The organism is Gracilibacillus ureilyticus (genome assembly GCF_900111195.1).
GTDB lineage: Bacteria > Bacillota > Bacilli > Bacillales > Amphibacillaceae > Gracilibacillus > Gracilibacillus ureilyticus.
In genome coordinates, this window is sequence record NZ_FOGL01000002.1 from 57672 (window position 1) to 115342 (window position 57671).

Here is a 57671-nt window from a genome sequence, read left to right on the forward strand (position 1 = left end):
CGTTTAGTCCCTGTATAATATTATTTTTTAATGAATTATATTCCTGGCCATAGTAAGATGTAAGACTAGTATCCCCACTTACATGACGGTCAATTAAATGAACAAATTCCAGAATGTTATACTGAACTTCTGATGCAGAAATAATATATTCATAGTCCTCGTAAGCATCGATATAGTAAAATGCCCATTTGTTGTTATACAGCTCTTCAAACTCTGCCTGGAAGGAATCCCATTCGCTTTTAGCGGGATTTTTTCCGAAAGCTGTTATTCTTTCAAACATCGCTTCATATTCTCTGTAAAATTCCACTGCCTGAATCTGATGCTCTTTGTAGGCAACGCCATACTCATCCTCTTCATAACCTTTAGTAGGGAAGGTACGTATGGTAAACTGCATATCTTCTTTTGTTATGATTACTTCTTTAAATTCACTACGCCATTCCACTTCTGCTCCCAACGTCTCGGAAATGAACCGTACTGGAACCATCGTGGAACCCTGAAATATCATCACTTTTTCGGGGAGCTTCTTTTTTACCCCGTCTATTAGAGCAATATCGGAATCTATTTTTAAGACAATTGTATGGTTTTCATTAATGGCGGTAACTGTTCTTGTTTCTCCATCCCATTTAACGGTACTGTCAAATGCTTCAAAAATAGATCTCATTGGCAGGAATGCTGTCGATTTGAATAATAATCCATCTCTTATATACGTATCATCTGTTTGATCTACAGCAAAACTGCTTCCTGGAAAAAGAATAAATAAACAAGATATCAGCATGATGGCAGTCAGGAAAGTTCTCTTCATGCAAGGATCCTCCTCTTTAAATCAGGTTGAAAAAGGGACAGTAGCCGGATTGCTCCAGCTACTAATCTAAGGTTATTTATTATAGATTTTAGCTATTCTGTACTCCGCATCCCATTCCACAGTTCCGCCAAGTGCTTCACTGATAAATCTTAAGGGAACCATCGTACGGCCGTTTATTTTAATGGCAGGTGTCTTCAGCTTTTGCTTTTGGCCATTGACAAATGCCGTGTCAGAATCCACGGTCAGTTCTATCAGGTCACCGTCTTTTGTAGCGCGGATTTTTTCTGTTTTGGCCTCATACTTTACATCTGCGCCTATCGCTTCAAAAATTCCGCGTAATGGCACGAGAGCAGAACCGTTTAATGTAACAGCAGGCTGATCAAAATAGAAGAGTACATCATTTATCGTTACACGGACCGTTTTCTTCCCATCAAACAAATTCAAGCCGGGAATTTTATAAGGAGTTGCTTTATTGCCGGCGATCTGTGTTCTTCCCCAAGTATAGACAGACCCATCTGCCTTTAAAGCAACACTGTTATATTCCGAACTGGAAATGGCGATGATATCCGACAAGCCCTGGATCTTTCTAGGGGTAGCAACGTTTCCTTGACCACTGCCAAGTACATTATTATTATTTTCACCCCAGCCCCAGACCGTACCATCTTCTTTGAGGGCAATGGTATAATGTTTGTCTGCAGAGACGTCCACTACATTTGTTAAACCTTCCACAAGCTGTGGTTCTGTTTCAGTCTCTCCCGTATATCCGATTCCAAGCTGGCCAAGTCCGTTTTTCCCCAGCGTATATACCTGACCACTTTCATTAACATAGGCAAAATGTTCCCATCCAATAGAGAAAGCTTTGGCATCGTTTACTTCAGGAAGTTTATAAATTCCGTTGTTTGTTATATCTCCCCCTATGAGGCGTTTATATCCCCATAAATACAGCTCTCCATTTGTACTCATACCAGCTGCTGTATAATAGCTGACATCGACTGCTGCTATATTTTGCAAATCTAGCTGAATTGGTGAACTTGTTTGCAGAAATCACTCGGATTGAGCCAATCTGCCATAGGAATCACTCCGACCCCAGCCCCACACTGTACCATCATTTTTAACTGCAAAAGTAACATCATTATACCCATCGATTGATGCCACATTGTTTAGTGCGATCGAATGAAATTTCTGGGACTGTTCACTTTCATAAACAGGGACATTGGGTCCTAGGCCGCCTGTTTGATTACTGCCCCAGCCGAATACTTCCCCGTCATGTGTTAAGGCAATTTTATAACCTGCTGCATTTGCTACATCCTTTATTTCATCTAATCCGATATTGGCCGGGCCTTCTGACTTCGTCCAATAGAATAACTCGCCGGATTCAGTAATCGCATGACCGACTACATTATCATTTAAGGCAGAAACGTACTGGTTAGGGTTAAGTAACGTTTTTGCATCCGCGCTTTCTGCATTAACAACAAACAAACTTGTTGCAAGCATTGTTGCTGTTGCTCCTGCAGCTAATTTTTTTCTCCACTTCATAAAACCACTCCTGTATATTTTTTTATTAGATTTGATCAGGATCCCGCGTAGGAATCAACATGGTTTTATTGTATAATTCTATAAAAATGATTCCTATTATACCCTGGTATACTTTTTGAAAGTGGGCCATTCTGAAGGTGTATTCACTTTTTCGTGAAAAATACCGATAATGATACCATAAGGTTTCTGAATAGAACATAGAATTAAACTGATGAAAAAAGGCGGGAATGAAGTATGGCAAACGTAACGATGACAACATGCACTACCTGTAAGGGGAAGGGTGCTTTTACGGAAATACATGAAGATATCCACAGAAATCCGGCAGAGGAAACGTTTATTTGTTCGAGCTGTAATGGCGCGGGGTATGAATTTTTAACAGACGAAGAAATCGAATATCGTAAAGTGGCAAAGGAATTGCGTAACGAACAACGGAAAAATGAAAAAGGTATTCAAGTCGATTTGTCAGATTTATTTGAGTAGGAATAGGAATGAGAAAAGCTACCTGTCAACGAAGATAGGTAGCTTTTTTATGTTCTATCTTTCTTTTCCTTCACGATAGCCTGGTTTCTTAATGACTTTTCGAACAAACCAGACAGTTGCTGCTACAAATACCAGAGTGGTAATAACGAAAGCCGCCATTAGCAAAGTCCCCTCAAGGTTCGTGTTAATAAAAATATAAAGAAGGGTAATATATAGGAGCCAGAGCAGCCCCAGTTTTAAAGCATTGTTAACCTTTTTCGATTTGAACATTTAATCACCTTTACTGGAAGTTTTATAACCTTTCAAAGATTGTATTCTTATAGAAAGATTGCTGATAATAACATTCCCTTTTGATAGCTAACAAAACATTTCCAAATTCAAATTCCCGGTAGAAGAGTATAGTTTGATCTTTCTTATATAAACTAAGTTCACAACTGATTCTGAATGGATACAGGTTAATTAGGATCGTACTGGTTAATGTATACGAAGTCTCCTTTCCACTGTCTTCAAATCCGGGTCAGTCAGTAATAGCAGTGGCTGGTCTACACCGAAGACCCGGTTGATTTTATTTCCCTCTATTTCATAAAGCCCTGAGCAAGATTCTTAGGTTATCATCAAAAAAAGCGGAGGTTAGATTATGCACTCGAGCTACTTCCTTCAATCGGAAGACGGTCTTCAACTTTTTTATCAAACATGGGAACCTTCCAACCCCAGAGCTGTTATCATTGTAGTTCACGGTGCGGGTGAGCATTCCGGCAGGTATCAGACACTTAGTGAACAGTGCGTGAAGCAGGATATCGCAGTGGTAGCTCCGGATTTAAGAGGTTTTGGTCAATCGGACGGGATGCGGGGTCATGTTAATACTTTTCAGGAATATTTAGATGATCTACATAAACTGATGGATTGGGTATCCGTAAAATTCGCAGCACTTCCAGTTTTTCTATTTGGCCACAGCCTCGGTGGTTTAGTCGTTATCCGATACAGTCAGCTCCACGCTAATGAAACAAATGGCGTGATTTTATCAGCACCAGCCCTGGCATTAAGGTTTAAGATTCCTCTAATTGCCAGAAAAATGTTGCATCTATCCTCAAGAGTTGTACCGGCTTTATCTATTAATCCAATGAAATGGCAGTCACTTATCAGGAGGATGGGGCAGCTGGCACCATACCTTCCTCCCGAAAAAGCGCTTCGTCATGATCCATATATGACCGCGGAAATTACACCTAAATGGCTGGCTGAATTATTGCAAAATGGGATTAATGCCTTGGCGGAAGCTGCAACATTCCGTTATCCGGTGCTTTGTGTATACGATGAAAAGGATCCGATTGTGCAGCCGGCCATTATTCAGAGCTTTCTGGATAAGTTGGAGGTTGATAAAAAGCGACTGGCATTTAATGACGGCTTTCATCACATCTTGCATCCAAGTTATCACAAGACAACCATAGCAGATATTTTGCAATGGATGGATCAGCGGTTGTAGATAACCTTATGTAGAAAAATAGAAATTCTTTTTTGAGGTCAATTAAATAAGTAATTAATTATCAAATCCTTATAAATCCATAGTTTAAAAATTTTTGTTATTGCGTAATGAGAAGATATCAACTTAATCTATCATGTTAAAATAGGGTAGAGGTGATTAGCTATGTTTGTATTTCCCATGTTACTGAATAAAGAGGATAAACCATTTGATAACGAACAATTTATAACGGAATTAAAGTTGGATGGCATCCGTTTGATTCTTGCTAAATTTGATAATAAAGTAAAACTATATACACGCCACCGCAACGATGTCACCATGAAATTTCCGGAACTTCATAATATAGATATTCCAAATGGAACGATAATAGATGGAGAAATCATTGTACCTGGTCCGAATGGAAAGCCCGACTTTGAAGCGATGATGTCTCGATTCCATTCTAAAAACTCACTGCATTCTATTCAATATGCAGTATTTGATGTGATGTATTATAAAGGAGAGAAAGTTACTAGTCTGCCGCTTTATGAAAGAAAAGAATTACTATCTTCATTTTTACCTGTTTCTGAACATGTGATATCGGTTCAATGGATATATGGAAATGGTATAACATATTTCAATTTGGTTAAACAAAACGAGTTGGAGGGAATTGTTTTAAAAAAATCTGACTCTCCTTATCAGATTAATAAACGTTCTTCCCATTGGTTAAAAGTGATCAATTATCAATTTGAAGATGTTTCTATCATCGGGCTAAGAAAAAAAGAATTCGGATTATTATTAGGAAAATTAGATGGAAATAAAGTCGAGCCTGTTGGAATTATGGAATTCATGACTCCTGCAGCTAAAAAATTGCTATATAAAAATTATCCAAAGTGGGTAACGAAGGAAAATAAACAGTTTATTTATATTGATCCAGATAAAGTTAAATGCCAAGTGAAATTTAGAAATTATACAAAAAACGGTAAATTACACATCCCGTCATTTGTTAAATATGTATCTTGAGGAAGCGGACACTATATGTGATCCGCCTTTTCTGCTTTTTGTGTTAATACTTGTGTAACCAATGGCATCACTTACTCGGTATTGTAAATATCTTCCGCACTTCTTGTCATCAGTAAGAAAAGAAATTTAAAGAAGGGTTTTCAATTTAATTGTCGAAATATAATAATAGGACTGTTAATTGTTACTAATAATAGCTAGCATTCCCATTTTCGTCAAATCAAGTGACAATAAATATACGGAAGGTGATGAATTAATATGAAAAAAATATTTTTTAGAGTTATTCCAGCAGTTATCTTAGGATTTATGGTCTTGGTCTCTCTACCGAATGTATCACACGCTGAACATACTTCTGAAGTAGGAGCAAAGACACCTCCCCCTCCAGAAGATATTGATATAAAGGGAATATTTGATCCGGACCACGATTATCTATTGGATGGCACGAATCTATTAACAATTCATGACAAAGATAGTCTCCGTTTAGAAGGAACAACATACGCAGAGCAGCAAGTAGACACCATAGGAATAACTTTTTTTCTTCAAAAATGGGACGGTAAGTCATGGAAATATGTGGGGTCAGGTAATGAAGATAGTGACTCTAATAAAAAATTGTTTGATAATTCAATATTGCGGAGCGCAGAAAAAGGCTATTATTATAGGGTGAAAACTAGTCATTGGCTCTATCATAATGGAGTATATGAGCAAGGTGAAACATTTAGCGGTAATTTATTGATGAAATAGAAATAGCCAGGATAATACCTGGCTATTTTACATATTATTTGCGAAATGTATCAAATCTTCCTCTTCTAAATCTCCTAAAATATTTACATGTACATTACCTTTTAAGAATTCTAATTTTGAACTTCCATCACTTGAAGAAGTGAAATACCCCTTGCCATGTTCTAGAGATACTTCCGCTACATTCGCGTTATTAGCCCCTGAACCAACTGTACTATCATTTCCAAGAACGGTCATTGTTACCCATAAAGACTTTTCCCCCTTGGAAAACTCAAATCGCACCTTACTAGAGTTATCTTGCCCTTGCATTATATATAAATCGGCATTTTTAAATTCATAATCCTTTGGGATGTAACTAAAAGGTGTGAATATAAAGTCCAAATTATTTCCTATTTCTTCCAGATTGTCTGTAGATATGACTTTTTCTGTTATATCAGAATTATTATTTGTGTTTTCACCAGGCGGTGGAGGAGTTTTAACAGCAATCCCTGAATTTTCCTGGTTCTTAAAAATTATGGAAGTAATCTCTCCTGGCAATTCCCTTAATGATTGATAAAAAGGATAAAACGCTTTTGTATCACCTATATTAGTAAAAACTAATGCCCCTATAAACATAGAAATTAATACGACAGATACATTACGTAAAAGAGAGTTTCTGCGTCTTCTTTTTTCTATTGATTTTATTTGTTTTTTTACTTCCATCCAAGAATTATGATAATCTAAACCATCATCTTTAGAATCATTATGTATGAGATTTCCATACGATTCTTCAAATAAACTGTCAAATTCATCTTTTTTCATCGTTAAACCCCCATTTTGACATTTTCCCTTTAAGTGCTTTTCTTGCACGGTAAAGCCTTTGCTTAATAGCATTTTCCGTAGATTTGAATTCTTTCGCTATTTCTTTATTCGTTTTTCCGTCGATCCACTTTGTTTTTATCACATTTTGATATTCGGAATGGAGTTCAGACACAGATTGAGAAATGCCTTCTTCTAATTGTCTGAATACAACTTGATCTTCAATGGATTCGTCCATACCAATTGCTTTATTATTAATAACACTTTCAATATCGTCTTGGTTACTAATTTTTTTTGTTTCTTTAATATATTTAGCGTTAAATTTTTTGACACTACTCGTATCCAGCCTATTAATTGCTGTTCATTATCAATTGCTGGTGAATTGTAAATTGTCTTAATAAAAACTTCTTGTACGATATCTTCAGTTGTCGCATGATCATGGAGGATTTTTATAACAGTGCCATACACTAGTTTATAGAAATCGCGATAAACTTCTTCTTGTTGGGATTTATTCAAAGACGAAAATTCTTTGTGAATCAATAGATGAAGCTTTGTTTTCATATATTCTCCGCCCCTTTGAGGATTTATAAAGTATATCTAAAAAATATGTTAATTTATTCTTATACTAGCAAAATACTACAAATAATACTAGGTCACTCAGTTTAATGGTAGAGAAAAATAAAAAAATATAAAAATTTATTGTTACCAAATAGAAAATTAATTGTTATATAAGTAGAACGTAAAAAGCAAGGTTTTTATATGAAGATAATTGCTGGCATTTATAGAAGAGAAGTATCAAATATTTTTTTAAATTCAAATTACATAAGAGAATAGGAAAATTAAGGGGAGAAGATTGATGAACTAACAATAATATGGCCTAGAAATAAAATGCGGGAAAATTAAAATTAGTAAAGGTAGAGAAACTGAAAGTATTACTTCAAAATTATATAGAAGATATGAATGTGAAAATATAAAGAGGAGTAGTAGTTATGGTTAATTATTATATAAAAAAAGATATTTTATTTGTTGACCGTAATATATTTCAAAAAGGGTTATCATCAACAGCTATTGGACTGTTTTTGTCTCTAGCAGCTCAACCAGAGGAAGATTATTATCATATCCATCAAATAACTTCTCAAACTTATGATTTAAAAGAAATAAAAGCAGCAATAGATGAGTTGTCAAACAAAGGGTTAATCGAAAGAAAACGTAAAAGATACAAAGCGGTAAAGTAATTTAAATATTTGAAAAGTGTAATATCTATTCATAAAAGAGAAATGCATTCCAATATTTTCAAAAACAAAACGGGTAATTAGTACGTCATCGAGGAAGATCTAATAGAAATTCTTACTTTTTAAAACTCAGTACTTTCTAGTATATCCTTAAAAATACAATAGAATGTAAATAAAGCTAGATTGCTAGAAAAGGAACTTGTAGAAAAAATAAATTAAAAAATACCGTTACAACATGAAGCGTGGATTGTTATATAAGTAGAATGAACAAAAAGTTTTTATCACAACAAGCATCTCGGTATATGACAATAAAGGGATACTAATTTATCTCATCAAAAGGGGGGGATTATAATAGTTATTTCCAAAAAGATTGTTTGTTAAGTTTGTATCTGTAAGTCACACCTATCTCTAATTATCATACATTGTTTTGTTAGTTAAGGTAGTTATAGCAAGTTCTAATTCGGAAGGAGATTATAAAATGGTCAAGAAATCTATTATACTTTCTGTTATTTCGCTAATTGCAATGTTTCTTTTTGTTCCTAGTGTAGCTGCAGGAGACAAAGATGATGCAATTATGAAGAAATTTACTCAGTTAGGATTTAGTGAAGAAGAAATTGAAAACATGCCTCAAGAAGCTATAGACAGACTTGGTGGTTCAGAAGGTGAGCTAGTTAGTAGAAGTGAAAGATACTTTAAGGTCACAATAAACAAACTTACTAACGAAGTACAAGAAATGGTTGAATTTGATAAGGAAACTGCGTTACAAGAAAGCGCAAAGTTAAATGCTAAAGAGAAAGAACTTCAGGAAAAGATTAATAGATTAGAAATGCAAAAACAGGAGATTATAACTAAAAGTAAAGCGATAAATAATTCAGCTCATCAGGACGCTGAAAAGTCCTTAGATGAAATCGACAAACAATTAATTCAGTTACAATACGCAGAGCAAGAATATGAATCTAGTGGGTGGATTGGATTAACTGGATATGTATCACATATTAGTGGAGATGAATATGCATTTAAGAATTCATATGAGTGGTTAAACGGACCAGCTGTATTACTAAAGGATGTTATAGGTATATCACATAGTGAAGATTGGTCTATCATCCCAAATTCTTTAGTAGCGAAGGCAGAAATGGATATTTATTGGAATGGCTATAAAGATGACTATGGAGGTTGCGATTGTACATCAAGAAAGTCAATAGAAAATGATTATTATTATTCAACACCACATCAAGGGCCTAATGGTATGGCAGTCAATTTTAATTTACAACCTACTTGGGTTAATTCTAGGTATGAAGATGGAAGAAATTATGAAGGATATATCGCATATAGAGTTGATAAAGCAAATACGTCTGTTGTAGAGTCGAATATATACGGGTCATATAGTCATCAAATTGTTGTAGCTTCACCAAGTATAAGTATATACCCTGGAGGGATTGGTGTTACGCCTGCTTTATCGTATTCTGATGCTGACACTGTAAATGTCCAATTTGATGTCCAATGATTATATACCTCGAGGATTATATTTTCCATATACCTCGAGGGTATATTTTTTTGTTATAATGACTTTACGAGAATATCAGAAAGGAAGTTGGATTAATGATCGTTATATTAGCTTGGTTATTTCCTGTATTTTCAATATGCTTTATTCCTTCATTATTAATCTCTATTAAAAAGATCAATAAGGGCGAAAACTTTGCTTTATCGGGTACTTTTTGCACTATATGTTTCTTTGGCATCGTCATGACTTTGTATTTTATATAAGCAACCATCAAGAAAAATACATATATAGAATAAAATAAAATCGCATCAAATAAATTTATTATTCAGGAAAAAATTAGTTATTGATATATATATTTGTTATTATATATATTAAAAGTAACGATTCTTATTTAGAGAATTCTTTCTTTATTAAGCAACTTAATTTGCTGGTCCCTTAGGTTTATATTTTTAATATATAATAGCTAAAAGGGAGGATTAAGAAACTTTTTTATTAAATATTAATATATTTTTTCATCGCTGTTTTTTTCCACTGCAATACAGCATGCTCATCTTTCTCCATTTCCTTCGGTAAATAGATTTTTGTGGTCTCAATATTTTCATGTCCCAATGATCGCATAATCGTATAAACGTCAATTCCTTCTCGATAAGAAAGTATAGCAAAAGCATGACGGAACGTATGTGGTGTGATGGTTTTCTTTTCTAGCATTGGTAACTCCGTCCGCTTTATCACTTTATGCAAATACTGTGACAAATAAGACGGGCTATATGCATTCCCTCTAGAAGTAACAATTAGTGGCATATCTGCTGACGATTCATGAATTGGAGGCATGTTTCGACTGATACGAAGTCGGTTCATGCTTTGAATTACCTTATCACGCAGCGGCACAATCCGTTTCTTATTTCCCTTTCCGATAATATGTAAGTAATACCGCTGACGATCACGGTCATACTCGATGTCTCCAACTTTTGCTCGACAGAGTTCCTCATTACGCATTCCAGTAGTAACTAAAACATGAATGATACCAAAGATTGCTGGTGATCCACTTTTTCAGAGAAGAAATCTATCAATTCCATTACTTCATGCACTCCTAAGTCGCGACCGGGACGATCATCTGTACTTACTGTCGTTGTTTTCATAAATCGTGTAACATCATTATCCATATAATTTACTTCATATAGAAACCGAAGAAAATGCTTGATGATTCCATTTTTCCTTGCAATAGTAGCAGGGGGATATGACGAGTTTCCTCCTATTATTTATGGGTACTTTTCCACTAGCCATTATAAATTTTCAATAAAAAAGATTATATTAACCTTTTTAATGGTAACATTTCTTTCCTCTTGTAGTAATACTGAAGAAGCAGCTGAACAACTAAACGAGTTAACAAATAATGAGCGAACACCCAATCAATTGATTGAGACTGGAAAAACAGAAGAGCTCAAAGAAGCAGTAACAAAGTTTATCGTTGTTCAATCGGAGACCTTCCAGGTAAAGATAACTGGTGAGACACTAGGTACAATATATGGAAGTCTCTTTTTTATTCGGCATATCATAATGGCTGATTACTTGATTAAAAGTTGTAATGTATTAAAGAAGCTCCTATATGCCAGGAAATTACTCCTCTCTAAATCCTTATAAAACACACGTTATATCCCTTATGAACCACAAATCAGATCAAATATGATGCACTATTTAAATAAAACTCTGGAAATGTGTTGCACTTATTGATACAATGTAACATATATTTAATCGTAAATCTGTTAACTTGAAAGGAGCCCCCATTTTGAATACAAAATACTTAGATCTGTTATCCGAGAAATATGATAGTGAAGAAAAAGTCGTGACTGAAATCATCAATCTAGAAGCTATTCTCCATCTTCCAAAGGGTACGGAACACTTTGTTAGTGATCTGCATGGAGAATATCACGCATTTCAGCATGTGCTTCGGAATGGATCTGGTAAAGTAAAAGAGAAGATTAAAGATATATTTAAAGACACCATGACAGAACAGCAAATCAATGACTTTGCCACATTAGTTTATTATCCGGAAGACAAAATCAAACTAATGAAAAATAAATTTACCAATAAAGAAGAGCTTCACAAGTGGTATCTGCAAGTTATCTGTGACATGATCACACTAATTCCATATGCGTCGTCCAAGTATACCCGATCCAAACTGAGGAAAGCATTGCCTGAGCAATTTGTTTTTGTCATAGAAGAACTACTTTATAAATCAGATAAATACTCAAATAAAAAAACATACTACGAGCAAATCACTCAGCAGATTATTGCGCTTGGCCAATCTGATAAGCTGATAACAGGGCTTGCCTACACGATTCAGAGACTGATTGTTGATCATTTACATGTTGTTGGCGATATTTACGACCGAGGCCCCGATCCGGACAAAATCATGGACACTCTCATAAACTATCATTCTCTTGATATTCAGTGGGGGAATCATGATGTACTCTGGTTAGGAGCATTTGCAGGTTCAAAAGTATGTCTTGCCAATATCATCCGGATTTGTGCCCGTTACGATAACCTCGATATAATCGAAGATGTGTACGGGATCAATCTTCGTCCGCTGCTTACACTTGCGGAGAAATATTATGATGATAACACCTCGTTCCGTCCGAAGCAGCATAAAGACAAACCATTATCAGAACATGAAGCACTGCAAATCACGAAGATCCACCAGGCAATTGCGATCATTCAATTTAAATTGGAAAGCCCGATTATTAAACGGCGTGAATTTTTTAATATGGAAGATCGCTTAGTTTTGGAGCAGATTGATTATGAAAATCAGGAAATTATGATCTATGGCAAGACATACCCGTTAGAAAATATGTGTTTTGCTACAATTGATCCAGACGAGCCGGCAAAATTGCTTGCAGAAGAAGAAGAGGTCATCAATAAGCTGTTAGTCTCAGTGCAGCATTCGGAGAAGTTAGCTCGTCATATGAAATTTTTAATGAAAAAAGGCAGTCTTTATCTGCCGTACAATGGCAACCTTCTTATCCATGGCTGTATTCCGCTTAATGAAGATGGTGAGATGGAACAGATGGAGATTGAAGGCAAGGTGTACAAAGGTCGTGCATTGCTGGACCAGTTTGAAGCATACTTGCGTTATGCTTTTTCCCACCGTGATCAGACAGATGACCTGGCAACAGACATGGTGTGGTATTTATGGACAGGAGAGTATTCCTCTTTGTTCGGAAAACGTGCGATGACAACATTCGAACGGTATTTTATAAAAGATAAAGCATCACACAAAGAAGTGAAGAATCACTACTATTACTTAAGAGAAAATGAAGAGGTATGCCGCAGAATTCTTGAGGAATTTGATTTAGATCCTGATCAGGGTCATATTATCAATGGCCACACGCCAGTAAAAGAAATTGAAGGGGAGAATCCGATTAAAGCAAATGGCAAGATGATTGTTATTGATGGTGGTTTTTCCAAAGCATATCAATCAACAACAGGAATTGCGGGATATACCTTATTATATAATTCGTTTGGAATGCAGCTTGTTGCCCACCAGCACTTTAATTCAAAAGAAGAAGTAATCCATAATGGGGCAGACGTCCTTTCTGTGAGGCGGGTCGTAGATAAGGAGCTTGAGCGGAAAAAGGTTGGCGAAACGAATGTTGGGAAGGGACTGCAGGAAGAAATTACAATGCTGAAAAAACTGATGGAATACCGGTATATGCAGTAAGCTTTTTAGCAAGTTATCATGAAAAAAACCGAACTATAGCGAATGATTCCATTCAACTATAGTTCGGTACTCTTTTAGCTAAAGCTTATTTTTTGTTAAACAGTAAATCTAATGCTTTACTCCATGCTTGTTCCCATTCGTCAATCTGATCGAAAGTAATTGCAACTTCCTCTTCGTCATCAGATAAAACGGATGCTGGAAAACTTGCATTGGCATTCTTTTGTTTAATGGTGATGGTTGCATTTTGCTCTTTTAAATGAATGATCTGATCGTTTGTTAACACAATTTCAAGAGCTTGTTTGTAGCGGCTGATGTTAATTTCCAATACACCATTTTCTTGTACCTTTTCGATAATCTCATCATCGATCAATACTTTGTTATCGTTAATAGGCGGGTTTGCTATGACAACCTTTTTAGTTTTACCAGGCTTATCAGGTTTACCAGGTTTATTCGGTTTCCCTGGAGTTGGTTTTTCGGGCTGTTCTTCTTCATTTGATCCAACAAGTGTCAATTCACCAAATACAGAAGTGTCCTGGAAGCCGGCACCTGTCAGGTCATTCCATGTTGCGATGCTTTGGCGAGCCCCGTCTTTTCCGTCATTAATCTGCACATCAAAACCAATCTTCGCATTATTTTCTGGTGTAATGGTGCGGAAAGGAATCTTCACTTCCACAGTATATCCACCATCCGAAACTTTTGTTGCCGATTCAAAATTCTCTGCAATGCTTTCAGGATTAAAGGATGTTTCATTATCAAAATTCACCCGGTACTGACCATCGTCTTCCTCGTAATAAGCTGTCTTTCCATTATTCTCATCAACAAAAACTTCGACAGAATCCTGTTCCCAGCTGTTTGCACTGGATTTGTCCAGCGTATCATCACTTACCTGTACAAGCACATATAAATTTTCTTCATCCCAAAGTGCTTTGGCAACACCACTTGCGCCTTGCCATGCCATCTGATAGCGGTTAACAGGTAATTCAGCGGCATTATCCCAAACTTCATCAATCTGACCATCAATAACAGGAGTTCCATGGGATGCATTACCCTGATTCGCTTCTTCTTTCTCTACAGGTTCATATTCTGCAATGAATTTCTCTGGATCCATAATTGCATAATATGCCGGCTTTGCCTGCAGGTCTTCATCAAACAGCAGCGGGCTTTGGGCTGCGCGCCAGCTCGTGCTGTCATTTAATCCCCAGAATGTAACACGAGAGATGTGCTCTGCATGTTCCTTATATAATGAAAATAACTGTGCGTATAAATAGGCTTGTGCCTGTGCCTGTTGTTCCGTTAATTCATTATCACTTCCGGCAGTAACATCTAACTCTGTCACACCTACTTCTACACCAAGTGAGATGAATTTTTCCATAGAACGTCTTACGTTTTCAGGATTTGTATTCAAATTATAGTGTGCTTGCATACCAATCCCGTCAATCAGCAATTCACCATCATTTTCAGCTGCATAGTTTTCATTTATTTCTTTCACCATTTGATAAATAGCTTCTGCTTTGTTCTGGTTATCATCATTATAGTCATTGTAATACAGTTGGATATCCCAGCCGTTTTCGTCAATTACCTCTTTAGCCGCACGGTAGGCTTGTTCCAGATAATCAGGGCCGATTGCTTCCAACCAGCCGGATTGACGTAAAGACGCCTTCCAATCCGATGGGTTTGGCGGGTTATCATTCATTGCTTCATTGACTACATCCCATGAAATCACACTGTCACCGAAATGTTCAACCGTTGTTTTGACATGGTTTCTAAGATTCTCTAGTGCCTGTTCACGTGATAATGGATTGCCATTTTCATCTGTATGCAGTGCTTCCCGTGATTGCTGATGCCATACAAGCACATGTCCGTGAATAAGAAGTCCCTCATCTTTTGCTTTCTGAACAAGTGAATCTTCTGCGGTAAAGTCAAACTCGCCTTGTTCGTTATAAGCATATGCAGGCTTCATCGCGTTTTCCGCTGTGATAAGGTTATGGTGCATTTTTAATAATTCCAGTCGGTTTCCTTCAAATTCTGAGTCAGAAACAGCATTGCCGATAAGGAAATCATCCTGATAAATTTCTTTAATCGGCGTTAAGTCTTTTTCAATTTCCACAGCTCCTGAGTCCGTCGGCTCAAATGTAATATCATCAATATAGAAAGAAGCCGTGCTATTATTCGCACTTTCAACATAGATCGTTAAAAATTCATCACCAAGGCTGCTGTAACGGTATGTTCCTTCAAGCTGGACCCAGCCGTCTGATGTACTGACCGTTTTTTCCTGAAGATTATTATAGCTCGCATTATCGCCATTGCCGACTTGTGTAGATAACTGCAGCTGGGAACTTTCAGGGGAAATTAATTTTACCCAGGCAGAGATGTTGTATTCTTGTCCCTTTTCGATAAAACTTGCAACATTTAGTGTTGGGCCATGCCAATTTTCCGCTCTGTCCTCAACTTTCAAAGCATATGCACCCCCATCCGTATGATTTGCCTCATCTGTTACAGTGAGTGTCTCTGTCCCAGATCTTCCTTCAAACCCGCCAGTTGTCTGATCTTCGAAAGTAATTGGGTTAAATTCAGCTGCAGTCGGCCTTGTTTCTTCATCAACGGTAGCTGTTTCGGCTGATGTTGTAATCCATCCTGCAGGAAAAACAAGCATAATAATTAGTAAAACAGAAATCAATTTTCTAGAATTACGATACATTCAATCATTCCTCCATCCTTTAAAATATAAAACGCTTTCATAAACTTCACTTTAAAAGTGTAACGATTTGCAGCCAAAATTTTAACAGGGAAACTATAGGTTTTTCTTTGAAAAATAAACAAATCGTCCCACAAGACCTAAAACTTATTAACCGACTATTCAGAATTTTCAAAATATGTCGAAATATAATAGTAAGTGCACTATTTTTAGGGGGGAGAAAGGATGGCGAAATTTCGGAGAATACAAACAGTTAGAAGCAAGCTAGTGACAATTTCTCTATTGTTACTGGTAGTCCCGCTGGTAATTACAGGATATCTAGTTTTCAATCAAAGTGAGAATGCGTTAAATGAACTAGGGGAGACCAATTTAAAGAACAGTGTAATCATGACACTGGAAATGATTGATAGCTTAAATGAAGAAGTAGAGCGGGGGAATGTTTCATTAGAAGTTGCCCAGGCGGAGGTTAAAGAAGCTATATTGGGTGAATTACAAACAGATGGAACAAGACCGATCAATAAAGAGATCGACTTGGGAGAGAATGGGTATGTTTATATAACAGATACAGACGGAATATTACTTGCCCATCCGAGACTAGAGGGAGACAGCCTTTGGGAATCACAGGATTCCGAGGGTGATTATTTTGCACAGGAGTTTACTGAAAAGGCACTGAATGGCGGTGGATTTACTTATTATGACTGGCCATTGCCAGATGATGAAAACAAGGTGGAAGAAAAAGTTGTCTACTCGGCATATGATGAAAATTGGGACTGGGTAGTTACATCAGGTTCATACTTAATGGACTATAATGCGCCAGTTAATACTATTCTTTATCAGATTATATTTGTAACCGTTTTCTTTATTGTTATCGGAATTATTATTACATGGGTATTCTCCAACCGGATTACTAATCCGCTTACGCTTGTTACTAATCGAATGCGTGAATTGGCAAGTGGTGATTTAACGAACCCGCCAATTGAAGTGAAGACAAAAGATGAATTAAAGATACTGGCAACGGAGATGAATCATATGCAGGAAAATCTTTATAATATGATTTCAAATATTTCTGAAGCCTCTGCCTCCTTGAATCAGCAAAGTGATGCACTGACAAAATCTTCAGAGGAAGTCAGGACAGGGGCGGAGCAAGTAACAACAACTATGCAGGAACTGGCATCAGGTGCAGAAGTGCAGGCAGACCATGTGAGCACACTTTCGCAAATGATGGAAAACTTTAAAGACATTGTATCAGAGACTAATCAAGCGGGGATTAGTGTTGGAGATACATCGATAAAAGTACTGGAAAATGCGGAATCCGGCAGGAATTTAATGCAGTCTTCCGCAAATCAGATGACAAAAATCGATGAAATTGTAAAAGATGCAGTAGAAAAGGTGAGAAGTCTCGATACTCAATCACAGGAAATTGGCAGGCTGGTAGCTGTCATTCATGATATTGCGGAACAAACCAATTTGCTTGCATTGAATGCTGCGATAGAGGCGGCAAGAGCAGGGGAGCAGGGAAAAGGTTTTTCTGTTGTAGCTGATGAAGTTCGAAAACTTGCTGAACAAGTTTCAGCTTCTGTTTCAGATATTACAGGAATAGTATCCAGAATTCAGGCAGAATCAACAGCAGTGTCGAACTCACTCGAAGCAGGTTATGGAGAGGTAGAGAAGGGGACAAGCCAGATTCTGACGACACAGCATACTTTTACAGAGATTGACCGGACAGTAAATGAGATGGTGGGCAGAATGAAATCTATCTCCAATAATTTAACAACCGTTTCAGCAAAAACAGAAGAAATGAATGAGTCTATTCAGGAGATTGCCTCTACTTCGGAACAATCTGCTGCTGGTATTGAAGAAACGTCGGCATCTGCAGAACAATCCAGCACATCCATGGAAGAAGTGTCCAACCAGGCGAAACAATTAGCAGAATTATCGACTGGATTAAAAAACATTGTAGGAGATTTTCAATTAAATAAATAAGCAGTGAAACCAGCTTGTTGTTTCGAGATCTTAATGACTGCTGAGCATTTTCGTATTTGATTATCATAAATTGTGGTAATAATAACAATAGGATAACTTTTTATCTATGGGAAAAATGCTAAAGGAGTGTACATCATGCAAACAAAAGCAGTAGTCATTAACCAATACGGCAGTAAAGATATGTTGGAAGAAGCGACAGTTACATTACCGGAACTGGGAGCAAACCAGGTATTGGTTCGTGAAAAAGCAACATCGGTTAATCCGATAGACTGGAAACTCCGCGAAGGGTATTTAAAGCAAATGTTTGACTGGGAATTCCCGATTATTCTCGGCTGGGATGTTGCCGGAGTCATTGTAGAGACAGGATCAGCCGTAACCGGATGGAAAGTGGGAGATGAAGTTTTTGCCCGCCCTGACACTACCCGTTTTGGCACATATGCGGAATATACAATTGTGGATGATAATTTGTTAGCAGAGAAACCTTCAAACATATCGTTTGAGGAAGCAGCAGCAGTACCGCTCGCTGGATTAACAGCATATCAGGGTCTGTTTGATCATGGTAAATTAGAAAAAGGCCAAAAAGTGCTCATACATGCAGGTGCTGGCGGAGTTGGTACTTATGCCATTCAGTTAGCGAAAGAAGCTGGTGCCTATGTTTGTACAACAGCCAGTCCAAAAAATCATGAGCTTCTTATTTCATTAGGCGCAGATGAAGTCATTGACTATCACACGACAGATATAAAAGAAACGTTAAAAGATATAGATCTTGTCCTTGATACGATTGGCGGCGAGACACAAAATGACAGCTTTGAGGTGCTGAAAGAAAATAGCGGCCGGCTTATTTCCATTGTTGGTGAACCGAATCAGGAAAAAGCCAAGGAGAAAAATGTAATCGCAAAAGGCATCTGGCTTCAGCCGGACGGCGAACAGTTAAGCAAACTGGCTGACTTATTAGAAAAAGGAAAAATGAAAAGTATTGTAGGAACTACTTTTTCATTGTCACGACAAGGTGTATATGATGCCCATTCGGTGAGTGAAACACATCATGCTGCAGGGAAAATCGTCATAACCATCGACTAAATTATAAAACAGTCAATATTCAGTAAGAGTACTGATTATTGGCTGTTTTTCTGTTGTTTTAATTAGTATGTTCATCACGCGCGAGCGCTAGAGCGGATGTTTTGAAGAATAAAGTGTATATGTTCATCACGAGAGAGCGCCGAGGCAGGAGTACTGAAGAATAAAGTGTATATGTTCATCACGAGAGAGCGCTGAGGCAGATGTACTGAAGAATAAAGTATATATAATCATCACGAGAGAGCGCCGAGGCAGGAGTACTGAAGAATAAAGTGTATATGTTCATCACGAGAGAGCGCCGAGGCAGGCGTTCTGAAGAATAAATAATATCAATTATAACGATTACTGAATAACTGTCCTATTATAAGGTATTACCCCAATACATGTCGAGAATAGACCCCATTACTTAAAACAGATTGGAGGCGCTCATTGCCTATATAGAAAATGAACCGCTTCAGGCAATACAACTGCTGGACAAATCGGAAAAGGAATAGTGCAATATGTTTTTTTGAAGTGGAGCGCCAACTGACAATTATTCTAAATAACTATATGATTGAAAAACCGATCTGAGAAATCATGGAGAAGGGGAAAATTGATTTGCTTAAACTCTTTTTAATAAGATGTAAAGCAGAACAATCATCACCACATCCAATCTCGCTTCAAATAAAAAATGAAAAATCCCGGTATGGAGTAGAGGTACTTTGGTAAGAAGCAGTGCAGCAACCATGATAACCAGTAGTGGGAGTGCTGCCTTTTTTACATAGTAATTTGCAATAATCAATATACCGCAGACTAACTCTGTTGCCCCGACAATTAGCGCTACCAGTTCAGGATAGGGAATTCCATAATTAGCAAAAGCACTGGTTAAATCAATAATAAATAATTTCATCACTCCGGAGATGAGAAAAACGTAGCCTGTTGCATAACGAATTAAAGACGGTAATGTTAGCATAACAAGCCTCCTTGTCAATTTTAAATTTTCATAAAGTTAAAGATTAAAAGTTACACTTTATCTATATGCAAGCAATTGGACAACCTTTCCACCTTTTGAAATCTTTAAAAGAAATCGTTTTAAGGTTCCTTATAAAATTTACATATATTTTACGAAATCCCCTCAGTAGTCTAATAGATCATTGATAGAATGAAGTCAGATTATGTTAGAAAGGGAGATTCTATGAAAACAAGTATTTTGTTACGAAGGCTGGCGCTGTCTGCATTAACATTGTCAATTGCAGCAACTAGTTTAGCGGTTTCAGCACGATTAGTTGCAGTTGAAGCTGCAGAAAAGGAAAATCCTCCGCAAACTCTCCGTGAACCAGTAACAGGATTCCGCGTATTACCTTATTTACAATCACCAATGAGTACATCAATGACAATCAGCTGGGTTTCAGAGCTGGACGAACCCGGAAAAGTAACGGTTTCAGGTCCAGGGATCTCAGGAAATGATTCGTACAGCTCCAAACCGTATTATATGAGTTTAATGGAATATACGGAAAAGGAATTAGAGCAGGAATTGACGTATGCTCCGGGAAACTGGAGGATCGAAACTTTACCGAAAGGGTCATGGTTGCAATCAAACGCTAATTACAAACACACTGTAACGATCGAAGGGTTAGAACCGAATGAAACATATCAATACACGGTAATCCAGGGAGAAGAAAGCCACACATCTTCTTTTCGGACATATCCGGAAAGTGATGACTGGGAGGAGGTAACCCTAATTGCTTTTTCTGATACGGAAACAGAACCATATGGTGCTCTGGAACATCGTGAATGGGAGTTACATACAATCAATCCATATGCAGCCGGATCGGAGGAACGTCCGGGACCAGGCTCTCTCTTTGATCAAAAGTTTGGCAATCAATCCCGTAATGGAATGTTTTTAGTTCGTTATCCACTAGATCAGCAAACGGCTCTAAATGAGAATTTGTCACATATCGAAGCAGCGAATCCGGATGCGCTTCTTATTGCTGGGGATTTAGCTCAAGGATCGGGATATCAGCCTGCATGGGATGAATTTTGGCGTCATTTCTCAGGGGAGTTTACTTCACTTGCTTCAAAAACTCCATTGCTTCCTGCTCTTGGTAACTGGGAAACATATGCATCCATCAATGGCGGGTACGGAAGTGATGAGGACCGTTCGCCGGCAGTAATTTCACGAAATAAGTATCATGAATATTTCGACACACCAGGTGATCCTCAAAATCCACAATATAAAGATTCATATTACAGGACAGATATTGGTCCGATCACGTTATTAACATTGGATTCAACAAATGGGATTCCTGATGAATCTACGAAAACGGACACGTACACTGGAGAGGTGTACAGTGAAGATGACTCGGTTTTAAATGAACAAGTCTGGGCAGAACAGGGTGTGGAAGGGGATCCATACATTTCGACAGATACACAGGGAGAGTTTACCGCAGAGGATTATAATCAGGCATTTACAAGAGTTTTCGAAGACACAACGATAGATGATTCCGATTTGCCGAATTTCAATCCAGGGACAGAACAATACAAATGGGTGGAAGAGCAGCTAAAGGATGCACGTGAAAAAGGCCAAATCATTATGGTTCAATTCCACCACGCACCTTACTCCAGCGGTGTTCACGGTGCACCGCCAAATCATGAATATGCAGATAATCAGTCAGGTATTGCAATGAGAGTATATTCTCCAATGTTTGAGCAGTATGGCGTGTCAGTAGTAATTAGCGGCCATGATGAAATGTTTGAACGCAGCTGGGTTGACCTCAATGAAGACGGGATCGGTTTTCATGTTTATGATGTCGGTGTAGCGGCAGACGGATTACGCGGGGAGAAAATGATTAAGGATGAAAGTGGAAAATATGTCCCGCAAAATTATAACACCTATACCGAATGGAGTGCGACAAGAAATGAGCCTGAGCTCTGGGGGACTAATGAAGATGGTGTGAAGCATTTGCATGATGGCGGATTGCATTACGGTCATTTACAGATGGATTTTGAAAAAACTGAATCAGGTACTGAATTGACATTATCACCTGTTTATATTTTCCCGATTCTGGACGATAACTATGAACTTATTCGCACGGAAAGACGAGTCTATAATGATGTGCAGAAAGTTTATTTTGATGAAAATGGAGTAATGGTGGATGCTTTAGCAAAGTAACTGGTCCTATAAGCAAATGAACCACTTCCATTCTGTTTTTTTAACTTGGAAAAAATATTTAATAAAGGAGTATGGCCATTGAAAAAGAATATATCCTTCTTAGTAATATTGTTTTTATCCATCTTGACTGCTCTGCCTTCTTTCGCACAATCGGAAGATGCTTACAAAGATATTTCAGACTCATCCTACAGAGAAGCGATAAATCATTTAGCATCTACAGGTGTATTAAACGGTATGCCAAATAAGAATTTTTATCCAGATCATGAGCTTACACGTGCAGAAGCTGCAGTAATGCTGAATCGTGGTTTTCAACTAGCAGAAATAAATCCAACTGTACCCTTAAATCCAGATACTGAAAAAAAACTAACCTATCAGGACCCTCTTGCTGTCATTGACGAATCATTTACAATACCTACCGCTAAGAATCTTCAAGGTCACTGGGCACTTGAAGAAATCGAAGGGTTGTTTAAAATTAGAGCGATCGAAGCGGAGCAGGAATACGATCCTGATCATAGTGTGACATACAAAGAATGGACCGATATGATGGGGAAAGTGATTTTTGGAGCCCAACAGTCACTGGATTTTCAAAAAAACATGAGCGAGTATGGGTTTGTTTCAAAAGACAAAGCTCATCTTAATGAGGTGATTACCCGCGGAGAAGCGGCAAAAAGTATGTATGATATATTATCAAATTCTGACTTTCAGATTGTTACAGTCTTTGCAACCTCCGATATTCACGGACATTTGCAGCCATATGTGCCGTCTGGTACAGAACAGGAAATTGGCGGCATTGCTAAAATGAGTCAGATAGTGAAAAAGTTTCGTGCTTCACATCCAGACACCCTTCTGCTTGATGCTGGTGATGCACCGTATAATACCAATATAGCGAACCTTTCAGAGGGAGCAGCTACAATAGAAGTAATGAATGAAATGGGTTATGACGCGATGGTGTTAGGGAATCATGATTTTGATTTCCCGTTTTCTGTAATGGAGCGTAATGAAGGACTGGCGGAATTCCCCTTTTTATCAGCGAATACCAGATACAATGGGGAGCACCCAAATTTCCTTGAATCCTATATAATGAAAGAAATAGAAGGTACAAGCATAGCTATTCTTGGAGTTACAGATGATCAAAGTCATCATTTTACTCATCCGAAGAACGTAGAAGGCATTACATTTGAAGACCACTTTACAGCAGCGGAAAATACAGTTCAGGAAATCAGAGAAGAAGCTGATATTGTGATTGGATTATCTCATCTTCACGGAGATAATAAAGTTTTGCCAACGAAAGTGGAGGGATTTGACTTGGTTATTGGCGGAGGGGAGGATATCGTTGACTTCCCGAAACAAATCGGTAATTCCTGGCTGATTTCTCCTGGAAAGCATGCTGAAACATTGAATCAAATCAACATTCATATGCTTGACGGGCAGATGCTAGGCTTCAACTTCGCACATATTTTTATGACCGATAATCTTGAAAATGACCCTGCAGTAAACTCCATCATTGAAAAATACGAAAGTAAAATTGATGAAAAGATGAAAACAGTAGTGGGCGAGACAACAGTCGACTTAAATGGAGAGCGCGAAACAGTAAGATTAAAAGAGTCCAATTTAGCCAATGCAATCGCAGACAGTTTGCGGGCATTAACCGGTGCGGACATTGCTTTGCAGAATGGCGGTGGGGTACGTGCCAGCATTCCTAAAGGTGAAATTACATTAGAACAAATCTATGGAGCTCTTCCATTTGATAATACAGTAGTTATGGTGGAAGCAAGCGGCCAGACAATTTGGAAGGCATTAGAACATGGGGTTGCTTCCTATCCGTCAGCCGCTGGAAGTTTCCTTCAGGTATCCGGACTTAGTTATACCATTGATCCTTCACAAAGTGAGGGGTCCAGAGTAGTGGAAGTTCTTATAGATGGAGAACAAATTGACTTGGAGAAGACTTATACGGTCGCAGCAAATGACTTCTTAACAGGTGGTGGAGATTTATTTACAATGCTAAAGGAAGACACCGTGGAAGTATTACGGACAAAGCATTTCTTAAGGGACGCTTTTGCTGAATATGTGGAAGAGCAGGGTACTATTCTGCCAGAAGTGGAAGGGAGAATTGTTATTTTAAACGGGAAGCCGGAATAGAATAGAAATTCCCTATGAGCAACTGCTGAAAATGCCATTGCCTTTTGGGTAATGGCTTTTTAGGTATTTTGAGATTCACTTTTAATGAAATCCTATAAATATAAACTGCACGCATAGTGTGAAGAATTCCCCTCAAATTCTTTATAGAAGTACAAATTCGATAGCAAATCTGCGGTGATTATTTTTTCCGGATCCATTCATTAGCCCCTTAGTGATAACTTCATACAAATTTTACAAAAAAACAGTCAGTTTTATAAATTGCTCCAATATAATAATTTCAGTATTTAAAAAAGGAGGAAACATGTATGTCACCATTGTCTGCAAAGAACCGGAGAATCCGGATAAGTGCATTATCTTTTATGTTTTCTGGAATATTATTTGTGTTATACCCAGCCGTACGTCCCTTTTCTGATGAAACATCGCTAGAAGGTGCAACAGCTTTCGCATCTACAGAGTGGCTGGTTGCCCATATACTAGCAATGATCGCATTTACCCTGCTGCCAATTGGATTGCTTGGTATTCACTACTCCTTGGAAGGGACTCCTGTATTCACACTTACATATTGGACTTTGATAACATGCATATTAGGAGTAGGGTTGATCCTCCCTTTTTACGGTGGGGAAACATTTGGTCTGCAAGCTATCGGGGAGGAGGCAGTCTCTCAGCAATCAGCTGCCCTGATTAGTCAGGCAGAAACCGTTCGTTCAGGTACAGGGCTTGTTATGTTTGCGTTAGGGTTGCTATTGCTTGCCATCTTTGCAATCCTGCTGGCTGTGGCTTTCTGGAAATCAGGCAACTATACGAAAATGAGTGGAATACCATTCGCGATAGGGATGTGCTTGTATCTTCCACAATTTTTCTTTAATCAGCCGGTTAGAATTTTCCACGGTTTATTGGTGGCAATTGGTTGTATATGGATAGCAGTTGATTTATGGAGAAGAAACCACAAAAGTATTGATCAGAAAGCGCCCCTAAAAACCCCAAGCTTTTAAGTGTTGGTGAACAGAACAAGGGAGAAGCAGCAATCGCTATTCCCTTCACGGAAATACAGTCAGTCAAAGTGATTTAAGAAGCCATTGCCGATTTGTTTGATAATGGCACTATTTTTTCATAAGAGGTTTCTGCTCGTATATTCAACCTTAGACTGCTTTTGAAGTAGAAATGCGATCATTATCCTGCATATAGCCAATATTGGACTAGTGCCAATATTGACTATATGATTTCTCTCCTTTTACTCTACATTAGAATGAATAGTAGAGAGCTTTATATTAAATTATTTGATTAGAATTCTTCCATCGTCAGCTCATAATTCACTCCAGCTGCTGCACGGACACCATGGCCAGCCGAGATAATTAACTGCGCGGGGCCTGTCGATGTTTCACCCGCAGCATATATACCCTCTACATTTGTTCTGCCTAAATTGTCGACAGTAATCCCAAGGTCCCCTTCCAGCTTACACCCTAGTGAACTGGCAAGGTTATTTGGCTGTTTCAGTTCTGTGGTAACAAACCCGCCAGTTCTGCTTAGCTCAGTTCCATCTTCAAAAAATACTTTTGCTAATTTTCCGTCAGAACCGGATAAATGAGAAATCCTGTCTTCCTTAATTTTAAGTCCCTTACTCTTAAATAATCGCGCCTCATCTTCTGGTATTAGCTGCTTGCCATTTGTGCAAATAATTAAATCCTTACTCCATTGATATATCATTTTTGCCATATGGACAACATGTTCACTTTCACCAAAAAGTACCAATGGCTTGTCTCTTAACTCCCAGCCATCACAATAAGGACAGCTAAAGACACTTTTGCCATAATAATCTTTCAATCCCTCTATATTTGGTAAGTTCTCCCTTAAACCAAAAGCAAGGATAACTTTCTTGCTGTAATACACCTTTTCTTGTCTTGTTGAAATTTTGAAAAGTCCTTCTTTTTCTTTCTCAATTTTGTCTACAGTGGATTGCACGATTTCTGCGGAAGGATATTTGTGGATATCTTGCTGTGCCAGTTTCCTAAATTCTGTCGGTGTTACACCATCTCTTGTTATAAATCCATGTGATTCTTGTGTTACGGAGTTTCGTGCCTGGTTGTTGTCAAAAAGGATAACATTTCTACGTGCTCTGCCTAAAACAAGTGAAGCGTTCAAACCTGCTGGACCTCCGCCAATAATGGCACAATCTAAAATCATACATTTAGCTCCTTTATAGTTATTAAAGATATTTAAAGTCTATAATTAGGTCAAAAAAATTACTTAGCATCAAGGCGGATAGAGTCTCCTATATCTTTGTCAAATTGATTGGTAATCTGCTCTATTGTTACTGAGCTTAGGTGCTCTTCCATTTTCCTCTCTGCTTCGTTCATTGCTTTTTCTATAAGGCAGTTTTGCCGATCATGTGGGGAGTTATCTAAGCTGCAATGGAATAAGGAAGATGTTCCTTCAATTGCCTGAATAATATCTAAAAATGTTATCTCATCAGCCTTTTTAATTAATTTATATCCACCGTTGACCCCTGTTACTGACTCAATAAAACCAGCTTTCACTAAATTAGTTAATACTTTCGAAAGGTAACTCGGTGAAACATGCTGAAACTCCGCCAGCGGCTTTACCCCAATTGTTTTCCCTGATGGCAAAAGGGCTAAGTAAGCAATGGTGTGGAGGGCATAATTCGTTGCTTTGGAGTACTTCACTATCTCATCCCCTAATTATAGACTTTATGTATCTATAATATGTATTTAAACAGATTAAGTCAACAATAACGTTTTGGACAACGGTTTTATGAGCAAGTAACTTTAGCTTAACACCATAATTTGTTATTTTTAGTGCAAGTTCAATTAAAGGAGTGGTTATGTGGACAAAAATAAGCAAATTCTTTTAGCCAAAAGACCGAAAGGGACCCCTGATAAAGATACATTCAAATTTGCAGTAAAAGATATCATTAAGCCGAGAAGCGGAGAAGTTCTTATTCGCACATTGTATGTTTCTGTCGACCCGTATATGCGCGGGAGAATGATTGATGCACCGTCATATGTAGCCCCATTTGAATTAAACAAAGTAATTGATGGCGGGGCGATTGGTGAGGTGGTTACAAGCGAATCCTCCCACTTTTCAGAAGGCGATATTGTCATTGGCGGTTTCGGCTGGCAAACATATTATACAGCAAAAGAAGATGAAGTGAGGAAGATTGATAAAGACATCGCTCCAATATCAACACATTTAGGTATTCTTGGTATGACAGGTCTGACGGCATACTTTGGATTACTTGAGATTGGTAAACCAAAAGAAGGGGAAACAGTAGTGGTCTCCGGGGCTGCAGGTGCAGTAGGCTCTGTTGTCGGTCAAATCGCCAAAATCAAAGGAGCAAAAGTTGTTGGAATTGCCGGGACAGATGAGAAAATTAAGTATTTAAAAGAAGAGCTTCACTTTGATGAAGCAATTAATTATAAAAAAACAGAGGATATAAAGCATGATTTAGCAAAGGCATGTCCTGACGGAGTAGATGTGTATTTCGATAATGTAGGCGGCGACATATCGGATGCTGTATTTACATTGTTGAACAAATTCGCGCGAGTGTCGGTATGTGGTGCGATATCAAGTTATAATTTGGAGAAACAAGATGTCGGCCCGCGCGTGCAAACAGTATTAATTAAGAAAAGTGCGTTAATGCAAGGATTTACTGTCGGGGACTATTCAGAGCGGTTTAATGAAGGGGCAACAAAACTTGCCCAATGGCTCAATGAAGGCAAATTATCGTATGAAGAAACAATGAAAGAAGGGTTTGAAAATATTCCTGATGCCTTTCTGGATTTATTCCGAGGAAATAATATTGGCAAATTACTCGTGAAAGTTGCTGAACCATCTAACGAATAGATCGTAATTTAACCATACATGAAAAACAGCTCTTAACGCAGTGAGGGCTGTTTTCTTGCTATTGGCATAATTAAAACAATGCTCGGCAAAACACCTGATCATGTTAAGTTTTTGTAAATAGGATTGAAACATAATTATACACTATGTTACCCTTTGATATAGAATTCCGATATTGACATTCGAAAACAGGAGGTTTTACTTTTGGAAGACCGAGTATTAAGAAAACTTTTTCTGGGATTTATTCAAATTCATATCCTGCATCATGCGAAGGAACACCCGATATTCGGATTGTGGATGTTAGAAGAGCTTCGGGAACATGGCTACAATATTAGCTCAGGTACTCTTTATCCAATCCTTCACTCGATGGAAACAGATGGACTGTTAGAGAAAGAAGAAAAGAATGTGGAAGGTAAAATCCGGAAATATTACAGAGCAACAGAAAAAGGTGAAGCTGTACTAAAGGAAGCTAGAGCAAAAGCTTATGAACTTTTCAAAGAGATTAAAGATTAACAATTAAAGGAGATGATATGATGAATAATGACAAAGGACTATTGAGGACTTTGATGGAAATTTTAATGGTATCTACAAGGCTCGGATTTTCTTCATTTGGAGGGCCTGTTGCCCATCTTGGTTATTTCCATGAAGAATATATCCGCAGGCGAAGGTGGATGGATGAAAAAAGCTATGCAGACTTAGTTGCGCTTTGCCAGTTTCTACCCGGTCCTGCCAGCAGTCAGGTTGGAATCGGGATCGGTGTAATGCGTGCAGGCCTCTTAGGGGGATTCATTTCATTTCTTGGCTTTACCTTGCCATCGGTTTTTGCACTGATTATTTTTGCTTTGTTACTGCAAAGCTTTGATGTGGCTGATGCAGGCTGGATTCATGGATTGAAAATTGTAGCAGTTGCGGTAGTGGCACATGCCATTTTAGGAATGGCCCAGAAACTGACACCCGATTTAAAAAGAAAAGCAATCGCATTATTAGCGTTGGTCATTACTTTATTATGGCAGGCAACATTTTCACAAGTAGGTGTGATCCTGATTTCTGCACTTATTGGTTTTATTATTTACAAGCATCAGAAGGACGATTCTGAAACAAGTGTAAGAGTGCCCTTGTCAAAAAATTTCGCGATTCTCTGTCTCTTACTTTTCTTTGGTTTGCTTATTTTACTGCCAATTTTAAGAGAAGTAACCTCAAGTAATTGGATTGCCATGTTCGACAGTTTCTATCGTTCCGGTTCCTTGGTATTTGGTGGCGGGCATGTTGTTTTACCATTACTTGAACAGGAAGTTGTGCCAACAGGATGGATGAGTGAAGAAACTTTTCTTGCTGGTTATGGTGCTGCACAGGCCGTTCCTGGCCCATTGTTCACATTTGCTGCCTATTTAGGTGCTGTTATGAATGGTTGGACTGGTGGTCTTGTCGCAACTGTAGCCATTTTTCTTCCGGCATTTTTGCTCATCTTTGGAGCATTGCCATTCTGGGACAGTCTGCGTCGCAATCCTAAGATAAAAGGTGCGCTAATGGGTGTGAATGCAGCCGTAGTAGGGATTTTGATTTCCGCATTTTACGATCCGATCTGGACAAGCTCCATTTTAGCGCCAATTGATTTTGCCTTTGCAGCAGTATTATTTAGTATGTTAGTTTTCTGGAAGCTTCCACCATGGGTAATTGTGGTGACAGGAGCAGCAGGCGGCACATTAATGACATTTATCTAAAACGAGGATGGGACATAACGACCATGTTCCGCTCAAAACACGAATGTTAGAAAAAAATTAATGCACATTATAGGGATACTGTGCATTAAAGTGGTATGATGTTATGTGCTATACTGCCACTTGATGAAGCGGGTTTCTTCAGCAAGTTAGCTGAAGCCGTCCCCATGGTAAAGAAGACACTGCGAAAGCGCATTTTGCTTGAGTAGATGTCGCACTTATGCCCTTGGGTGAAAGCGAAGCAATCGGACGAAGCGGTGGTATTTCACTCTAAATATTTCAAAGTTACTCTCTTCTGGTTATTGTATAGTTTCCCTAAAATGTGCAATGAAAATGGAAATAGAGTTCCTAATATGCTTTTGTTCTTCTATGAATATTTGATTTCCTTCTACTCGTTTTCTTTTAAACAATTTTCGATAAATTCGAAGATGCTGGCTGCTTCAATGCCACGTCTGCCCCAATCATGAAAAAAGTATAAAACTTGTCCGTGTACACCAGTTTCAGCGGGGTCTGTATCAATGCAAAGATAGTCCCCGCCTCCATTTTCTGCAATAGGTACCCACCCTGAGTTCCAGAGCACTTGCTTAAGCTCTTTATCAATATCTGCTTCTAAACCGTCATCCGGGTCAAATTCTTCCTGTAAAAACTCCCAAAAATGAATAATTTCAGAGATCGGAGACAAAGTTAAGTTTCTGACAATTGGGTATGTTCCCGGTACCCAATCCTGTCCGTTGTATATTCTGTAAAAGCTTTTAACCTCTTCCGGAAGAGTAATCTTTAATGTATTTTCCAAAAGCTGAAGCTCTTTATCACTTGCACCTGGCTGAAGATTTAGTGACGCTTTAGAGTTTTCATTGATTAATGACCCTTTTTCAATGATACGCTGCCACAACTTTTCCGCTTTAGCCATATTTTTTTCACCACAATTCTCTATATCATTTATCTTGTTACCTTCTTCATCAATTTGATAACTGCCTCCACCGAAGTGCCAGCCTTTGCTTTCAACAAATGCAATAAATTCATCCCAAAATCGATCATGCATTAAATCTTCCTCATTATTTGTATAAATACATCCGTTTATTTCCACACCAAACGGTCGTTTCAAATATATCTCCTCCCATAAACCTTTCTGACATTACTCTGTACTATTATAGTATTTTCCATTATTTAAGAAAACTTTTAAAAATTAGGGTGTAAAAAATTTTATAACATGATAGATTCGAAATGTAGCAGAAAAAGGAATGAAGAAAGGATGAATGATTATATGAAGTGGAAAGTCGAGACACTCCCAGACTACCGGATCGCTTATATGCGGAGAATAGGTCCATATGGTCCTGCGAATACACAAGTAATGGAGAAGTTAAAGAAGTGGGCAAGGGAAGAAAACCTTCTTCACCATTCAACAGTTTTGTTAGCCATTCCTCAAGATAATCCAGGGATAACCCCCCCGGAAAGCTGCAGATTTGATGCATGTATAGTAATTCCCCCGGATATCCAATTGGATGGTTCCATTTCCGTAGCGGAACAGCCTGGAGGAAACTATATTATTAACGAGGTCAACCATACGGCAGAACATATCCAGCAAGCCTATTCCGAGATTCCGCTATCCCTGCAAAGCAACGGATACCAAATGGATAATAAGCCAATTGTGGAAAGATATATTGGTGATATGAATGAGAATCCATTTTGCGAGATTTGTGTACCAATCAAAGAGTAGTATTTTTCTAAGCAAAAAAATAGAAGAACAGGTGGAAGATGGCTTGTTCTTCTTATCTATCTTAAATTAGTAAGTTACGATTGTTTTCCCCATACTCTTTAAATATTGCTATCGCCACATTCTCGTTCACTCCTTCAGCTAGTCTTAGCAGCATTTTTAGTAGACGCCAGATACCTAACTGAATGGTAGAGAACATCACTACTCCTATCTGTAATTCTTTAATAAAGCCGAAATAGGTGTGGAAGCCAATTGTCGTCCCGCCATGATGAATAATCGGATATTCCGACCATTTTCTTTCTTCGATAAACCAGCTTAGACCCATGTTCATCCCTTTCATGACCCTGACCCCCTGATTTTGATGTGTAAAATTAATGGCATCATGTAATGAACTTTCCCTCATTCCCATTTGATGTTCTAAATAAATCATCATATCTTCCATTGTACTGCGAAAAGCACCAGCACCATGAAGTGAACGAAATTGTAATGGAGGTAATGGCTTTCCCTTTTTGTTATATGAGGTAACATAACGGTCAAACTGATCCTGATTCGGTTCAATGACCGTATCCTTCATTCCCAGCGGTCGTAAAACATGTGTCGTTACAGCTTTTTCATAATCCATTCCGGCAACTTTGCTTAATGCATACCCGAGTAAGCCAACACCGATATTGGAATATCCCCATTTTCTGCCGATTTCCTTCTTCAGATCATGCTGGATAAAAAAGTTGTTAAAATGCTCCAAAGTATAGTGCCAATAAATATTATTCCTGTTTTCTTTGTTCTCTTTTAAAATTTTTCTTAATGTCTTCATATCTTCTCTAGGTAAACGAGAAGAGTGTGTAGCCAAATGGCGAAAGGTAACTTCCTTATCCTTAAACGAAAGTGCCTTTTTGTATTCTGGCAGAAAGGATGTAATTGGCTCATCTAACGATAATTCATCATCCAGCACAAGCTTTGCGAGTAGGAGACTTGTGAATGTCTTTGTTGTTGATCCTATTTCAAATAAGCGTTTTTCTAAAGGGACAGATGGTGTATGGCTATCATCGTAAATGGCACCTTCTGTTATTTTCCCTTCCTTTGTTACTACACCGATTGCATAACTTGCCTTTTTAGCTGTCTTCAAATCATTGCTAATTAATTTTTGAGGAATCTGAATCATCTGCCGTATCCTCCTGTGACTGTTCGATGGTTATATCAAATGCTTTCTCAATGAATAACTCTACATCTTTAGGGAGATAAGAAAAAATAAAGGCATCTTCATCAAAATCTTTTAAGTTATCAAATTCCTTTTGAAAATTTGGAGACATAAGATCACTTAACCGATCGTAAATTTGGTTTGTTACCGCTTGTACTTCCTGATCTTCAGGCTGAAATCCGTTCGCATGTAATTCTTGCAATTTTTTTAAATCCTCTATTAATTGGCTCTCTAATTCGTCTCTTTCTTCCAATGGCATATGTTCCATAAATACTTTATGAACAAATGATTCAGAAAAAAACTTGGACAGGTACTCCCTGTGTGCCTCTTCGTGTTGTATCGAATAGATAAGTGCGAGTAACAGATCATCATTCACCTCGTTATTGCCTACTAGTTTTTCTACCTTATCGATGGATTGAATGACAAATTCAATTTCTTTTCGCTTTTTCTCCAACATTTCCTTTTGCTGGTTTAACGTATCCTTAAGACGATTTTCCTTTGTCTCTATTAAACTTTCTTTTATTTCTGTAAGGGAGCAGCCAAGATATTTTAATGTTAAGATTTTCTGGATTTTATGAATTTCTTCTGATCCGTACAGACGATGGCCCTTTTCATTGTAATGGGATGGTATCAATAAACCCATTCGATCATAATACCTTAGCGTTCGTTCGGTAACACCGGTTAATGTAGCAAAAGCCTTTACCGTATACAGCTTCTCTTCCATATTACATCCCTCATTTCTTTTTCTTATTTTCAATTTACATCATGACGTTACGTCAGCGTCAAGCATATTTTTCTTTTCTTTTCATATAAATGAACTAATCAAGTGAGACTGGGGGAATGATGGTGACAAGGCCAATTGGAGTGGGAGAAGCTTTTGAACTTTCTGAGGAAATTTTAAAGAAATATGATGAGTTAAACACACAGAAAAAAACGATAGAGAAAGAATTGAATCAGATAAAAAAACAAATTCACTACTGTTTAGATGAGACATTTGGCAAAGAACAAAAAGGTGAGTTGAAGCGGGGGAGTTATAAAGTCCAGCGTGTGATTCGTTCAACTGTTCGTTACGATGAAGAAAAAACAGTGAACAAACTGGAAGAGTTAAATTTATCCGAATTCCTCGTTAAAAAGCCTGACACGGAAAAGCTGGAAGCTGCGATAAAAATAGACTTAGTAAAAGGCAAAGACTTTGAGGATTGTAAAACAGAAAAACTGACACCGGCTATTGCGGTTAAAGAAATTAGCTAATAAATAAACGTTTGGATTTTTACAATCCAAACGTTTACTGTTTCTACTAATCTTAAATACTCATAACGCCGCCTTTTGATGCGTTTGTTACAAGCTTGGAATATCTGCCTAACCAGCCATTTTTGATTTTAGGCTCAAATGGTTTTAAAGATTTTCTGCGTTCTGCTAATTCTTCATCAGACAAATCTGCATTTAGTGTACGGTTAGGTAAGTCAATTTTAATAATATCGCCATTTTGAATTAAAGCGATTGGACCGCCTTCTGCAGCTTCTGGAGAAATATGTCCAATTGAAATACCGCGTGATGCACCTGAGAAACGTCCATCTGTAAGAAGTGCTACAGTTTTACCTAAGCCACGTCCCATAATAGCTGAAGTAGGTGCAAGCATTTCAGGCATTCCAGGACCGCCTTTAGGACCTTCATAACGGATGATCACAACATGACCTTCTTTTACCGTACCATCGTCAATGGCTGCTTGTGCCTCATCCTGTGACTCAAACACAATGGCTTCCCCTTCAAATTCTGTAATGGATGGATCCACTGCACCTACTTTAATAACCGCACCTTCTGGAGCAATATTACCAAACAGAATCGATAAACCGCCAACAGGGCTGTATGGGTTGTCGATTGGACGGATAACGTTTTGATTTAGAATTTCATAATCGCTGACAAGTTCACCCATTGTTTTACCAGTAATGGTTAAACGTTCCGGATGAATCGCACCAGGAATTTTCGTTAATTCATTAATGATTGAGCTTACACCACCGGCTCTGTTGATATCATCCATGGAGAAATCAGATGCTGGCATGATTTTTGCAAGATATGGTACACGTTCCGCCACTTTATTAATATCTTCGATTTCATATTGGATACCTGCTTCACGAGCAATAGCAAGTGTGTGTAATACTGTGTTAGTAGAACCACCCATAGCCATATCCAGTGCAAATGCATCATCAATTGCTTCTTTTGTAATAATATCACGTGGTTTTATATCTTCTTTCACCATACGAACGAGATGTTTCGCAGCTTCGTAGATTAACTCTTTACGTTTCGCACTTGTAGCAACAATTGAACCATTTCCAGGAAGGGCTACACCCAGCATTTCCATTAAACAGTTCATTGAGTTTGCTGTAAACATACCAGAACAAGATCCACATGTTGGACATGCATTTGCTTCAATATCGTTGAATTCTTCTTCTGTCATTTTACCAGCTTTGTATGCACCGACACCTTCAAAAACTGACGTTAATGAAAGTTGTTTTCCATCAGAACTTGTACCTGCTTCCATAGGTCCACCTGATACGAAAACAGATGGTACATTTGTGCGGGCTGCAGCCATCAGCATACCTGGTGTGATTTTATCACAGTTAGGAATATAGAATACCCCGTCGAACCAGTGTGCGTTAATTACTGTTTCGGCACTGTCCGCAATTAATTCACGACTTGGCAGGGAATAACGCATACCGATATGCCCCATTGCAATACCGTCATCTACCCCAATCGTATTGAATTCAAACGGAATACCGCCAGCTTCTATGATCGCTTCTTTTACTACTTTCGCAAATTCCTGTAAATGTACGTGACCAGGAATAATATCAATATAAGAGTTACAAACACCAATAAATGGTTTCCCCAAATCTTTTGCTTTTACCTTCCCTGTAGCATACAAAAGGCTACGGTGAGGAGCACGGTCTACCCCAATCTTAATCGTATCACTTCTCATATGTGTGCACACCCCTGAATTTTTTATTTGTTTTTCTTATTTTATAATGATGGTTGTCTGCTGTCAATAACGTTGTATGACAAAAAAGACATCCCAGTAAATACCAGGATGCCATGTTTCGTTATTCTATGCCTAATTCTTTCATCGCATGTAAAATGTGGATTTTCATCGCACTTTTTGCACCATCCGGATTGCGATTTTTCATAAATTCCATAATCATGTTATGGTCATTTATCGTATCTTTAATAGCCATTTCCTTTTTCTTTGATAAAATAACTCCCTTATCGATCGCCTGATAAATAACCGGCATCAGTTTCTCCATAAATTCATTATGGGTTGCTTTTACGATAGATTTATGGAACTTTTGTTCAACTGCTGTTCGATCCTCATTGCGCTTAATCTTTTGTTCGATTAGCATACCATATTCTAATATACGCTTAAGCTCTGCATCACTTGCCCGAATAGTAGCATAGAAAGCGGCTTCCGGCTCAAAGATCAGGCGCATTTCATAAAGGTCTCTTGCATTTATTTTCGCATCTGCAAGAAAACTTAAAGATTCAGTGTTTTCTGCATCGATATCTTCTTTTACATATGTACCTTTCCCGCGCCGTATCTCTAAAACTCCATTTGTTACCAAAATCCGAATGGCTTCACGTAGCGTTGTTCTGCTTATATTCAGTTCTTCGGATAATTCATTTTCATTTGGCAGTTTATCACCTGGAACGAATCTTTTCTCGATCGCAATCATTGACATAATATCATCTGCTACACTATCAGACAGCCTTTTTTGACTCATAAAATTTATCCACCCTGTGTTTTCTTTTTAGTATAGCACACGTTGTCTGCTCACACATTTTGTAAATAGGTTAGTATATAATCTAAGGAGAAACTGTAAAAAGGAAGGATGTTCCCATTGAAAGAACTGGATCAATCGAATATCGAATGGCTGGAGGAGCGGACAATTATTTTAGCGCCAACAGGCAGCTATGCTTATGGAACAAATACAGAGAATTCAGACAGGGATTATAAAGGAGTCTGTGTCCCACCGGTAGACTATTATTTAGGATTAAAGGCATTCAATGAATATAATACAACTGGCGGTAAAAATTTTAAGAATACGAAAGATGATGTGGATGTGAGTATTATTCATGTGAATAAATTTGTGAGGGATGCTATGCAGGGCGTTCCGAATAATATAGAGATTTTGTTTGCCCGTCAGCAGGATTACCTCAAAGTTACCGAGTTAGGGCAAGTGCTAATTGATCATAAAAAGCTGTTTTTATCCAAACATATTTATAAACGTTTCGGAGGATATGCGAATTCCCAGATGCAAAAGCTGAAAAATAAGTCAGTTACTGAGGTAAAAGATACCAGCAACTTTTACGACTATGATACAAAATTGTTTATGCACAACATTCGATTGCTCACAAGTGCTATCGAAATCCTGGAAACAGGAGATTATCAAACATACCGGCCAAACAGGCAATTGCTTCTTGATTGCAGGAACGGCAAATATACTTTCAGTGAAGCAATGGAAATGATCGAAATGTATGATAACCAGTTAACAGCAGCATGGCAGAACTCCGAACTCCCTGAAAAACCGGATTATGCGCAGATTAACCAGCTGTTGATCGATATAAATAAAAAAGGGTTAATGATATAGAGAGGTTAATCAATTAGAAAAGAAGCAGGGAAAGATCCAACTGAAAATAGAGTGCACATAATATGAATTATGTATAAAAGGTACATATTGATGGTGACTATACTGCCGCTCCACCCGGCCACTCCGCTTTCCACGGGCTCGTCATTAATAAGTTGCACTTGTGCCCTGGGATGAAAGCGAAACAACCGGGCGGAGAGTCGACTTTGCACAAAGTTATCCTATTGGTGCCAATGTACATAATCCATATTATAAGAGAAGGCGTGAACTAATTGTTAGAATAGTGGTAGGGAATATACCATTGTCTCTATCCTCATAGATTGGAATCACTTTTATTCTGTTGTTGTATCCCTTTGGAGATTTCCTCCAGTTTCTTATTCTTCTCTCTTTGTGTTTTTATTAGGTTCACTGCAAACCAAATACCAAATCCAATAAGTCCGAGCCAAAAAATCAGTGGCAAAAATGCTAAGAAAGTATCCATAATAAAAAAACTCCTCCCTCTAATATTACTATATTTTAGCATATCTTAATATCTTTTCCATAATAAGCGTGTTAATAATAAAAGAAATCAAGGAAATACTATTAGCATCAATCGTTAATTAGGAGGATATTATGACAATTGTACGACTTGGCTATGTGGCAATGAGTAAGTATGTTAAAAACGCCTCACCATCCCAGACAATGACATTTAGCCAATTTGAGAAAATCCGTGACAGAGAAGCTGCAATCCGTAAGCTGGAACGGATAGCGGAGTCCAATTTACATAATACTTTACGGTTACTGAAGCACAATGCTGCGTCAGATATTTACTTTTACCGTCTGACATCAAAAATTATTCCTTTAGCCAACCATGAAGAACTCCCTGATTGGGATTATATGGATCCGCTTGAAGAAAAACTAAAGGAAATCGGGGAATTTGCCCAAAAACATCAAATGCGAATTGATTTTCACCCGGATCATTTTGTCCTGCTTAATTCTCCGAAACAGGAAGTTCTAAAAAATTCCGTCAAGACACTTAAAATGCATTATTTGCTGTTAAAAGGAATGGGAATTAAGCCGGAGCACCGGTGTGTAATGCATGTTGGAGGAAATTATAAAGAAACAGAGAAATCACTGGAACGATTTGTTGATAACTGGATGGCTGTACCGAGAGCGATTCAGAAAATGATTATGCTGGAAAATGACGATACTTCCTTTACATTGGAGGACACACTGTTTTTATGTGAAAAATTAGGGATCCCGCTTGTATTTGATTATCATCACCATCTTGTTCATCATCAAAACAGGGAATGGAGGGAGAACTGGGAGCGCATCCTGCTTACATGGAAGCATTCTCCACTTCCCATTAAAATGCACATTTCCAGTCCGAAAAGCGATGAGAAGAAACGGCATCATGCGGATTATATAGATGTTGATATGTTTTTTAATTTTTTAAAGGAAATAAAGGGAACAGTGCCGCAAATCGACTGTATGATTGAAGCGAAACAAAAGGACGCAGCACTATTCAAGCTGATGAAACAAGTGCAATTACGGGATGATGTTAAGATGATTAATGGATCGACATTTGAATTAATATAGGGATCCTGTCACGGTTTCAGGCAATTTCTCCGGGTTCATTGTAAGGTATATTTCATGAATCTTGTCGTTACATATATAAAAGCTGATTGTGCTGTGAAGGGTATTGCCTGCATAATTGACTAGGCAAGGCTGGCCGTTTGCTGATTCGAGCCGAGTGTGGAAATCTGCAGGCATTTTACTATTTATACCATGCAGGAAAGCAAGAACTTTAGCGGAAGAGATAATTGGGCGTGTTGCGGCTTTTACTTTTCCACCACCGTCTGAGTACAGTGTTACCTGGTCTGACACTAGTTTTAATAAATCTTCTGTACTGCCCGTTTCAAATGCGTGAATAAACCGTTGGATCAGTGATTTATTTTTTTCATAGTTGAGGCTTTCATTCTCTACTTTTGTCAGCTTTTGTTTGGTGCGGCTTAACAGCTTTCTGCAATTCTCTTCGCTTTTCCCGATCATACCTGCTATCTCCTTATAAGAAAAGTGGAAGACCTCTCTTAACAGTACGACCGCCCGCTCATGTGGAGTCAAATGTTCCATCATTCGTAAATAAGCAATACTCATATATTCTTTGCTTATCATAATGACTGATGGATCATTCTCTTCTTGCAGAAAGGGTTCGGGATGCCATGGACCAACGTACTGTTCACGCTTCACTCTTGCAGATTTGAGAAAGTCGATACAGCGGTTTGTCATCATTTTACATAAATATGCCTTTTTATTATTAATATCTGTCTCAGGTAATTGATAAGCTTTCAGGAAGGTATCCTGCATGATATCTTCTGTATCTGAAACCGAACCTGTCATGCGGTAGCCTAAAGAAAATAATAATGGTTTATACATTTCATATTCTTCATTACTTATTTGCATAAAAGTTCCTCGCTTTTTTGAATAATATCAACCGCAGCTCGTTTCCCGCTTTCCACTGCACCTTCAGCGAGAATCATCCCGGGTGCTGCCCAGTCACCTGCAAACTTTAATCCTGGGACAGCAGTTTGCAATGACTGCAGCCAAGTTTCATCTCCGATCTTTGGTAAACGGTAATTGACTGTGATATGAGGGAAACAGCGACTTTTAATCTTGTATCTTTGCCAGCCTGGCTGGATTTGATCAAGGAAATGTTCCAGCTCCTGCTGTTGTTCCTTTCCATTAACGGTTTCTTCTGAGTGATATTTTAAAACATGCAGAATGGTACTATTTTCTGAGAGTTTAGCATAAGGAGAATGAACAGAATAATAGAAGCTTTGGTCAATTCCCATCGCAAATAATTTTTCTGGTCGAGGTAAATCTGTTAAGGCAACATCGAGTGTTGCTGCTTTGATTGGCTGGATAGATTTATGGAATACAGCTTTCGGCAATAATGAATCCAAATCATTTGGATCACCAGAATAGACGACTTTCTTACTTTTAATTATATCATGATCACTTACAGTTAGTTGAAAAAAATCTTCCGTTCGAACGATTTGCTTAACATTTGCCTTTGTCTGCATTCGTACCCCTAATGTGACAGCCTGGTTATGAAGCTGATCGATTAAGGACTGCCAGCCGCCATCAATATACAATACCCCTTTCATTCCTAGCTGAATATGGGAAACAATCACCTTTGCACTTGCAGAATTTGGTGAATGGGAGTAGGTAACTAGCCTGCTTAACGTATAAAGCATGTCTTGGACGTTTTCTGTCTTTGCTATCTTTTCGACCCATTGCTGATAGGTTAAATGAATGAGTTCCTCCGGCTTTACGGTATTTAATTTTATGAGACAATACATCCATTCCGTTTTTTCTTTTCGATTTAAAAATGTTGTCCTTAATAGTCCGCCTGGTGATAATGGTGCGATATACTCCTGCTTATTCTTAATAATCACCCCGCCAAGTTTTGGAGAACCTCCATTTACGGTTATGCCTAATTCCTCCAGAATCAATTTGGCATTCCCTTTTTTGTATAAGGCATGAGGGCCGAGATTAAAGGACTGGCCATTTATAACATCTGTTTTTCCTCTCCCGCCGACTTGAGCCCCTTTTTCTAAAATAGTCACTGTTAAGCCTGCTTTAGCTAAAAAGTTGGCCGCAACATATCCTGCCAAGCCACCACCAACAATCACCACATCCCAAATTTTTTCACACATAAAAAAACCTCCCTATTCTCATTTACAATCAAGACGAGATAAGGAAGTTTTTTGTGACAATTTATAGATGATTCTTTTAAAATGCTTCAGGAATCATCGTAAACCCATCCACAATGGTTTCTTCATCGACTTCAATCATTAAGTAGCGTTTTCCATCGAATTGAATTTGTTTAACGAATTTCAGATCCTGTGGGCTTACTGCAATATTGGCTACTTTCGTATTAATTTTAATTGATTTGGAGGTGAACTTTGGAACAATATTTCTTGCTTTCAGTTCATACTTCTCGTCATCCAATACATTTTTAAATGCTGTTTCAACCTTTTCTGTAGTAACATCCTCTATTCCGCTAGTTCTCAGCACCTGTTCTACATCCTTGTAATCGAGCCTTGGTGTATCTTCCTCTTCATTGTCTTCAATGACACGGTTGATTTCCTCATACACGTTGGCGAGTTTGGATGTACTGATCTGATGTCCAACCGCATCTCTGACTACTTCTTCGAAAACGATTTTGTCATCTTTTGCTGTTAACGTTTCTTCCGCATTAAGGACATCTTCAATAAATTCCGGATCAGGCTCATTGGCTTTCCCTGTTGCATACAGCACATGATTGACATCAGCCGCATTGTCAGTAAAGCATGGGAATAAAAAACCACCAACAGGTGCATTTAAATTAATGACAGGATCTACGACAACATGGTATTTGAATTCTTTTTCCACATAATCAAAATGAAGCTCTTTTTTCGGGTCCTGCGTTTTGTTAATACTGCAAAGAATGAAAGGATGTGAGTAAACCGCATCTCTGTCACTTTCTTCCGTTTCCTCATTGCTGCGCTTCATCGGCTTCATGTATTCCGCCCGGATAAATGTCACAACAATATCCATTTCATATTGCTTGTCAACCAGCATTTTCTCAACGATTTCGAGCATTTGTGTCTGCCATTCAGTAACTTCACTGCTAAGCAGTCCTTTATGTAAAATAAGCTGACTGGAGTTTTCCACATTAGACTGGAACTTCAGTTCAAACAGCTTTTCATCAAGATTACCTGTCAGGACTTTTTTAAAATTCGTCATAAAAAGCTCCTGCTGATCCTGTTCAAGCAAGGAAAAAGGCTGGAACTCCTGATGATAAATATCACTCGATTCCTTCATAATGTACACATTATAAATATCATGTATCCTCAATAAGTCATTATCTGGTTTAAATTGCTTGCGGATTGCAGCAATATCCTTTTTATTCATATCCACCACTCCCAGCCTTCATTATACCTCACCAGTCTGATGGATTTCCAACTTGATTATGGGGGAATTTTATCGATGGAATGTATTCTATTTCCATTTTGTGAATTTTTTCGAACAATCACCTGTAAAAATAAACTTTCCTCTCTTTTTCCTTTATAATAAAATGCAGGCGTTAATCCTATGATAAATATAATAGAAAAGAGGGATAAAATGGTTGCAGCTTTCACACTAAATAATATTTCCTGGAAACGCATTCTTTTGTTTTTGCTGATAATTCTTGTCCCGAACTATCTTGTCATGCAGGTACAGTTAGTTGGACCTGTGGATGATTTGGTCGCAATTGGAACAGCTATTGACCTTGTCATCATCCTGCCATTAGCGATATATTTCCTTGGATTTAAGAAAAGAGTATCATGGTTAGCATTATGTGCGTTCATTTTCTGGGGTTTACTGCTTGCTAACTGGATTATACCCGCTGAAGCGGATCGATATCTAACTTATTTTAATAAGTCTGTTATTGTGCTGGAGGTTTCTGTCATCCTGCTTGAAGCGGTATTGTTAATAGCCATCATCAAAAGAATTCCACTGCTTATTAAAAATTACCACGAAGAGAAGGAACGTCATTATCATTTCTTAATCAGTTTATCCGCAGCTACAGAGCGTACTTTCACATTTAAAAATGAAAAACTGAATAAATTCAAATTAATATTAAGGATATTGGCGACAGACATAGCGGCTGTCTATTACAGCCTGTTCAGCTGGAGAAAAAAGGCTCCTGCTCTGGAAAATGGACGAACCTTCACCTTTCATAAGGATGGCGGTTATCAAGGCGTATTTTTCATGCTTGTTCATGCGATGGTACTGGAAGTCATTGCTGTACACATTTTAGTAGCCCAAGTCAGTCATGTTGCAGCATGGATTCTTACACTGTTTGATGTGTACGCGTTACTGTTTATTATCGCAGACTACCAGGCAATCCGCTTATCACCAGTGGTAGTGGACGATAGAGGGATCCACTTTCAAAAGGGTGTCAGACAGTATGGCTTTATTGAATGGGAGAAGATAAATGCAATCAGGAAAAATGAGAAATCACCAAAAGAAGTGGCGAAAGACCGTGAGAGTATTTCCCTTGCACTAAACGGCATGGAACCGGAGCCTGTCCCGTACGTGCTGGATTTAACCAAACCTGTCGAGATTCGTCAACTGTTCGGGTTTAAGAAAGTTATCCGTTCCATTTATGTTAGAATGGATCAACCACATTTATTTCATGAGACTATCAATGAACATCTGAAGAAAAGAGGTTGTTAAATGAGTGGCATCACCAATTTTAGCATTGTAGGCGGGGCGGGCTTTCGGGCCCGGTATTTTTTAAGAGTTGCGAAAGCGTTACCAAATGTGTTCCGGGTAAGTGGCGCGGTAGTTAGAGATGAGGGGGAAGGGAAGCACATCGAAAAGGAGTGGGGGATAAAGACATACCGTACATTGCGGGACTTGCTTACAAAAGAATCACCAGATTTTGCTGTCATATCAGTAAATCCAAAAGTTTGCGCCCAATATTTAATCGAACTGGCTGAGCTGAACATACCAGCATTGGCAGAAACTCCGCCAGCACCAGACTTGGCAGGATTAATAAACCTGCATGAAAAACTGACTGTAAAAGACGCAAAAGTACAAGTGGCAGAACAGTATCAATTCCATCCATCCCATCAGGCAAGGTTATCTTTGATTGAATCAGGCCGATTAGGGAGAATAAGTGAATCTACTGTTTCCATTTCTCATTTATATCATGGCGTAAGTTTGTTAAGGCGCATATTACAGATCGGTTTTGAAGATGCAGAGATTCATGGGAAAAGATTTCATTCCCGAATAATTGCAGGCCCATCTCGTGCAGGCTATCCTGAGAAAGAAGAATCGATAACCGCTGCCCGTGATCTCGTCTGGCTGGATTTTGGCGATAAGTTAGGAATTTATGATTTTGAAAAAGACCAGCACCGTTCCTGGATTAGATCCAATCATTTGCGTGTGAGAGGTGAAAGGGGGGAAATCTTTGATGACCGTGTCCATATGCTGGCAGATTATGAGACTCCGATTCATCTTGATTTAAAGCGGATAAATAAAGGTGAAAAGGAAAATCAGGAAGGCCATTTCCTCTATGGAATTTTAGCAGGCGAGAAGTGGGTTTATAAAAATCCGCATATTCCGGCAAGGTTATATGATGATGAAATTGCAATTGCCACATGTTTAACAAAGATGGCAGAATATATTAAGGGTGGTCCCAGTTTTTATGATTTGAGAGAAGCATCACAAGATCACTATATTGGCATGTTGATGCAGCAAGCGTTAGAAACTGGCGAGATAGTGAAATCAGTTAAACAGCCGTGGGCAGAATGAGAGGAGGGATGAATCGTGATCCTGTTAATAGGTGGACCCAGCAGTGCAGGAAAGACAAATATGGCTCAGAAACTATTGGAAAGATATCATATTCCATACTTGTCCCTTGATCATTTGAAAATGGGCATCTACCGAAGTAATCGGAACTGTGGGTATACACCTCTTGATAGTGAAGAGAAAATAGCAGAAAAGCTGTGGCCGATTGTTAAGGAAATGATTAAAACAATGATAGAGAATGAGCAGAATCAGATTATTGAGGGATGTTATTTGCTGCCTGAATTAGTGGAGGAATTAATGTTGGAATATCCTGACGATATTTTACCAGTCTACTTAATTTTTGTAGAGGATTATATTTTTACTCATTTCGATTCCCATATCCTTACATACCGCAGTGTGATCGAAAATAGAGGAGAAGAGGAAGATCGTCCGGTTTCTTATTTCATCCATGAGCATAATAAATTGAAAGAAAAATGCATTGCTTATCAAAGCTATTATGTGGAAATTAAGAATAATTACGAAGCGGAAATAGAAGCAGTTTATGAGTATATTGAAGGGAATTTATCAAATAGAGACCTTACCCAGGTTTTCTATAAAAATAGAAGAATGTAGATATTCTGCTTCCTGCGAACAGCACAGAAAATTATTTAAAGTTTATGTTAACCGAACTATCTCGAATGAAAAAAATTCGATCCATAGTTCGGTTTTTGTCTTGTATAAAACCCATTTTTTCACTTTATGATTCTATCATTGCTCAGTATTTTATTGTATCAATATCTTTATGAGAGCGCTAAATGTCTGTAATTCCCCTAATGACCTCCATAAAAAAACATCTAAAATAATCCGATAGCCTCTGTAGAATCTCTACATTTTTCACTATCTTTACAAAAGTTAAAGCAGGATTAACATTTTCTTCATGGTACCAAGTTATCGTTTTACTTGTAGAACAAATAAGAAGGAGGAAGAGGAAATGAAAAAAATTAAGTTGTTGTCATTACTGTCAGTGATTGGACTGGCACTGTTGTTAGCTGGTTGTGGAAATGATGCGAATGCTTCTGGTGGAGAAAATGAGAATGGCTGGCCTGAAAAAATTCGGTATGGAGTACTTCCGGGAGAAGAAGATAGTGAATTGTCACGGGCACATGAACTCTTTGTAAAAGATATGTCAGAGGAACTGGGAATAGAAGTAGAGTTATTCCAGGGAGAAGATTACAACGCTGTCATCGAAGCAATGCGTTCAAAAAAGTTAGAGCTGGCTAGCTTTGGTCCTTTTTCCTACATTATTGCACAAGAGCGGAGTAATGCTGTTCCAATTGCAGTTAGGGCAATTAGTGAAGAAGACGCCACATATAACAGCTGGATCGTAGTACCAGATGAGTCAGATGTGCAGTCATTAGAAGAATTAGAAGGAAAAAGCATTTTATTCGCGGATCCTGCTTCCACTTCAGGTCACTTATTCCCAAGAGGAATATTCATTGAAGAGCTAGGCATTACAAATGATGAAGTAGAGAGTTATTTTTCCAGTGTTTCTTTCTCCGGGAGTCATGATAACTCCATTTTAGCAATCGCTGCGGGTGATGCAGATGCAGCTGGTGTATGTTCAACCTGTGTGGAGCGAGCAGTGAAAGGCGGTTTAGTTTCTGAATCAGATTTCCGAATTATTGCAGAATCTGATCCAATACCGTCAAGCCCGATAAGTTACCGAGGTGATTTACCAGAAGATTTAGTAGAAGCTATTAAAGAATTTATTTACAACTACGACAATGAAGAGTTTTTTGAACAAGCAGGTGATAAAGACTCCCGGTATATACCTGTTGATGAAAGTAATTATGAAATTATCCGTAAAACAGCTGAGAGTTTAAATATGAGCCCGGAAGAATTATTAAGCCAATAAGAAAGGAGAAAAACCATGAATCCAATTTTACAAGTGGAAAACCTGAAAAAAGTATATTCAGACGGAACCGTAGCGTTAAATAATATTAACTTCGAGGTGCATCCAGGAGAGTTTATTGTTGTCATCGGACCAAGCGGTGCAGGAAAAAGTACTTTACTTCGCTGTATCAATCGTCTTGTGGAACCGACAAGCGGTGACGTGGTTTTCAAAGGAAAGAAAATTAACAAAATCGGTGCAAGGCAAGTTAAACAAGTACGAAGAGAAATTGGCATGGTATTTCAAAACTTTAATTTAATTGATCGTTTAAGTGTGGTTAATAATGTCCTTCATGGCCGGCTCGGATATACCGGAACGATAAAAGGAGCGCTGGGACTGTTTTCGAAAAAGGACATCGCAGAAGCGGAGGAGATTTTAGAACGTGTAGGTCTTAGTAAGCAAAAATATAAAAGGGCTGATGAGTTAAGCGGTGGCCAGATGCAACGCGTGGGAATCTCGAGAGCCCTTGCACAAAGACCGCGTCTTATACTAGCCGATGAGCCAATCGCAAGTCTGGACCCCGCTTCGTCGAAAATCATTATGGATCATATTTTTACAATATGTAAAGAGGACAAGATTACAGCAATTGTGAACTTGCATCAGGTCGACGTTGCCATGAAATATGCGACAAGAATTATTGGTATTAAGAGTGGTGAGGTTATTTTTGATGGACAACCTTCTCATTTAACAAAGAATATCATTGATGAAATATACAGCAATGCAAAACAGCCGTTGGTGAATGCTCAATAAAGTAGGAGGACGAGCAAATTGAATATGATACAAGAGTTGAAAAAAAGAAAAAGGTTACAAATTTTACTCCTCTTCTTTTTTGTTACAGGACTAACAATATGGTCAGCAATAGGAACTAATTTTTCTTTCTATGAAGTGTTTTCAGGTTTTGGCCTGATTAGTAATTTCGTCTTTCTTGATTTATTGCCACCGGACATTGCTGCATCAGGGACATTGCTTGAAGCGATTCTTGAAACATTATATATGGGCTTTGTTGGTATGGTTGTTGGTGCATTAATTGCCTTGGTCCTTTCTTTTCTTGCGGCAAGTACCACAACCCCGCACCCGGTCGTACAGGTAATTGTCCGGGCATTTACTTCTATTATGAGGAACATTCCAGGACTAATATGGGCTCTTATATTAGTGGCTTCATACGGAATCGGAGTAACCGTTGGGACATTGTCTCTAATTTTAGGATCTGTCGGATTCTTAACAAGGGTGTTTGCTGATACGCTGGAAGAAATCGATACGGGAAAAATCGAAGCATTGCATGCAACTGGCTCAAGTTATTTTCAAATATTGGCCCAAGGCGTTTTCCCGCAGTTCTTCCCGGGTTTCATTGCATGGTCTTTATATAACCTGGAGCTTAATATTCGGGCGTCAACTATTATAGGAATGGTTGGCGGGGGAGGAATCGGCTTTGCGATTCAAAAAGGAATTAAGCTGTTTCAATACAAAGAGGTTAGTATGGCGATTGTCTTGGTGCTAATTCTTATACTTTCAACAGAATTTCTGACAAGTAAGATAAGGGAGCGAATTATATGAGCAGAGATGGAAATGTATATCCATTAAATGCACAGGAATCTGATAATGAAATAGCAATAAAGCCGAAGAAAGATCTTTTCACAAGAGGGGTATTTGCCTTCGGTGCAGTCTTTTTCCTGTTTTGCCTGTATCAATTAAATATCGACTACAGCAATTTACTTGCAGGAACAGTTGATTTCATTACCATGCTTGGGGAAATGTTCCCCCCAGATGTTAGTGAATGGAAATATGTTATCCCTGCAGCTATTGAATCCTTGCAAGTAGCAATCCTGGGAACGGTTATTGCTGTTGTAATTTCCTTGGTATTAGCCTTTTTAGCGGCAGAGAATTTAGCACCTAATAATTTGGTTGCAAGCATTGTCAAAGGGTTTGCAACATTAATGCGTGTCATTCCGACAATTATCTGGGCTTTAATTTTTATTGTTGCTGTTGGACTTGGGCCATTGCCGGGAGTATTAGCTATCGCTGTCCACAGCTTAGGGATGTTAATTAAAGTCTTCGCGCAATCAGTGGAAGAAATGGATGATGGAAAAATAGAGGCATTAAGAGCCTCAGGAGCTAATTGGATACAGATCATTGCACAAGGGGTCATCCCTACTGTAGTTACTGCTTTACTGTCATGGACGATTTTACGTCTGGAAATTGATATCGGAGAGTCAACCATTCTCGGATTGGTAGGAGCAGGCGGTATTGGTTGGGAGTTAACAAGAGCGATGCGGAGTTATGACTTTAATGCTGCATTTTTTATTGCGATGGTCATTTTTGTAATGATTTTCTCTGTAGAAATGCTCAGTAACCGATTGAAATTAAAAGTGTAAAACAGGAGAGGTATGAATGAATCAGATAACGAATCAGAAAAAATTATCCGAGACACCGACTGTTCATCCGTCAGCTAAAGTAACTCGCTCGGAAATTGGCAAGTGGACTGACATTGGTGCAAATTCCAAAATTGTTGAATCAACGATTGGTGACTACAGTTATACAGCGGGAGATGTGCAAATAATTTATGCTTCTGTTGGGAAATTTTGCTCTATTGCTTCCCATGTCCGGATTAATCCAGGTAATCACCCGACATGGCGTGTCACACAGCATCATGCGACATATAGAAGAGTTCAGTACGGTTTTGGTGAAGAAGAAGATCATGAGTTTTTTGAATGGCGGAAGAATCATCCTGTAACAATTGGGCATGATGTGTGGATTGGCCATAATGCAGTAATTATGCCAGGAGTCACAGTAGGTAATGGAGCTGTAATTGGAGCCGGGGCAATTGTCACAAAAGATGTGGAGCCATATTCGATAGTTGCTGGGGTCCCGGCAAAAAAGATTAAAGAGCGGTTTCCAAGAACTATTGCTGAACAATTAGATGAAACAGCCTGGTGGGACTGGTCACGCGAAGAGCTGGAAGAAAGGTTTCCAGATTTAAATGATCTGGATTTGTTTTTAGCTAGATATGGTAAAGGAACAGGGGGTAATGACAATAACAATCGAGAAAGAACTTCGGATTATTGATGACCTCATGGAACAAATCATTTCGAAACAATTTGATTATGGTGAAAAACTGCCGTCAGAGAATGAATTGGCAGATAAATACAGGGTACCGAGAACGACAGTGAGGCGTAGTTTATCTAAACTGGAGGAACGCGGGTTCATTTATTCACAAAGAGGTAAAGGCAGGTATTTAAAAAATGAATCTTTTCAAGTGGAACTGAATTTAACAGGGAAATCTAGTTTTACCGAGAAGATGAGACAATCCGGTCATCAATTAGTTACTCAAAATGTAGGGTGCGAAAAAATTAAATATGATAAGCAAATATATGAACGGCTTAAGGCGGCAAGGGAGGATACGGTTTATCAAATCAGTCGTCTCCGTTATATCCATGGGGAGCCAATTGCCATACATAACTCTTATATTAATGAAAGGCAATTTCCAGATATCGCTAAAGTGGGACCGGAAATTGTATCAATGTATTCCTTTTACCGCCAGCTTGGTTATCACGATTTTACTAATATTAACAGTTTATTAAGTGTAACTTTCCCAACCTTAAACGAACAGACAGTACTGTTATGTAAAAGTATGGAGCCATTAATTATGATTGAGAGCACATGTACGGATACAGAGACGGCAAAAGTGCTGGAAACAACCAAAGTTCTTTACCGCAGTGACAAGTTCAAATATAACCTTTCCTCAAGATAATCTATTGTAAATCTGCTTAACATAATATTTACAATTTTCTAAAACACAGCAACTTGGCAACAAGATATGCTTGATTTATAAGGAGGTTACAGAGATATGAACAGAAAAAGAAGAACTGAAATATTAATTCAGAATGGTGGGAATTTAGCGAAGGAATTAGCGGAAGTCATCAAAAAAAAGTATGAATATCAGCCAATTTCAGAGCCGGAGTATGGTTTAACGATGATTAAGATGCGGGAATCTGCGAAAAAGTCATTATTTTATATCGGGGAAGTCATGGTGACAGAGGCGAAAGTGGAAATTAATCAGTCAATTGGGATCGGGATTGTAATTGGTATGGAAGACGAACTGGCACAGCATTTAGCAATCATTGATGCAGCCTATCGGGCGAACCTGCCAGAAACAGTTGAATGGGAACCGGTCTTGGAAACAACGGCAAAGCAGTTAGAAGAACAACGTGCAAGGGAACAAAGGGTAATATTCGAAACAAAAGTAGATTTTGAAACAATGGAAGTCTAGTATGCCGATAATATCAGTCTGTTGAGGTGAGATGATGGTAATTGATCAAGTACACGATTTACAGAAAGTATACCGCAAAATTTTACACAGTATGTCTAGGCCTGGAACAATCACTTCATTCGAGCAAAAAGCTGATTCGATTAGTAAATCATTACCTTGTAATGAAGCAGTTTTTCTTTGTGCCTTAACATTATTTGATGCGGAAGTAACTTTCCATATCATTGGAGAACAAGAGAAAAGTGAAAGGTTAGCAGAACTTATTTCTTCATATACCATGTCAAATAAAGCTCCACATGACCAGGCGGATTTTATAATCGCCCTTCAAGGGAATTTAACGAAGGAAATTGAGAAAGCCATGAATGTTTGTAAATCAGGGGATTTAATTAATCCGCAAAATTCAGCGACATGGATTTTAGAGAGCGTACTTATATCCAACCAGTCTGGCGTTACGTTAACAGGTCCCGGTATTGAACGGGAAGCACTATTGCAAACAGGTTATGATGAACATTTCTGGATGGCAAGAAATCTTAGGACAAAAGAATATCCATTAGGTATTGACTGTATTTTCGCTGATTTTTCCAATCAGATTGCTTGTGTGCCACGTACCACAAAAATGGTTGCAACGGAGGTGATTTAAATGGGTTATGTAGCGGTTAAGGGCGGTACAAAAGCGATTGAAGCTTCTATCGAACGGCTCAAATATGAACGGTTAAAGGGTGAGGAAGTACTAGAAATTAAAACCATTTTGGCAACAATGCGCAGTTTAGTCGATCAAGTGATGTCTGAAGCAAGTTTATACGCGCCATTTCTAGCAGCACTTGCAATAAAACAGGCTGGCGGAAGTATGGAGGAAGCTGTTTTTTTGATGAGAGCACACAGATCAACACTGCCACGTCATTACTATAGTTTACCTGTTGACACAGAGTCTATGTTTGTTGAAAGGAGGGTATCTGCCAGTTTCAAAGACATTCCGGGTGGACAGCTTCTCGGAGCAACCAACGATTACACACATAGATTACTCGATTTCGAATTAATTGAGGAAAATACAGATGCCAATCATCAGTGGCTAAGAGATTATGAGGCAAAGCTAGCAGCAAATATGGCGCAGGAACAAGAAATACAGTACTTTCCGAAAGTGGTTGATTATTTACGTGCGGAAGGGTTATTCGACTATTATCCGGAAGATAACGATCCACCAAAGGATGTAACCAAAGAAAGTATTCAATTCCCGACAACACGGAGCGAAAGGCTGCAAGTATTAACAAGAGGTCAGACAGGAGCTGTGACTGCATTAGGCTATGCATCTCTCCGTGGCTATGGCCAGGTTCATCCTACAATTGGAGAAGTGAGAGTAGGCAATGTCCCTATTCACGTCCAGCATCCGTATGAGAATAACAATGACGAAGAAAATGCTTTTTATATTGGGGAGATAAAAATAACAGAAGTAGAGTCATTTGTTCCCGTCCATGTGAAAAAAGATAATAAGGAAGAACTTGAGTTCGAAATTGGTTATGGAATAAGCTATGGCCAAAATGAGACAAAAGCGATTGCAATGAGCATCCTTGACCAATGTTTAGAAAACCCGCACGGAGAATTCCCAACACATGACGAAGAGTTCGTTTTATTACATATCGATTCAGTGGAAGCAACTGGATTCATTTCCCATTTGAAGTTGCCACATTATGTAACTTTCCAATCAAAATTAGACAGCATTCGTCAGGTCAAGAAAGGAGCGGAAACAGGTGAAAACTAAAACTCATTTTGCATTTTTTGATGAAGGATCGAAAAAGGAGATTCGCAGGGCAACCTTGAAAGCAGTGGCAATTCCCGGTTACCAGGTACCCTTTGCTTCAAGGGAGATGCCGATTGCCAGAGGCTGGGGAACGGGTGGTTTACAGTTAACTCTATCTTTGATTGGGAAAAACGATGTACTAAAAGTGATTGATCAGGGAGCGGATGAATCTGTAAATGCCGTCAGTATTAAGAAATTAGTTCAGCATACAACAGGAGTTCCATTAACAGAAAGTACTACGGATGCTACGATCATTCAATCCCGCCACCGGATTCCGGAACTGCCGTTAAAAAGTGACCAGATTCTTGTCCTGCAAGTACCGAATCCTGAGCCACTGCGTAAAGTAGATGCAAGAGAATACATGACAAAAAGAATGCATGCAGAGGATGATTACAGTGGTGCATGGCTGATTCTGTTCGAGCAGATTATGAGATATGGAAAAATGACAACAGGTGCTGCCCATCCTGTCTATGTCAATGGACGCTATGTGATGGCACCAAGCCCTATTCCGCGATTTGATAATCCTAAGATGCATCAATCAGAGGCACTCATTCTGTTAGGTGCAGGTAGAGAAAAGAAGATCTATGCCGTGCCGCCATACACGAATGTCGAGTCATTAGGTTTTGAAGATTATCCCTTTACTGTGGAGTCCTTTGAAGGAGAACAATGCCATTTGTGTGGTGCAACAGAGGTTTTCCTTGATGAGTTAATTGATCCGGATTCTTGTGAGCGAACCTATCAGTGTAATGACACTAGCCATTGTATCGAGCGGTTAAACAGTAAGGAAGCAGAGGAGGTGGAGAAAAGTTATGCATGAAACTCCGATTTTACGAGTAAGAAATCTGGAGAAGCAATTTGGACAAGGGTGTCCTGATTGTAAAGATAAAGAAAGCAGAAGCCTGGAAAAAAACTATTGCTCTGCCTGCGGGACGGTTTACGCTGTACGTGATGTCTCCTTTGATTTATTTCCTGGCGAGGTGTTAGGAATTGTTGGAGAAAGTGGCAGCGGCAAGTCCACTATGCTGCAAGGTTTATATTTCGATGCAGAAATAACTGGTGGTGAAGTATACATTGATCACCCTGCTGTTTTAGATAAAAACGTATTGGAGTTATCTTCCCAACAGAAAAGATACATACGCAATTATCTTTATGGTATGGTCTATCAGAATCCCGTACACGGTTTGAAAATGAAATTTTCTTCGGTCGGAAACATTGCAGAGAAAATGATTGCAGCCGGTGGAAGGAATGTAAGCAGTATTGAAGCGAGAAGCAAAACTTTACTAGAAAAAGTCCACATCCCTTTGAGACGAATGAAGGAGGAACCGCGTAATTTCTCAGGTGGTATGCAACAACGTGTACAGATCGCAAAAGCATTATCCAATAATCCGCCCATTCTGTTTTTAGATGAAGTAACTACAGGGTTAGATTTATCTGTACAGGCTAGTGTACTTGACTTAATCAAGCAAATTCAGCGAGATCTCCACATTAGTATGATTGTCGTGTCACATGACCTGGCTGTTATCCGAATGCTCGCAGATCGCTCTATTGTTATGTTAAATGGGACGATTATCGAGAAGGGATTAACAGATCAGATTCTTGAAGACCCGCAACATGAATATACCCAGCAATTAGTTTATTCATTATTATAGGAGGTCGGTCATTTTGTACATTATCCATAATGGGAAAATCATAACAGAAGATTCGATATTAACAGGTCATGCCGTAGTAGTTGATGGAGAGACAATTCATGCATTAATTGAGGAGGATGAAATAAATCAATTCCCGGAAGCTGAATTGATTGATGCAAGAGGTGGTTATGTTTCCCCAGGATTTATCGACATACATTCAGATTATATAGAAACAGTAGCCTCCCCCCGTCCGAACAGTGTGATGGATTTTAATCTTAGTCTCCGGGAGGCGGAGAAGATTTTAATCGGACATGGAATTACTACAATGTTTCATTCGTTATCTTTTTACCGGAAAGAAAAAATTACTCGTAAACATGTTCGTTATCCAGACAATATGCAGCGAATGATTGACCAGATTGATGAAACTCATCATAAACTGCATATGATTCGGCATCGATTACATGCCCGCTTTGAGATGGATAATATTGATGGCATTGATCAACTGATTGATAATATTCGGTCAGACAAAGTTCATCTTGTTTCATTTATGGATCATACACCGGGTCAAGGCCAATATCGAAATTTGGAAATATACCGGCAAAATATTAAAGGTCATCGCAATATCTCAGATGAAGAAGTAAATGTACTGCTTGCTGAGCGTAAAAGCACGGAGCTGATCACAATAGAAAAGATAACAGAAGTTGCAGAACTCGCCTTATCGAAGGGGATTGCCATTGCGAGCCATGATGATGATAATGTGAGTAAGCTTGAGCTGGTCAAATCATATGGTACCACAATTAGTGAGTTCCCAGTCGCATTGGAAATTGCCAAAAAGGCGAAGGAACATGGACTATATACAATTGTAGGAGCACCGAATGTGTTACTTGGTGGTTCTCATTCTGGGAATCTTTCTGCAGCAGAAGCGATTGACCATGGTTACGCAGATATATTGTGCAGTGATTATTACCCTGCAGCGTTACTGCATGCTATTTTTCACCTTCATGATAAACAAGAGCAAGACTTACACAAAATGTTTATGATGGTAACTTTGAATCCTGCCAAAGCAGTAAGTATGGATGAAGAGATTGGTTCAATAAAAATCGGCAAGAAGGCGGATCTCCTTGTAATTGAACGAATGGATGACGGATACCCAATGCTGACCGCGACAATGGTAAATGGTCAATTAATGACAACGACAAATTATCGTTCGAAATAAATGATGAGGAGGTGCAAAATAATGACAATCCTTGAAATTAAAAATTTTGGAAAAGCTTTTACTATCCACCATCTTGATAAGACGCTTCCTGCTGTAAATAACATACACTTTTCAATCGATGCGGGAGAGTTTATCGGAATAATTGGAAAGAGCGGCAGTGGGAAATCGACAATATTGAAAAGTATTTATCGTACGTACTTGCCTCACACAGGCGAAATTCTCTACAACTCAGATCGGTTCGGTCAAATAGATCTAGCGAAAGCTACCGAAAGACAAGTGATTTCACTAAGGAAATATGAAATAGGGTATGTCTCCCAATTTTTAAACGTAATGCCAAGAACAACGTGCCGCCAGCTCGTTCAAAATGCTCTATTAGAAATGGGTGAACCTGGAGAGACTGCGATGATTGAAGCTGAGAAAGCATTAACCCATTTTGAAATGGATCCAAAACTTTGGGACAGTTATCCAAATACTTTCTCTGGCGGTGAGAAGCTTCGTCTAAATATAGCGATGGCAACAGTTAAGAAACCGAGGCTGTTACTGCTTGATGAACCTACTGCAAGTCTTGATCAACAATCGAAAATGAAAGTCCGTGAGATAATTGAGAAGTTAAAACAGCAAGGGACAACATTAGTTGGTATCTTCCATGATATCGAGTTTATGGAAGGATTGTGTGACAAAGTATATGAAATGAAAACAGGGCAGGTTATCTCTGCCAGAGAAGAGGTGGCATATGAAAGCTGATCTTCATCTGCATAGTCGTTATTCTGATGGCTCTCATACGGTGGAGGAGGTTTTAAAGCAAGCATCTAATGCCGGATTAACACATGTCAGTTTTGTAGATCATGATACAGTGGCTGGTTGGCAGGAAATTGAGGTAATGGCGAATAAGTACTGTATCCAAGCGATTCCTGGTATCGAGATTTCCGCCTATGATTTTGAACGTGGACGTAAAGTGCATATATTAGGCTACGACTTTCAAAAAGAGGCACCGCATATAAAGAAACTTTGCCAGCCATTACTTGATCGGAGGCAGGAGAATTCTCTCTGGCAAATTGAACAAATTCAGTCATTGGGTTACTCGCTGGATACTGATCTGATCGCATATGTCGCAAAACCTTCTTCCACCATTTATAAACAGCATATTATGGGGCAATTAACAGAAGAAAATTATTCTTCGCAAACATATAAAGAGCTCTATCGACAATTGTTTAAAGGAGATGGAGTAGCAGCAAGGGATATCAAATATGTTGATGCGTTTGATGCCGTCCGTGCAATTAAGGCAGATGGCGGGATCCCTGTTGTTGCACATCCAGGCCAGCTGGATTCCTATGAATTAATTCCTGAGTTAGTAGAAACAGGCCTTGCCGGAATCGAGAAAATTCACCCAGACCATACAAAAGAAGACCATAGAAAAGTTGGAGAATTAGCAGAACGTTTCCACCTGATCCAAACAGGAGGAACAGATTTTCACGGTGCATATGGAATCGATATTTCTCCAGGTGATTTAGTTAGTCCGTCCATACCAGTATTTATGAAAGGATGAAAAGGTTGGCACATATTCATATTGGGTTAAATGTGAAAGATTTAAAGGAGAGTTTGGATTTTTACAGAAGAATGCTTGGAGCTGAACCAGTAAAAGTGAAAGAGGACTATGTGAAATATCTTGTGAACAATCCTAATTTAAATCTGACGTTATCCGAAAAAAAGAATGTAGAAGGCAATCAGATTAACCATTTAGGCATTCAAGTAGAAAGCTATGAAGAGATGTTGTCACATAAGGAGAGAATTGAAAAGGAAGGTTTCTTCGCAAGGGAAGAAATGGATACGACTTGTTGCTATGCGGTGCAGGATAAGTTCTGGGTGACTGACCCAGATGGAATCGAATGGGAATACTTTTATACAAAAGCAGATGCAGAGGTTCATACCATTTAATTGCTCTAACGCAGAAGCTTATAACTAGTAATTGCATATAATATGGATTATATGCAATAGCACTAAACACTTGCATTATTTAGTGTGCAATGCTGCCACTCCGTCCGATAGCTTCGCTTTCGCCCAAGGGCACAA

Annotated in this window: 59 protein-coding genes (1 of these 59 only partly in view); 38 read left to right on the top strand and 21 right to left on the bottom strand. The window is 38.5% G+C overall.

The window, feature by feature from the left end; translation table 11 throughout:
- The 3 genes from BMW36_RS03295 to BMW36_RS03305 form a co-directional block, all read right to left on the bottom strand.
- Window positions 1-802 carry the 5' portion of a copper amine oxidase N-terminal domain-containing protein gene (locus BMW36_RS03295; RefSeq protein ID WP_089739005.1) on the bottom strand. 41 nt of this gene lie to the left of the window's left edge, so 802 of the gene's 843 nt are visible here — the first part of the coding sequence; it begins with the start codon at window positions 800-802; its stop codon lies off the left edge, out of view.
- Between the two features lie 72 nt (window positions 803-874).
- Window positions 875-1813, bottom strand: coding sequence for a stalk domain-containing protein (locus BMW36_RS03300; protein WP_089739007.1), 939 nt, complete (start codon window positions 1811-1813; stop codon window positions 875-877).
- A 33-nt stretch (window positions 1814-1846) separates the two neighbouring features.
- Entirely contained in the window at window positions 1847-2338 is a 492-nt protein-coding gene (locus BMW36_RS03305; RefSeq protein ID WP_089739009.1) for an RCC1 domain-containing protein, read from the bottom strand.
- Window positions 2339-2572: 234 nt separating this feature from the next.
- On the opposite strand from BMW36_RS03305, the gene BMW36_RS03310 reads away from it, so the two are divergent.
- From BMW36_RS03310 to BMW36_RS03330, 4 genes are all read left to right on the top strand, one after another.
- Window positions 2573-2818 (top strand): hypothetical protein, encoded by a 246-nt coding sequence (locus BMW36_RS03310; RefSeq protein ID WP_089739011.1) that lies wholly within the window; start codon window positions 2573-2575, stop codon window positions 2816-2818.
- 637 nt (window positions 2819-3455) lie between these two features.
- Window positions 3456-4298 carry an alpha/beta hydrolase gene (locus BMW36_RS03320; protein ID WP_089739015.1) on the top strand — a complete coding sequence of 281 codons (843 nt, stop codon included), beginning with the start codon at window positions 3456-3458 and terminating at the stop codon, window positions 4296-4298.
- A 162-nt stretch (window positions 4299-4460) separates the two neighbouring features.
- Window positions 4461-5294, top strand: coding sequence for an ATP-dependent DNA ligase (locus tag BMW36_RS03325; RefSeq protein ID WP_089739017.1), 834 nt, complete (start codon window positions 4461-4463; stop codon window positions 5292-5294).
- Between the two features lie 255 nt (window positions 5295-5549).
- The gene (locus BMW36_RS03330; RefSeq protein WP_089739019.1) at window positions 5550-6032 is read left to right on the top strand and encodes a hypothetical protein; all 483 of its coding nucleotides are present in this window, start codon (window positions 5550-5552) and stop codon (window positions 6030-6032) included.
- Between the two features lie 27 nt (window positions 6033-6059).
- Here the strand turns inward: BMW36_RS03330 and BMW36_RS03335 are convergent, their stop codons facing one another.
- From BMW36_RS03335 to BMW36_RS03345, 3 genes are read right to left on the bottom strand one after another with little or no spacing between them, the layout of a single operon-like run.
- A complete protein-coding gene (locus tag BMW36_RS03335) occupies window positions 6060-6830 on the bottom strand; it encodes a DUF4367 domain-containing protein (protein ID WP_175480338.1) in 771 nt (256 codons plus the stop codon).
- Window positions 6817-7134 carry an RNA polymerase sigma factor gene (locus BMW36_RS20255; protein WP_342707246.1) on the bottom strand — a complete coding sequence of 106 codons (318 nt, stop codon included), beginning with the start codon at window positions 7132-7134 and terminating at the stop codon, window positions 6817-6819. The genes BMW36_RS03335 and BMW36_RS20255 overlap by 14 nt, the downstream gene beginning before the upstream one ends.
- Window positions 7023-7388, bottom strand: a complete 366-nt coding sequence (locus BMW36_RS03345; RefSeq protein ID WP_089739026.1) for an RNA polymerase sigma factor — start codon at window positions 7386-7388, stop codon at window positions 7023-7025. Before BMW36_RS03345 ends, BMW36_RS20255 begins: the two co-directional genes overlap by 112 nt.
- Window positions 7389-7816: 428 nt before the next feature.
- Between BMW36_RS03345 and BMW36_RS03350 the strand changes: the two genes are divergently transcribed.
- Window positions 7817-8062, top strand: coding sequence for a hypothetical protein (locus BMW36_RS03350; RefSeq protein WP_089739028.1), 246 nt, complete (start codon window positions 7817-7819; stop codon window positions 8060-8062).
- Window positions 8063-8537: 475 nt separating this feature from the next.
- Entirely contained in the window at window positions 8538-9563 is a 1026-nt protein-coding gene (locus BMW36_RS03355) for a BAR domain-containing protein (RefSeq protein ID WP_089739030.1), read from the top strand.
- A 489-nt stretch (window positions 9564-10052) separates the two neighbouring features.
- Here the strand turns inward: BMW36_RS03355 and BMW36_RS03360 are convergent, their stop codons facing one another.
- A complete protein-coding gene (locus tag BMW36_RS03360) occupies window positions 10053-10556 on the bottom strand; it encodes a tyrosine-type recombinase/integrase (RefSeq protein WP_089739032.1) in 504 nt (167 codons plus the stop codon).
- Window positions 10557-10567: 11 nt separating this feature from the next.
- Window positions 10568-10723 carry a hypothetical protein gene (locus tag BMW36_RS20260; protein ID WP_175480341.1) on the bottom strand — a complete coding sequence of 52 codons (156 nt, stop codon included), beginning with the start codon at window positions 10721-10723 and terminating at the stop codon, window positions 10568-10570.
- Between the two features lie 37 nt (window positions 10724-10760).
- Between BMW36_RS20260 and BMW36_RS03365 the strand changes: the two genes are divergently transcribed.
- Window positions 10761-11201: a hypothetical protein gene (locus BMW36_RS03365; RefSeq protein ID WP_089739034.1), complete on the top strand. Its 441-nt coding sequence runs from the start codon at window positions 10761-10763 to the stop codon at window positions 11199-11201.
- Between the two features lie 145 nt (window positions 11202-11346).
- Window positions 11347-13278 (top strand): fructose-1,6-bisphosphatase, encoded by a 1932-nt coding sequence (locus BMW36_RS03370; protein WP_089739036.1) that lies wholly within the window; start codon window positions 11347-11349, stop codon window positions 13276-13278.
- Between the two features lie 85 nt (window positions 13279-13363).
- Here BMW36_RS03370 and BMW36_RS03375 read toward each other — a convergent pair whose 3' ends face one another.
- Window positions 13364-15976: an endo-1,4-beta-xylanase gene (locus BMW36_RS03375; RefSeq protein WP_089739038.1), complete on the bottom strand. Its 2613-nt coding sequence runs from the start codon at window positions 15974-15976 to the stop codon at window positions 13364-13366.
- A gap of 222 nt (window positions 15977-16198) precedes the next feature.
- Here BMW36_RS03375 and BMW36_RS03380 point away from each other — a divergent pair, with 222 nt between their 5' ends.
- Together BMW36_RS03380 and BMW36_RS03385 are read left to right on the top strand one after the other, a co-directional pair.
- On the top strand, window positions 16199-17956 hold the full coding sequence (locus tag BMW36_RS03380) for a methyl-accepting chemotaxis protein (protein WP_089739040.1): 1758 nt from the start codon (window positions 16199-16201) through the stop codon (window positions 17954-17956).
- A 135-nt stretch (window positions 17957-18091) separates the two neighbouring features.
- Window positions 18092-19036, top strand: coding sequence for an NADP-dependent oxidoreductase (locus BMW36_RS03385; RefSeq protein WP_089739042.1), 945 nt, complete (start codon window positions 18092-18094; stop codon window positions 19034-19036).
- A 598-nt stretch (window positions 19037-19634) separates the two neighbouring features.
- Here the strand turns inward: BMW36_RS03385 and BMW36_RS03390 are convergent.
- Window positions 19635-19985: a DoxX family protein gene (locus BMW36_RS03390; RefSeq protein ID WP_089739044.1), complete on the bottom strand. Its 351-nt coding sequence runs from the start codon at window positions 19983-19985 to the stop codon at window positions 19635-19637.
- A gap of 222 nt (window positions 19986-20207) precedes the next feature.
- Between BMW36_RS03390 and BMW36_RS03395 the strand changes: the two genes are divergently transcribed.
- The 3 genes from BMW36_RS03395 to BMW36_RS03405 all read left to right on the top strand — a co-directional run bounded on the left by BMW36_RS03395 (window position 20208) and on the right by BMW36_RS03405 (window position 25315).
- Window positions 20208-22184: a metallophosphoesterase gene (locus BMW36_RS03395; RefSeq protein WP_089739046.1), complete on the top strand. Its 1977-nt coding sequence runs from the start codon at window positions 20208-20210 to the stop codon at window positions 22182-22184.
- A gap of 78 nt (window positions 22185-22262) precedes the next feature.
- The gene (locus tag BMW36_RS03400; RefSeq protein WP_175480342.1) at window positions 22263-24323 is read left to right on the top strand and encodes a 5'-nucleotidase C-terminal domain-containing protein; all 2061 of its coding nucleotides are present in this window, start codon (window positions 22263-22265) and stop codon (window positions 24321-24323) included.
- Window positions 24324-24628: 305 nt separating this feature from the next.
- On the top strand, window positions 24629-25315 hold the full coding sequence (locus tag BMW36_RS03405) for a hypothetical protein (protein ID WP_089739050.1): 687 nt from the start codon (window positions 24629-24631) through the stop codon (window positions 25313-25315).
- Window positions 25316-25604: 289 nt separating this feature from the next.
- On the opposite strand, the gene BMW36_RS03410 is transcribed toward BMW36_RS03405, so the two are convergent.
- The gene (locus tag BMW36_RS03410) at window positions 25605-26504 is read right to left on the bottom strand and encodes an NAD(P)/FAD-dependent oxidoreductase (protein ID WP_089739052.1); all 900 of its coding nucleotides are present in this window, start codon (window positions 26502-26504) and stop codon (window positions 25605-25607) included.
- Window positions 26505-26563: 59 nt separating this feature from the next.
- Window positions 26564-27004, bottom strand: a complete 441-nt coding sequence (locus BMW36_RS03415; protein ID WP_089739054.1) for an RrF2 family transcriptional regulator — start codon at window positions 27002-27004, stop codon at window positions 26564-26566.
- 160 nt (window positions 27005-27164) lie between these two features.
- Between BMW36_RS03415 and BMW36_RS03420 the strand changes: the two genes are divergently transcribed.
- The 3 genes from BMW36_RS03420 (at window position 27165) to BMW36_RS03430 (ending at window position 29902) form a co-directional block, all read left to right on the top strand.
- The gene (locus BMW36_RS03420) at window positions 27165-28184 is read left to right on the top strand and encodes an NADP-dependent oxidoreductase (RefSeq protein ID WP_089739056.1); all 1020 of its coding nucleotides are present in this window, start codon (window positions 27165-27167) and stop codon (window positions 28182-28184) included.
- Window positions 28185-28385: 201 nt separating this feature from the next.
- Window positions 28386-28694 carry a PadR family transcriptional regulator gene (locus BMW36_RS03425; protein WP_089739058.1) on the top strand — a complete coding sequence of 103 codons (309 nt, stop codon included), beginning with the start codon at window positions 28386-28388 and terminating at the stop codon, window positions 28692-28694.
- A 17-nt stretch (window positions 28695-28711) separates the two neighbouring features.
- Entirely contained in the window at window positions 28712-29902 is a 1191-nt protein-coding gene (locus BMW36_RS03430) for a chromate transporter (protein ID WP_425431915.1), read from the top strand.
- Between the two features lie 385 nt (window positions 29903-30287).
- Here BMW36_RS03430 and BMW36_RS03435 read toward each other — a convergent pair whose 3' ends face one another.
- On the bottom strand, window positions 30288-30809 hold the full coding sequence (locus tag BMW36_RS03435; RefSeq protein ID WP_089739420.1) for an SMI1/KNR4 family protein: 522 nt from the start codon (window positions 30807-30809) through the stop codon (window positions 30288-30290).
- A gap of 354 nt (window positions 30810-31163) precedes the next feature.
- On the opposite strand from BMW36_RS03435, the gene BMW36_RS03440 reads away from it, so the two are divergent.
- Window positions 31164-31616 (top strand): AraC family transcriptional regulator, encoded by a 453-nt coding sequence (locus tag BMW36_RS03440; protein ID WP_089739063.1) that lies wholly within the window; start codon window positions 31164-31166, stop codon window positions 31614-31616.
- A 61-nt stretch (window positions 31617-31677) separates the two neighbouring features.
- Here the strand turns inward: BMW36_RS03440 and BMW36_RS03445 are convergent, their stop codons facing one another.
- Both BMW36_RS03445 and BMW36_RS03450 read right to left on the bottom strand, forming a co-directional pair.
- Entirely contained in the window at window positions 31678-32772 is a 1095-nt protein-coding gene (locus BMW36_RS03445) for a serine hydrolase domain-containing protein (protein ID WP_089739065.1), read from the bottom strand.
- Complete coding sequence (locus tag BMW36_RS03450; protein WP_089739067.1) at window positions 32744-33532, bottom strand: MerR family transcriptional regulator; 789 nt, start codon at window positions 33530-33532, stop codon at window positions 32744-32746. Before BMW36_RS03450 ends, BMW36_RS03445 begins: the two co-directional genes overlap by 29 nt.
- A gap of 116 nt (window positions 33533-33648) precedes the next feature.
- On the opposite strand from BMW36_RS03450, the gene BMW36_RS03455 reads away from it, so the two are divergent.
- Window positions 33649-34059 carry a hypothetical protein gene (locus BMW36_RS03455; RefSeq protein WP_245711571.1) on the top strand — a complete coding sequence of 137 codons (411 nt, stop codon included), beginning with the start codon at window positions 33649-33651 and terminating at the stop codon, window positions 34057-34059.
- A 52-nt stretch (window positions 34060-34111) separates the two neighbouring features.
- Here the strand turns inward: BMW36_RS03455 and ilvD are convergent, their stop codons facing one another.
- Together ilvD and BMW36_RS03465 are read right to left on the bottom strand one after the other, a co-directional pair.
- Window positions 34112-35782, bottom strand: a complete 1671-nt coding sequence (ilvD, locus tag BMW36_RS03460; protein WP_089739071.1) for a dihydroxy-acid dehydratase — start codon at window positions 35780-35782, stop codon at window positions 34112-34114.
- Window positions 35783-35903: 121 nt separating this feature from the next.
- Window positions 35904-36578 carry a FadR/GntR family transcriptional regulator gene (locus tag BMW36_RS03465; protein WP_089739073.1) on the bottom strand — a complete coding sequence of 225 codons (675 nt, stop codon included), beginning with the start codon at window positions 36576-36578 and terminating at the stop codon, window positions 35904-35906.
- A 117-nt stretch (window positions 36579-36695) separates the two neighbouring features.
- On the opposite strand from BMW36_RS03465, the gene BMW36_RS03470 reads away from it, so the two are divergent.
- A complete protein-coding gene (locus BMW36_RS03470) occupies window positions 36696-37445 on the top strand; it encodes a nucleotidyltransferase domain-containing protein (RefSeq protein ID WP_425431916.1) in 750 nt (249 codons plus the stop codon).
- Between the two features lie 310 nt (window positions 37446-37755).
- Here the strand turns inward: BMW36_RS03470 and BMW36_RS20265 are convergent, their stop codons facing one another.
- The gene (locus BMW36_RS20265) at window positions 37756-37923 is read right to left on the bottom strand and encodes a hypothetical protein (protein ID WP_175480343.1); all 168 of its coding nucleotides are present in this window, start codon (window positions 37921-37923) and stop codon (window positions 37756-37758) included.
- Between the two features lie 131 nt (window positions 37924-38054).
- Here BMW36_RS20265 and uvsE point away from each other — a divergent pair, with 131 nt between their 5' ends.
- Window positions 38055-39020 carry a UV DNA damage repair endonuclease UvsE gene (uvsE, locus tag BMW36_RS03475; RefSeq protein ID WP_089739077.1) on the top strand — a complete coding sequence of 322 codons (966 nt, stop codon included), beginning with the start codon at window positions 38055-38057 and terminating at the stop codon, window positions 39018-39020.
- Here the strand turns inward: uvsE and BMW36_RS03480 are convergent.
- The 3 genes from BMW36_RS03480 to BMW36_RS03490 all read right to left on the bottom strand — a co-directional run bounded on the left by BMW36_RS03480 (window position 39012) and on the right by BMW36_RS03490 (window position 42380).
- Window positions 39012-39884, bottom strand: a complete 873-nt coding sequence (locus BMW36_RS03480) for an RNA polymerase sigma-70 factor (RefSeq protein ID WP_089739079.1) — start codon at window positions 39882-39884, stop codon at window positions 39012-39014. The genes uvsE and BMW36_RS03480 overlap by 9 nt on opposite strands.
- Complete coding sequence (locus BMW36_RS03485; protein ID WP_089739083.1) at window positions 39875-41140, bottom strand: phytoene desaturase family protein; 1266 nt, start codon at window positions 41138-41140, stop codon at window positions 39875-39877. The genes BMW36_RS03480 and BMW36_RS03485 overlap by 10 nt, the downstream gene beginning before the upstream one ends.
- 76 nt (window positions 41141-41216) lie before the next feature.
- Complete coding sequence (locus tag BMW36_RS03490; protein ID WP_089739086.1) at window positions 41217-42380, bottom strand: DUF4317 domain-containing protein; 1164 nt, start codon at window positions 42378-42380, stop codon at window positions 41217-41219.
- 180 nt (window positions 42381-42560) lie between these two features.
- Here BMW36_RS03490 and BMW36_RS03495 point away from each other — a divergent pair, with 180 nt between their 5' ends.
- The 18 genes from BMW36_RS03495 to BMW36_RS03580 all read left to right on the top strand — a co-directional run bounded on the left by BMW36_RS03495 (window position 42561) and on the right by BMW36_RS03580 (window position 57536).
- Window positions 42561-43688 (top strand): hypothetical protein, encoded by a 1128-nt coding sequence (locus BMW36_RS03495; protein WP_175480344.1) that lies wholly within the window; start codon window positions 42561-42563, stop codon window positions 43686-43688.
- The gene (locus BMW36_RS03500) at window positions 43689-44771 is read left to right on the top strand and encodes a Gfo/Idh/MocA family protein (protein ID WP_089739091.1); all 1083 of its coding nucleotides are present in this window, start codon (window positions 43689-43691) and stop codon (window positions 44769-44771) included. It begins immediately after the preceding gene.
- A 15-nt stretch (window positions 44772-44786) separates the two neighbouring features.
- A complete protein-coding gene (locus tag BMW36_RS03505; RefSeq protein WP_089739092.1) occupies window positions 44787-45380 on the top strand; it encodes a 2-phosphoglycerate kinase in 594 nt (197 codons plus the stop codon).
- A 358-nt stretch (window positions 45381-45738) separates the two neighbouring features.
- Window positions 45739-46662 (top strand): phosphate/phosphite/phosphonate ABC transporter substrate-binding protein, encoded by a 924-nt coding sequence (locus tag BMW36_RS03510; RefSeq protein ID WP_089739094.1) that lies wholly within the window; start codon window positions 45739-45741, stop codon window positions 46660-46662.
- 15 nt (window positions 46663-46677) lie between these two features.
- A complete protein-coding gene (phnC, locus tag BMW36_RS03515) occupies window positions 46678-47448 on the top strand; it encodes a phosphonate ABC transporter ATP-binding protein (RefSeq protein WP_089739096.1) in 771 nt (256 codons plus the stop codon).
- A 24-nt stretch (window positions 47449-47472) separates the two neighbouring features.
- The gene (gene phnE / locus BMW36_RS03520; protein ID WP_089739422.1) at window positions 47473-48252 is read left to right on the top strand and encodes a phosphonate ABC transporter, permease protein PhnE; all 780 of its coding nucleotides are present in this window, start codon (window positions 47473-47475) and stop codon (window positions 48250-48252) included.
- On the top strand, window positions 48249-49070 hold the full coding sequence (phnE, locus tag BMW36_RS03525) for a phosphonate ABC transporter, permease protein PhnE (RefSeq protein WP_089739098.1): 822 nt from the start codon (window positions 48249-48251) through the stop codon (window positions 49068-49070). The genes phnE (BMW36_RS03520) and phnE (BMW36_RS03525) overlap by 4 nt, the downstream gene beginning before the upstream one ends.
- 16 nt (window positions 49071-49086) lie before the next feature.
- Window positions 49087-49761 (top strand): DapH/DapD/GlmU-related protein, encoded by a 675-nt coding sequence (locus BMW36_RS03530; protein ID WP_089739100.1) that lies wholly within the window; start codon window positions 49087-49089, stop codon window positions 49759-49761.
- The gene (locus BMW36_RS03535; RefSeq protein WP_089739102.1) at window positions 49724-50446 is read left to right on the top strand and encodes a GntR family transcriptional regulator; all 723 of its coding nucleotides are present in this window, start codon (window positions 49724-49726) and stop codon (window positions 50444-50446) included. The genes BMW36_RS03530 and BMW36_RS03535 overlap by 38 nt, the downstream gene beginning before the upstream one ends.
- Window positions 50447-50542: 96 nt before the next feature.
- Window positions 50543-50965: a phosphonate C-P lyase system protein PhnG gene (phnG, locus tag BMW36_RS03540; protein WP_089739104.1), complete on the top strand. Its 423-nt coding sequence runs from the start codon at window positions 50543-50545 to the stop codon at window positions 50963-50965.
- 31 nt (window positions 50966-50996) lie between these two features.
- On the top strand, window positions 50997-51602 hold the full coding sequence (phnH, locus tag BMW36_RS03545) for a phosphonate C-P lyase system protein PhnH (protein WP_245711572.1): 606 nt from the start codon (window positions 50997-50999) through the stop codon (window positions 51600-51602).
- Entirely contained in the window at window positions 51603-52718 is a 1116-nt protein-coding gene (locus BMW36_RS03550) for a carbon-phosphorus lyase complex subunit PhnI (RefSeq protein ID WP_089739108.1), read from the top strand.
- Window positions 52708-53574, top strand: coding sequence for an alpha-D-ribose 1-methylphosphonate 5-phosphate C-P-lyase PhnJ (locus BMW36_RS03555; RefSeq protein ID WP_089739111.1), 867 nt, complete (start codon window positions 52708-52710; stop codon window positions 53572-53574). Before BMW36_RS03550 ends, BMW36_RS03555 begins: the two co-directional genes overlap by 11 nt.
- On the top strand, window positions 53567-54406 hold the full coding sequence (locus tag BMW36_RS03560) for an ATP-binding cassette domain-containing protein (RefSeq protein ID WP_089739113.1): 840 nt from the start codon (window positions 53567-53569) through the stop codon (window positions 54404-54406). The genes BMW36_RS03555 and BMW36_RS03560 overlap by 8 nt, the downstream gene beginning before the upstream one ends.
- Window positions 54407-54419: 13 nt before the next feature.
- Complete coding sequence (phnM, locus tag BMW36_RS03565) at window positions 54420-55601, top strand: phosphonate metabolism protein PhnM (protein ID WP_089739114.1); 1182 nt, start codon at window positions 54420-54422, stop codon at window positions 55599-55601.
- Between the two features lie 21 nt (window positions 55602-55622).
- The gene (phnL, locus tag BMW36_RS03570; protein ID WP_089739116.1) at window positions 55623-56345 is read left to right on the top strand and encodes a phosphonate C-P lyase system protein PhnL; all 723 of its coding nucleotides are present in this window, start codon (window positions 55623-55625) and stop codon (window positions 56343-56345) included.
- On the top strand, window positions 56335-57147 hold the full coding sequence (locus tag BMW36_RS03575) for a PHP domain-containing protein (protein ID WP_089739119.1): 813 nt from the start codon (window positions 56335-56337) through the stop codon (window positions 57145-57147). Before phnL ends, BMW36_RS03575 begins: the two co-directional genes overlap by 11 nt.
- A gap of 5 nt (window positions 57148-57152) precedes the next feature.
- Window positions 57153-57536, top strand: coding sequence for an ArsI/CadI family heavy metal resistance metalloenzyme (locus BMW36_RS03580; protein ID WP_089739121.1), 384 nt, complete (start codon window positions 57153-57155; stop codon window positions 57534-57536).
- Window positions 57537-57671: the final 135 nt, after the last annotated feature.

What these genes read in the sequence shown, in the direction of transcription:
- phnG (WP_089739104.1), top strand. Translation starts at nt 50,543, where the DNA reads ATGAACAGAAAAAGAAGAACTGAAATATTAATTCAGAATGGTGGGAAT.
- BMW36_RS03330 (WP_089739019.1), top strand. Translation starts at nt 5,550, where the DNA reads ATGAAAAAAATATTTTTTAGAGTTATTCCAGCAGTTATCTTAGGATTT.
- BMW36_RS20265 (WP_175480343.1), bottom strand. Translation starts at nt 37,923, where the DNA reads ATGGATACTTTCTTAGCATTTTTGCCACTGATTTTTTGGCTCGGACTT.
- BMW36_RS03480 (WP_089739079.1), bottom strand. Translation starts at nt 39,884, where the DNA reads ATGCAAATAAGTAATGAAGAATATGAAATGTATAAACCATTATTATTT.
- BMW36_RS03440 (WP_089739063.1), top strand. Translation starts at nt 31,164, where the DNA reads ATGAAGTGGAAAGTCGAGACACTCCCAGACTACCGGATCGCTTATATG.
- BMW36_RS03435 (WP_089739420.1), bottom strand. Translation starts at nt 30,809, where the DNA reads ATGGCTAAAGCGGAAAAGTTGTGGCAGCGTATCATTGAAAAAGGGTCA.
- BMW36_RS03510 (WP_089739094.1), top strand. Translation starts at nt 45,739, where the DNA reads ATGAAAAAAATTAAGTTGTTGTCATTACTGTCAGTGATTGGACTGGCA.
- BMW36_RS03320 (WP_089739015.1), top strand. Translation starts at nt 3,456, where the DNA reads ATGCACTCGAGCTACTTCCTTCAATCGGAAGACGGTCTTCAACTTTTT.
- BMW36_RS03350 (WP_089739028.1), top strand. Translation starts at nt 7,817, where the DNA reads ATGGTTAATTATTATATAAAAAAAGATATTTTATTTGTTGACCGTAAT.
- BMW36_RS03455 (WP_245711571.1), top strand. Translation starts at nt 33,649, where the DNA reads ATGATGGTGACAAGGCCAATTGGAGTGGGAGAAGCTTTTGAACTTTCT.
- phnL (WP_089739116.1), top strand. Translation starts at nt 55,623, where the DNA reads ATGACAATCCTTGAAATTAAAAATTTTGGAAAAGCTTTTACTATCCAC.
- ilvD (WP_089739071.1), bottom strand. Translation starts at nt 35,782, where the DNA reads ATGAGAAGTGATACGATTAAGATTGGGGTAGACCGTGCTCCTCACCGT.
- BMW36_RS03395 (WP_089739046.1), top strand. Translation starts at nt 20,208, where the DNA reads ATGAAAACAAGTATTTTGTTACGAAGGCTGGCGCTGTCTGCATTAACA.
- BMW36_RS03495 (WP_175480344.1), top strand. Translation starts at nt 42,561, where the DNA reads ATGATAAATATAATAGAAAAGAGGGATAAAATGGTTGCAGCTTTCACA.
- BMW36_RS03445 (WP_089739065.1), bottom strand. Translation starts at nt 32,772, where the DNA reads ATGATTCAGATTCCTCAAAAATTAATTAGCAATGATTTGAAGACAGCT.
- BMW36_RS03380 (WP_089739040.1), top strand. Translation starts at nt 16,199, where the DNA reads ATGGCGAAATTTCGGAGAATACAAACAGTTAGAAGCAAGCTAGTGACA.
- BMW36_RS03500 (WP_089739091.1), top strand. Translation starts at nt 43,689, where the DNA reads ATGAGTGGCATCACCAATTTTAGCATTGTAGGCGGGGCGGGCTTTCGG.
- BMW36_RS03375 (WP_089739038.1), bottom strand. Translation starts at nt 15,976, where the DNA reads ATGTATCGTAATTCTAGAAAATTGATTTCTGTTTTACTAATTATTATG.
- BMW36_RS03325 (WP_089739017.1), top strand. Translation starts at nt 4,461, where the DNA reads ATGTTTGTATTTCCCATGTTACTGAATAAAGAGGATAAACCATTTGAT.
- BMW36_RS03305 (WP_089739009.1), bottom strand. Translation starts at nt 2,338, where the DNA reads ATGAAGTGGAGAAAAAAATTAGCTGCAGGAGCAACAGCAACAATGCTT.
- BMW36_RS03405 (WP_089739050.1), top strand. Translation starts at nt 24,629, where the DNA reads ATGTCACCATTGTCTGCAAAGAACCGGAGAATCCGGATAAGTGCATTA.
- BMW36_RS03410 (WP_089739052.1), bottom strand. Translation starts at nt 26,504, where the DNA reads ATGATTTTAGATTGTGCCATTATTGGCGGAGGTCCAGCAGGTTTGAAC.
- BMW36_RS03560 (WP_089739113.1), top strand. Translation starts at nt 53,567, where the DNA reads ATGCATGAAACTCCGATTTTACGAGTAAGAAATCTGGAGAAGCAATTT.
- BMW36_RS03490 (WP_089739086.1), bottom strand. Translation starts at nt 42,380, where the DNA reads ATGAATAAAAAGGATATTGCTGCAATCCGCAAGCAATTTAAACCAGAT.
- phnH (WP_245711572.1), top strand. Translation starts at nt 50,997, where the DNA reads ATGATGGTAATTGATCAAGTACACGATTTACAGAAAGTATACCGCAAA.
- BMW36_RS03355 (WP_089739030.1), top strand. Translation starts at nt 8,538, where the DNA reads ATGGTCAAGAAATCTATTATACTTTCTGTTATTTCGCTAATTGCAATG.
- BMW36_RS03575 (WP_089739119.1), top strand. Translation starts at nt 56,335, where the DNA reads ATGAAAGCTGATCTTCATCTGCATAGTCGTTATTCTGATGGCTCTCAT.
- BMW36_RS20260 (WP_175480341.1), bottom strand. Translation starts at nt 10,723, where the DNA reads ATGGATAATGATGTTACACGATTTATGAAAACAACGACAGTAAGTACA.
- BMW36_RS03365 (WP_089739034.1), top strand. Translation starts at nt 10,761, where the DNA reads ATGATTCCATTTTTCCTTGCAATAGTAGCAGGGGGATATGACGAGTTT.
- BMW36_RS03450 (WP_089739067.1), bottom strand. Translation starts at nt 33,532, where the DNA reads ATGGAAGAGAAGCTGTATACGGTAAAGGCTTTTGCTACATTAACCGGT.
- BMW36_RS03390 (WP_089739044.1), bottom strand. Translation starts at nt 19,985, where the DNA reads ATGCTAACATTACCGTCTTTAATTCGTTATGCAACAGGCTACGTTTTT.
- BMW36_RS03550 (WP_089739108.1), top strand. Translation starts at nt 51,603, where the DNA reads ATGGGTTATGTAGCGGTTAAGGGCGGTACAAAAGCGATTGAAGCTTCT.
- BMW36_RS03485 (WP_089739083.1), bottom strand. Translation starts at nt 41,140, where the DNA reads ATGTGTGAAAAAATTTGGGATGTGGTGATTGTTGGTGGTGGCTTGGCA.
- BMW36_RS03535 (WP_089739102.1), top strand. Translation starts at nt 49,724, where the DNA reads ATGACAATAACAATCGAGAAAGAACTTCGGATTATTGATGACCTCATG.
- phnE (WP_089739422.1), top strand. Translation starts at nt 47,473, where the DNA reads ATGATACAAGAGTTGAAAAAAAGAAAAAGGTTACAAATTTTACTCCTC.
- BMW36_RS03335 (WP_175480338.1), bottom strand. Translation starts at nt 6,830, where the DNA reads ATGAAAAAAGATGAATTTGACAGTTTATTTGAAGAATCGTATGGAAAT.
- BMW36_RS03430 (WP_425431915.1), top strand. Translation starts at nt 28,712, where the DNA reads ATGATGAATAATGACAAAGGACTATTGAGGACTTTGATGGAAATTTTA.
- BMW36_RS03385 (WP_089739042.1), top strand. Translation starts at nt 18,092, where the DNA reads ATGCAAACAAAAGCAGTAGTCATTAACCAATACGGCAGTAAAGATATG.
- BMW36_RS03310 (WP_089739011.1), top strand. Translation starts at nt 2,573, where the DNA reads ATGGCAAACGTAACGATGACAACATGCACTACCTGTAAGGGGAAGGGT.
- phnC (WP_089739096.1), top strand. Translation starts at nt 46,678, where the DNA reads ATGAATCCAATTTTACAAGTGGAAAACCTGAAAAAAGTATATTCAGAC.
- BMW36_RS03345 (WP_089739026.1), bottom strand. Translation starts at nt 7,388, where the DNA reads ATGAAAACAAAGCTTCATCTATTGATTCACAAAGAATTTTCGTCTTTG.
- BMW36_RS03360 (WP_089739032.1), bottom strand. Translation starts at nt 10,556, where the DNA reads ATGCGTAATGAGGAACTCTGTCGAGCAAAAGTTGGAGACATCGAGTAT.
- uvsE (WP_089739077.1), top strand. Translation starts at nt 38,055, where the DNA reads ATGACAATTGTACGACTTGGCTATGTGGCAATGAGTAAGTATGTTAAA.
- BMW36_RS03465 (WP_089739073.1), bottom strand. Translation starts at nt 36,578, where the DNA reads ATGAGTCAAAAAAGGCTGTCTGATAGTGTAGCAGATGATATTATGTCA.
- phnE (WP_089739098.1), top strand. Translation starts at nt 48,249, where the DNA reads ATGAGCAGAGATGGAAATGTATATCCATTAAATGCACAGGAATCTGAT.
- BMW36_RS03530 (WP_089739100.1), top strand. Translation starts at nt 49,087, where the DNA reads ATGAATCAGATAACGAATCAGAAAAAATTATCCGAGACACCGACTGTT.